This is a genomic window from Haloferax marisrubri (genome assembly GCF_001469875.2).
GTDB lineage: Archaea > Halobacteriota > Halobacteria > Halobacteriales > Haloferacaceae > Haloferax > Haloferax marisrubri.
Map to the genome: position 1 here is coordinate 11,829 of NZ_LOPW02000022.1, position 54,836 is coordinate 66,664.

The 54,836-nt window shown below is 67.4% G+C and carries 59 protein-coding genes and 1 tRNA gene (1 of these 60 only partly in view); 29 read left to right on the forward strand and 31 right to left on the reverse strand.

What is annotated here, in order from left to right; translation table 11 throughout:
• On the forward strand, positions 1-642 hold a 642-nt coding region (locus tag AUR65_RS17595; protein ID WP_058568433.1), incomplete at its 5' end, for a GrpB family protein.
• Positions 643-692: 50 nt separating this feature from the next.
• Positions 693-1,148, forward strand: coding sequence for a DUF302 domain-containing protein (locus AUR65_RS17600; protein WP_004972792.1), 456 nt, complete (start codon positions 693-695; stop codon positions 1,146-1,148).
• Positions 1,149-1,178: 30 nt separating this feature from the next.
• Here the strand turns inward: AUR65_RS17600 and AUR65_RS20100 are convergent, their stop codons facing one another.
• From AUR65_RS20100 to AUR65_RS17610, 3 genes are all read right to left on the reverse strand, one after another.
• Complete coding sequence (locus AUR65_RS20100) at positions 1,179-1,352, reverse strand: hypothetical protein (RefSeq protein WP_172795784.1); 174 nt, start codon at positions 1,350-1,352, stop codon at positions 1,179-1,181.
• 35 nt (positions 1,353-1,387) lie between these two features.
• The gene (gene nreA, locus AUR65_RS17605; protein ID WP_058568434.1) at positions 1,388-2,650 is read right to left on the reverse strand and encodes a DNA repair protein NreA; all 1,263 of its coding nucleotides are present in this window, start codon (positions 2,648-2,650) and stop codon (positions 1,388-1,390) included.
• Positions 2,651-2,734: 84 nt separating this feature from the next.
• Positions 2,735-3,715: a transcription initiation factor IIB gene (locus tag AUR65_RS17610; RefSeq protein ID WP_013035638.1), complete on the reverse strand. Its 981-nt coding sequence runs from the start codon at positions 3,713-3,715 to the stop codon at positions 2,735-2,737.
• Between the two features lie 118 nt (positions 3,716-3,833).
• Here AUR65_RS17610 and rnhA point away from each other — a divergent pair, with 118 nt between their 5' ends.
• Together rnhA and AUR65_RS17620 are read left to right on the forward strand one after the other, a co-directional pair.
• Positions 3,834-4,427 (forward strand): ribonuclease HI, encoded by a 594-nt coding sequence (gene rnhA, locus AUR65_RS17615; protein ID WP_004064903.1) that lies wholly within the window; start codon positions 3,834-3,836, stop codon positions 4,425-4,427.
• Complete coding sequence (locus tag AUR65_RS17620) at positions 4,420-4,980, forward strand: DUF7108 family protein (RefSeq protein WP_058568435.1); 561 nt, start codon at positions 4,420-4,422, stop codon at positions 4,978-4,980. The genes rnhA and AUR65_RS17620 overlap by 8 nt, the downstream gene beginning before the upstream one ends.
• Positions 4,981-5,015: 35 nt before the next feature.
• Here the strand turns inward: AUR65_RS17620 and AUR65_RS17625 are convergent, their stop codons facing one another.
• Complete coding sequence (locus tag AUR65_RS17625; RefSeq protein WP_004970086.1) at positions 5,016-5,375, reverse strand: PadR family transcriptional regulator; 360 nt, start codon at positions 5,373-5,375, stop codon at positions 5,016-5,018.
• A gap of 335 nt (positions 5,376-5,710) precedes the next feature.
• Here AUR65_RS17625 and AUR65_RS17630 point away from each other — a divergent pair, with 335 nt between their 5' ends.
• The 4 genes from AUR65_RS17630 (at position 5,711) to AUR65_RS17645 (ending at position 9,450) form a co-directional block, all read left to right on the forward strand.
• Entirely contained in the window at positions 5,711-6,244 is a 534-nt protein-coding gene (locus tag AUR65_RS17630; RefSeq protein ID WP_004972805.1) for an inorganic diphosphatase, read from the forward strand.
• A 520-nt stretch (positions 6,245-6,764) separates the two neighbouring features.
• Positions 6,765-7,655: a rhomboid family intramembrane serine protease gene (locus AUR65_RS17635; protein WP_058568436.1), complete on the forward strand. Its 891-nt coding sequence runs from the start codon at positions 6,765-6,767 to the stop codon at positions 7,653-7,655.
• A gap of 1 nt (position 7,656) precedes the next feature.
• Entirely contained in the window at positions 7,657-8,481 is an 825-nt protein-coding gene (locus AUR65_RS17640; protein WP_058568727.1) for an endonuclease V, read from the forward strand.
• A 123-nt stretch (positions 8,482-8,604) separates the two neighbouring features.
• Positions 8,605-9,450, forward strand: coding sequence for an SDR family oxidoreductase (locus AUR65_RS17645; RefSeq protein ID WP_058568437.1), 846 nt, complete (start codon positions 8,605-8,607; stop codon positions 9,448-9,450).
• Positions 9,451-9,517: 67 nt separating this feature from the next.
• Here AUR65_RS17645 and AUR65_RS17650 read toward each other — a convergent pair whose 3' ends face one another.
• Positions 9,518-10,738, reverse strand: a complete 1,221-nt coding sequence (locus tag AUR65_RS17650) for an ArsA family ATPase (RefSeq protein WP_058568438.1) — start codon at positions 10,736-10,738, stop codon at positions 9,518-9,520.
• A gap of 165 nt (positions 10,739-10,903) precedes the next feature.
• On the opposite strand from AUR65_RS17650, the gene AUR65_RS17655 reads away from it, so the two are divergent.
• Positions 10,904-11,428: a CinA family protein gene (locus AUR65_RS17655; protein WP_058568439.1), complete on the forward strand. Its 525-nt coding sequence runs from the start codon at positions 10,904-10,906 to the stop codon at positions 11,426-11,428.
• Positions 11,429-11,498: 70 nt separating this feature from the next.
• On the forward strand, positions 11,499-12,023 hold the full coding sequence (locus tag AUR65_RS17660; RefSeq protein ID WP_058568440.1) for a metal-dependent hydrolase: 525 nt from the start codon (positions 11,499-11,501) through the stop codon (positions 12,021-12,023).
• A gap of 58 nt (positions 12,024-12,081) precedes the next feature.
• Here the strand turns inward: AUR65_RS17660 and AUR65_RS17665 are convergent, their stop codons facing one another.
• Positions 12,082-12,846, reverse strand: a complete 765-nt coding sequence (locus tag AUR65_RS17665; protein WP_199180645.1) for a PHP-associated domain-containing protein — start codon at positions 12,844-12,846, stop codon at positions 12,082-12,084.
• Positions 12,847-12,944: 98 nt separating this feature from the next.
• On the opposite strand from AUR65_RS17665, the gene AUR65_RS17670 reads away from it, so the two are divergent.
• Positions 12,945-13,247, forward strand: a complete 303-nt coding sequence (locus AUR65_RS17670) for a DUF7565 family protein (RefSeq protein WP_058568729.1) — start codon at positions 12,945-12,947, stop codon at positions 13,245-13,247.
• Between the two features lie 192 nt (positions 13,248-13,439).
• Here the strand turns inward: AUR65_RS17670 and AUR65_RS17675 are convergent, their stop codons facing one another.
• The 6 genes from AUR65_RS17675 to AUR65_RS17700 form a co-directional block, all read right to left on the reverse strand.
• Complete coding sequence (locus AUR65_RS17675) at positions 13,440-13,892, reverse strand: transcription elongation factor Spt5 (protein WP_004972823.1); 453 nt, start codon at positions 13,890-13,892, stop codon at positions 13,440-13,442.
• Position 13,893: 1 nt separating this feature from the next.
• A complete protein-coding gene (locus AUR65_RS17680; protein WP_008321678.1) occupies positions 13,894-14,067 on the reverse strand; it encodes a protein translocase SEC61 complex subunit gamma in 174 nt (57 codons plus the stop codon).
• A gap of 207 nt (positions 14,068-14,274) precedes the next feature.
• Positions 14,275-15,414 carry a cell division protein FtsZ gene (gene ftsZ, locus AUR65_RS17685; protein WP_058568441.1) on the reverse strand — a complete coding sequence of 380 codons (1,140 nt, stop codon included), beginning with the start codon at positions 15,412-15,414 and terminating at the stop codon, positions 14,275-14,277.
• Positions 15,415-15,572: 158 nt separating this feature from the next.
• Complete coding sequence (locus AUR65_RS17690) at positions 15,573-16,892, reverse strand: D-aminoacyl-tRNA deacylase (protein ID WP_058568442.1); 1,320 nt, start codon at positions 16,890-16,892, stop codon at positions 15,573-15,575.
• Between the two features lie 57 nt (positions 16,893-16,949).
• Positions 16,950-18,266, reverse strand: a complete 1,317-nt coding sequence (locus tag AUR65_RS17695) for a sodium:calcium antiporter (protein ID WP_058568730.1) — start codon at positions 18,264-18,266, stop codon at positions 16,950-16,952.
• Between the two features lie 129 nt (positions 18,267-18,395).
• Positions 18,396-19,367, reverse strand: coding sequence for a calcium/sodium antiporter (locus AUR65_RS17700; RefSeq protein ID WP_058568443.1), 972 nt, complete (start codon positions 19,365-19,367; stop codon positions 18,396-18,398).
• A gap of 171 nt (positions 19,368-19,538) precedes the next feature.
• On the opposite strand from AUR65_RS17700, the gene AUR65_RS17705 reads away from it, so the two are divergent.
• The 5 genes from AUR65_RS17705 to AUR65_RS17725 all read left to right on the forward strand — a co-directional run bounded on the left by AUR65_RS17705 (position 19,539) and on the right by AUR65_RS17725 (position 24,445).
• Complete coding sequence (locus AUR65_RS17705) at positions 19,539-20,348, forward strand: shikimate dehydrogenase (protein WP_058568444.1); 810 nt, start codon at positions 19,539-19,541, stop codon at positions 20,346-20,348.
• Positions 20,349-20,392: 44 nt separating this feature from the next.
• Entirely contained in the window at positions 20,393-21,154 is a 762-nt protein-coding gene (locus AUR65_RS17710; RefSeq protein WP_058568445.1) for a helix-hairpin-helix domain-containing protein, read from the forward strand.
• Between the two features lie 113 nt (positions 21,155-21,267).
• Positions 21,268-22,782: an aminodeoxychorismate synthase, component I gene (gene pabB / locus AUR65_RS17715; protein ID WP_058568446.1), complete on the forward strand. Its 1,515-nt coding sequence runs from the start codon at positions 21,268-21,270 to the stop codon at positions 22,780-22,782.
• The gene (locus AUR65_RS17720; RefSeq protein ID WP_058568447.1) at positions 22,779-23,489 is read left to right on the forward strand and encodes an anthranilate synthase component II; all 711 of its coding nucleotides are present in this window, start codon (positions 22,779-22,781) and stop codon (positions 23,487-23,489) included. Before pabB ends, AUR65_RS17720 begins: the two co-directional genes overlap by 4 nt.
• Positions 23,486-24,445: an aminotransferase class IV gene (locus tag AUR65_RS17725; protein ID WP_058568448.1), complete on the forward strand. Its 960-nt coding sequence runs from the start codon at positions 23,486-23,488 to the stop codon at positions 24,443-24,445. The genes AUR65_RS17720 and AUR65_RS17725 overlap by 4 nt, the downstream gene beginning before the upstream one ends.
• Positions 24,446-24,466: 21 nt before the next feature.
• Here AUR65_RS17725 and AUR65_RS17730 read toward each other — a convergent pair whose 3' ends face one another.
• The 5 genes from AUR65_RS17730 to AUR65_RS17750 form a co-directional block, all read right to left on the reverse strand.
• Positions 24,467-24,892, reverse strand: a complete 426-nt coding sequence (locus tag AUR65_RS17730; RefSeq protein ID WP_004064939.1) for a Rieske (2Fe-2S) protein — start codon at positions 24,890-24,892, stop codon at positions 24,467-24,469.
• A gap of 44 nt (positions 24,893-24,936) precedes the next feature.
• Positions 24,937-25,443 carry a hypothetical protein gene (locus AUR65_RS17735; protein WP_058568449.1) on the reverse strand — a complete coding sequence of 169 codons (507 nt, stop codon included), beginning with the start codon at positions 25,441-25,443 and terminating at the stop codon, positions 24,937-24,939.
• A gap of 380 nt (positions 25,444-25,823) precedes the next feature.
• Positions 25,824-25,898 (reverse strand) — tRNA-Met (locus AUR65_RS17740).
• 60 nt (positions 25,899-25,958) lie between these two features.
• Positions 25,959-26,426 carry a GtrA family protein gene (locus tag AUR65_RS17745; RefSeq protein ID WP_058568450.1) on the reverse strand — a complete coding sequence of 156 codons (468 nt, stop codon included), beginning with the start codon at positions 26,424-26,426 and terminating at the stop codon, positions 25,959-25,961.
• Positions 26,419-27,204, reverse strand: coding sequence for a glycosyltransferase (locus tag AUR65_RS17750; protein ID WP_058568451.1), 786 nt, complete (start codon positions 27,202-27,204; stop codon positions 26,419-26,421). Before AUR65_RS17750 ends, AUR65_RS17745 begins: the two co-directional genes overlap by 8 nt.
• A gap of 95 nt (positions 27,205-27,299) precedes the next feature.
• Between AUR65_RS17750 and AUR65_RS17755 the strand changes: the two genes are divergently transcribed.
• A complete protein-coding gene (locus tag AUR65_RS17755; protein ID WP_058568452.1) occupies positions 27,300-29,663 on the forward strand; it encodes a DUF2298 domain-containing protein in 2,364 nt (787 codons plus the stop codon).
• Here AUR65_RS17755 and AUR65_RS17760 read toward each other — a convergent pair.
• A complete protein-coding gene (locus tag AUR65_RS17760) occupies positions 29,660-29,920 on the reverse strand; it encodes an HAH_0734 family protein (RefSeq protein WP_058568453.1) in 261 nt (86 codons plus the stop codon). The genes AUR65_RS17755 and AUR65_RS17760 overlap by 4 nt on opposite strands.
• 201 nt (positions 29,921-30,121) lie before the next feature.
• On the opposite strand from AUR65_RS17760, the gene AUR65_RS17765 reads away from it, so the two are divergent.
• Genes AUR65_RS17765 through AUR65_RS17785 form a run of 5 tightly spaced genes read left to right on the forward strand, consistent with a single transcriptional unit; the run spans position 30,122 to position 32,441 of the window.
• Entirely contained in the window at positions 30,122-30,403 is a 282-nt protein-coding gene (locus AUR65_RS17765) for a 50S ribosomal protein L44e (RefSeq protein ID WP_004972860.1), read from the forward strand.
• A 3-nt stretch (positions 30,404-30,406) separates the two neighbouring features.
• Complete coding sequence (locus AUR65_RS17770; RefSeq protein WP_004044235.1) at positions 30,407-30,601, forward strand: 30S ribosomal protein S27e; 195 nt, start codon at positions 30,407-30,409, stop codon at positions 30,599-30,601.
• An 18-nt stretch (positions 30,602-30,619) separates the two neighbouring features.
• Positions 30,620-31,420 carry a translation initiation factor IF-2 subunit alpha gene (locus tag AUR65_RS17775; protein ID WP_058568454.1) on the forward strand — a complete coding sequence of 267 codons (801 nt, stop codon included), beginning with the start codon at positions 30,620-30,622 and terminating at the stop codon, positions 31,418-31,420.
• A 4-nt stretch (positions 31,421-31,424) separates the two neighbouring features.
• Positions 31,425-31,616: an RNA-protein complex protein Nop10 gene (locus tag AUR65_RS17780; RefSeq protein ID WP_058568455.1), complete on the forward strand. Its 192-nt coding sequence runs from the start codon at positions 31,425-31,427 to the stop codon at positions 31,614-31,616.
• Between the two features lie 57 nt (positions 31,617-31,673).
• Complete coding sequence (locus tag AUR65_RS17785) at positions 31,674-32,441, forward strand: proteasome assembly chaperone family protein (protein ID WP_058568456.1); 768 nt, start codon at positions 31,674-31,676, stop codon at positions 32,439-32,441.
• A gap of 45 nt (positions 32,442-32,486) precedes the next feature.
• Here the strand turns inward: AUR65_RS17785 and AUR65_RS17790 are convergent, their stop codons facing one another.
• Together AUR65_RS17790 and AUR65_RS20105 are read right to left on the reverse strand one after the other, a co-directional pair.
• Positions 32,487-33,386: a PhzF family phenazine biosynthesis protein gene (locus AUR65_RS17790; protein WP_058568457.1), complete on the reverse strand. Its 900-nt coding sequence runs from the start codon at positions 33,384-33,386 to the stop codon at positions 32,487-32,489.
• A 107-nt stretch (positions 33,387-33,493) separates the two neighbouring features.
• Positions 33,494-33,664, reverse strand: coding sequence for a DUF7563 family protein (locus tag AUR65_RS20105; RefSeq protein WP_004044240.1), 171 nt, complete (start codon positions 33,662-33,664; stop codon positions 33,494-33,496).
• A gap of 210 nt (positions 33,665-33,874) precedes the next feature.
• Between AUR65_RS20105 and AUR65_RS17795 the strand changes: the two genes are divergently transcribed.
• The 3 genes from AUR65_RS17795 (at position 33,875) to mtnP (ending at position 36,607) form a co-directional block, all read left to right on the forward strand.
• Positions 33,875-34,588, forward strand: a complete 714-nt coding sequence (locus AUR65_RS17795; protein ID WP_004044241.1) for a phosphoribosyltransferase — start codon at positions 33,875-33,877, stop codon at positions 34,586-34,588.
• 117 nt (positions 34,589-34,705) lie between these two features.
• The gene (locus AUR65_RS17800; RefSeq protein WP_058568458.1) at positions 34,706-35,701 is read left to right on the forward strand and encodes an AEC family transporter; all 996 of its coding nucleotides are present in this window, start codon (positions 34,706-34,708) and stop codon (positions 35,699-35,701) included.
• Positions 35,702-35,746: 45 nt separating this feature from the next.
• Positions 35,747-36,607: an S-methyl-5'-thioadenosine phosphorylase gene (gene mtnP, locus AUR65_RS17805; RefSeq protein WP_058568459.1), complete on the forward strand. Its 861-nt coding sequence runs from the start codon at positions 35,747-35,749 to the stop codon at positions 36,605-36,607.
• A 7-nt stretch (positions 36,608-36,614) separates the two neighbouring features.
• Here mtnP and AUR65_RS17810 read toward each other — a convergent pair whose 3' ends face one another.
• From AUR65_RS17810 to AUR65_RS17830, 5 genes are all read right to left on the reverse strand, one after another.
• Entirely contained in the window at positions 36,615-37,091 is a 477-nt protein-coding gene (locus tag AUR65_RS17810; protein ID WP_058568460.1) for a hypothetical protein, read from the reverse strand.
• Between the two features lie 33 nt (positions 37,092-37,124).
• Positions 37,125-38,261 (reverse strand): segregation and condensation protein A, encoded by a 1,137-nt coding sequence (locus tag AUR65_RS17815; protein ID WP_058568731.1) that lies wholly within the window; start codon positions 38,259-38,261, stop codon positions 37,125-37,127.
• A complete protein-coding gene (smc, locus tag AUR65_RS17820) occupies positions 38,254-41,973 on the reverse strand; it encodes a chromosome segregation protein SMC (RefSeq protein WP_058568461.1) in 3,720 nt (1,239 codons plus the stop codon). The genes AUR65_RS17815 and smc overlap by 8 nt, the downstream gene beginning before the upstream one ends.
• Before the next feature lie 84 nt (positions 41,974-42,057).
• On the reverse strand, positions 42,058-42,366 hold the full coding sequence (locus AUR65_RS17825) for a DUF7518 family protein (RefSeq protein WP_058568462.1): 309 nt from the start codon (positions 42,364-42,366) through the stop codon (positions 42,058-42,060).
• Positions 42,367-42,471: 105 nt separating this feature from the next.
• Positions 42,472-43,794 (reverse strand): amidohydrolase, encoded by a 1,323-nt coding sequence (locus AUR65_RS17830; protein WP_058568463.1) that lies wholly within the window; start codon positions 43,792-43,794, stop codon positions 42,472-42,474.
• A 108-nt stretch (positions 43,795-43,902) separates the two neighbouring features.
• Between AUR65_RS17830 and gatB the strand changes: the two genes are divergently transcribed.
• Complete coding sequence (gene gatB / locus AUR65_RS17835; RefSeq protein ID WP_058568464.1) at positions 43,903-45,393, forward strand: Asp-tRNA(Asn)/Glu-tRNA(Gln) amidotransferase subunit GatB; 1,491 nt, start codon at positions 43,903-43,905, stop codon at positions 45,391-45,393.
• 42 nt (positions 45,394-45,435) lie between these two features.
• Here gatB and AUR65_RS17840 read toward each other — a convergent pair whose 3' ends face one another.
• The 3 genes from AUR65_RS17840 to AUR65_RS17850 all read right to left on the reverse strand — a co-directional run bounded on the left by AUR65_RS17840 (position 45,436) and on the right by AUR65_RS17850 (position 47,867).
• Positions 45,436-45,615, reverse strand: coding sequence for a hypothetical protein (locus AUR65_RS17840; protein WP_058568465.1), 180 nt, complete (start codon positions 45,613-45,615; stop codon positions 45,436-45,438).
• A gap of 59 nt (positions 45,616-45,674) precedes the next feature.
• On the reverse strand, positions 45,675-46,364 hold the full coding sequence (locus AUR65_RS17845; protein ID WP_058568466.1) for a hypothetical protein: 690 nt from the start codon (positions 46,362-46,364) through the stop codon (positions 45,675-45,677).
• Positions 46,365-46,439: 75 nt separating this feature from the next.
• Complete coding sequence (locus tag AUR65_RS17850; protein WP_332888745.1) at positions 46,440-47,867, reverse strand: MATE family efflux transporter; 1,428 nt, start codon at positions 47,865-47,867, stop codon at positions 46,440-46,442.
• A gap of 243 nt (positions 47,868-48,110) precedes the next feature.
• On the opposite strand from AUR65_RS17850, the gene AUR65_RS17855 reads away from it, so the two are divergent.
• Positions 48,111-50,633 (forward strand): DNA topoisomerase I, encoded by a 2,523-nt coding sequence (locus AUR65_RS17855; protein ID WP_058568467.1) that lies wholly within the window; start codon positions 48,111-48,113, stop codon positions 50,631-50,633.
• Here AUR65_RS17855 and AUR65_RS17860 read toward each other — a convergent pair.
• Positions 50,630-51,634 carry a restriction endonuclease gene (locus AUR65_RS17860; protein WP_058568468.1) on the reverse strand — a complete coding sequence of 335 codons (1,005 nt, stop codon included), beginning with the start codon at positions 51,632-51,634 and terminating at the stop codon, positions 50,630-50,632. The two genes, AUR65_RS17855 and AUR65_RS17860, sit on opposite strands and share 4 nt — an antisense overlap.
• Positions 51,635-51,739: 105 nt before the next feature.
• Here AUR65_RS17860 and AUR65_RS17865 point away from each other — a divergent pair, with 105 nt between their 5' ends.
• Entirely contained in the window at positions 51,740-52,462 is a 723-nt protein-coding gene (locus tag AUR65_RS17865; RefSeq protein WP_058568469.1) for a phosphoglycerol geranylgeranyltransferase, read from the forward strand.
• A gap of 46 nt (positions 52,463-52,508) precedes the next feature.
• On the opposite strand, the gene AUR65_RS17870 is transcribed toward AUR65_RS17865, so the two are convergent.
• Complete coding sequence (locus tag AUR65_RS17870) at positions 52,509-53,249, reverse strand: DUF4013 domain-containing protein (RefSeq protein ID WP_084816538.1); 741 nt, start codon at positions 53,247-53,249, stop codon at positions 52,509-52,511.
• A gap of 75 nt (positions 53,250-53,324) precedes the next feature.
• Positions 53,325-53,876 carry a cupin domain-containing protein gene (locus AUR65_RS17875; protein WP_058568471.1) on the reverse strand — a complete coding sequence of 184 codons (552 nt, stop codon included), beginning with the start codon at positions 53,874-53,876 and terminating at the stop codon, positions 53,325-53,327.
• A gap of 159 nt (positions 53,877-54,035) precedes the next feature.
• On the opposite strand from AUR65_RS17875, the gene aspS reads away from it, so the two are divergent.
• Positions 54,036-54,836, forward strand: the 5' portion of a protein-coding gene (gene aspS / locus AUR65_RS17880) for an aspartate--tRNA(Asn) ligase (RefSeq protein ID WP_058568472.1). Its footprint extends 504 nt past the window's final position; only the first 801 of its 1,305 coding nucleotides appear in the window; the start codon lies at positions 54,036-54,038; the stop codon falls past the right edge of the window.

Below are 54,836 nucleotides of genomic sequence, written 5' to 3' on the forward strand. Positions count from 1 at the left end.
AGCGACCGCGACCGCAAGGACCGGTCCGCGGCGGACGCCGAACCGTCTCCATCGCTCGGTCTCGCCCGCGGTACCGTCGAACTCATCGCGCACGACCCGCGCTGGCGCGAGGCGTACGAGCGCGAGGTCGAGCGCCTGCGACTGCGACTCGACAGCGACGACGCCGGCAGTAGTGGTGGCAACGCCGGTAGTGGTGGTGGCGACGCCGGCAGTAGTGGTGGCGACGCCGACGGTGTCCGGTTCGAACACGTCGGGAGCACCGCGGTTCCGGGACTGGCCACGAAACCAATCATCGACCTACTCGTCCTCGTCTCCGACCGCGACGACGCCGGCGGCGTCGCGCGGGCGCTCGGAGCCGCGGGCTACGAGGAACGACCCGACGACGACGTTCCCGACCGCCGGTTTTTCGTCCGCGGCCCGCCCGAACGCCGGACCCACTACCTCTCTCTGACCGAACTCGGAAGCGACTGCCACCGCGAGCAGGTCGCCTTCCGCGACGCGCTCCGCGCGGACGACGACCTCGCGGCCGAGTACGAGCGACGCAAGCGCAGACTCGCCGCGGCGCATCCGGACGAACGAAGTCGATACACGGCCGCGAAATCATCGTTCGTCGAATCGGTGCTCGACGACTCGCTCGTGTGAAGTCGGCACACTACCATACCTTTTCCCCGCCGGAGCGTCAACGGTGGGTCATGGCACTCCCAATCGACCCCAGCGCCATCAAACCGGAAGACATCGGCGAGGAACGCGTCGTCCTCGAGATGGAACACGAGGCGGCAATCGAGCGCGTCCGCGAGGCGTTCACCGACGCCGGGTTCGGTGTCGCCACCGAATTTTCGCCCTCCGAGATGCTCAACGAGAAGGTCGACGCCGGCCGCGACCCCTACTACGTCCTCGGCGCGTGTAACCCGAACATGGCGGACCGCGCGCTCGACGCCACCGACAAGAAGATGGGCGGACTCTTCCCGTGCAACGTGGTCATCTGGGAGGAAGAACCGGGCAAGCAAGTCGTCTACCACCTGAGCATCATGCGCGTCGCCCGACTCATCGGCATCGCGCCCGACAACGACGAGATGGCCGACATCATCGCCGACACGGGCGAACTCGTCGAACAGGCGCTCGCCAACCTCGACGCGGCCGAGGCATAGAGGGTATCGAGCGGACGCAGCCGTCTCGACTTACAATCCGTCTCGCGCGTCGAGCGCGTCCGCGATGCGCTTCACGTCGCCGCGAATCTTGTACAGCAGGTAGAGCGCGACGAGCGCCGCGACCACGGGGAGGAGCGCGAAGATGCCGTAGATGAGAATGATGATGAGCAGTTCGGGACCGCCGGGGACCTGTAACGGGACCATGCGGGAACGTATTATCCGACTGTCAAAATAGTTGCTCAGGCGAAGTCGAAGATATCGGTCTGGAGGCCCGCGGCCATCGTGGACTTCCGGCGGAGGTCCCCGAGCGAGATGGGGAGGTACTCCGTCACGTCGCGGACGGCGTCGCCGAACGTCTCGGCGTCGGCCATCTCGCCTTCGAAGGCGTGGCGGATGGACTCGCGTATCTGCCAGACGCCGACGGGTCCCCAGTAGTCGTCGGAGACGTGTCTGATGACGAGCGCCTTCGCCTGTCGGCCGCGCTCCTGGAGGTGTTCGAGGACGCCGAGTCGGGAGGCGTGGTACGCGCCGGCCGTCTCGTTCACGTAGCCGGTCCGGCCCTCGTAGCCCTCGCGGTCGGCCGCGAGGTACATCCCCGCCTCGGGGTCGGGGTTCCAGACGCTCCCCGGCGCTTTCAGCTCTATCAGTTCGAACTCCCACCGCCCCGGCGCGAGGATGACCCAGAAGGCGTTGCCGATGAACTCGTTGCGGTAGATTTCGACGCCGTCGATGCTGTCGGCGTGTTTGACCTGTCCGCGGAGGTACTGTCCGAGCGTGTCGTCGACGGCGGTGATGGACCATCGCGTCGGGACGAGTCGGCGCTGTTCGGTCTGGCCGAGCGCGCCCGCAGAGAGGATGGTGTTGATGTCGTACACGTCGAAGCCGCGGCGGTAGAGGTACGTCATCGCGCCCTCGGCGTTCCAGTCGTCGTCTTCGAGCGTCTTTTTCACCAGTTTGGGGACGTGCGGGTTCTCCGCGAGGTCGGCCGAGCGGGCGCGGGCCCGCGGGCCGACCGGCGTCGCCACGTCGTCGGCGCTGGCGTCGAGGTCGAGCGACGGCTTCCCGTCGAGGCCGATTTCGACCGTCACGGGGCGGTCGGCGATGGCGACCTCGCGTTGCGTCCCGAGGAAGCCGTCCCACGAGTCGGCGACGTTCGTCACCTTCGTCCCGCGATTTGAGTTCAGAAGCGAGGTGCGCCGCTGGAACACGTCGTCGATGCTCACGCCCTCGTCGTACCACGCGGCGCTCGTCTCGAACGAGGCGGCGTCCTCGTCGTGACCGACCGGCGAGAGGATGCCCGTCGAGACGTTCGGGTAGTTCGACCGGCCGACGAAGATAGACGGGGAGACGCCGCCGTACAGCGAGTCTCCCTGCACCGTCTCCTCGAACCGGTCTTGGAACGTTTCGAGGTGGTCGAGGATGCCGTAGGACTTCTCCTCGGCGAGTCGCCGCCGCTCGGCGCGCTCGTCCCGCTCGATGTCCATGTACTCGTCGAGCCGCATTCACCGGATGTGGGTCGCCCGCGGGTATGAACCTTCGGCGACGCGTCCGGGGTCAAAACGGGGTACGACTCGCGCGGACGGAGTTCAGGTGTGGATGCCCATCGCTTCGATCTGTTCTTGGTAGCGGTTCCGGATGGTGACTTCCGTCACCTGCGCGACCTCTGCGACCTCGCGTTGGGTCTTCTTCTCGTTGCAGAGAAGCGACGCGGCGTAGATTGCGGCGGCGGCGAAGCCGGTCGGCGACTTCCCGGAGAGAAGCCCCTGTTCCGCGGTCGTCTCGATAATCTCGTTCGCCTTCGACTGGACCTCCTTCGAGAGGTCGAGTTCGGACGAAAAGCGCGGGACGTACTTCTTGGGGTCCACCGGCCGCATCTCCAGGCCGAGTTCCTGCGAAATGTAGCGGTACGTGCGCCCGATTTCCTTGCGCTCGACGCGCGACACCTCGGAAATCTCTTCGAGGGAACGGGGGATGCCCTCCTTCCGACAGGCGGCGTACAGCGCCGAGGTGGCGACGCCCTCGATGGAGCGCCCGCGAATCAGGTCCTCGCTGAGCGCCCGGCGGTAGATGACCGAGGCGACCTCCCGGACCGACCGCGGGACGCCGAGCGCCGACGCCATGCGGTCGATTTCGCTGAGCGCGAACTGCAGGTTGCGCTCGCCGGCGTCCTTCGTCCGAATGCGCTCTTGCCACTTGCGCAGGCGGTGCATCTGCGACCGCTTCTTGGAGGAGATAGAGCGGCCGTAGGCGTCTTTGTCCTTCCAGTCGATGGTCGTCGTCAGCCCCTTGTCGTGCATCGTCTGCGTGGTCGGCGCGCCCACGCGAGACTTCGACTGCCGCTCGGAGTGGTTGAACGCCCGCCACTCCGGGCCGGGGTCGATGCGCTCTTCTTCGATGATGATGCCGGTCTCCTCGTGAATCAACTCGCCGTCGCCGGTCCGAACGACTTCCTCGGGGTCGAGGTTGTCGAGGTCCAACTCCTCTTCGGATGTCTCGTCGTCCTGTGACTCGTCTCCCCATCGAGTCCGGTCGTGCTCACGCTCCCGCTGGCGGGTAGGCCGTTTCATCGCATTTATATATTGTCTATTTCCTTGCACTTCAACCTTTGGCGGGGTTCGTCGGAGTGTTATCGCGCCCGCAACGACGAACGGAGCGCCTTTACCGAGTCCCCGGTGAGGTGACGGTATGCCGACCGTCGAGTGCGACCCCGACGAAGCCCGACGACGACTCGAAGCCGCGGGCGTGTCCGTCTCGCCCGGAAACACCGACCACGAACGCTGGCGCGCCGAACGCGGCGACGCCAGCGCGGTCGCCTACGACGGGAAAGTCGTCGTACAGGGGTCGAGACCGACGGACCTGCTCGCGCTCATCCGGCCGAAAGGCGGCCGCGCGCACGTCTACTTCGACGGCGCGAGCCGGGGGAATCCCGGTCCCGCCGCCATCGGGTGGGCCATCGTGACGAGCGACGGTATCGTCGCCGAGGGCTCGAAGCGAATCGGCGAGACGACCAACAACCGCGCGGAGTACGAGGCGCTCGTGGAGGCGCTGTCGGTCGCCGAGGAGTACGGCTACGACGAGGTGGACGTGCGCGGGGACTCGCAGTTAATCGTCAAGCAGGTCCGCGGCGAGTGGAACACCAACGACCCCGGTCTCAAGGAGCGCCGCGTGAAGGCCCGAGAACTCCTGTCGGCGTTCGACCGCTGGTCGCTGGAGCACGTACCGCGAGAGATAAACGACCGCGCCGACTCCCTAGCCAACGAGGCCCTCGACGATGCCTGAGTCAGAACTCCCCGAAGACGTGCTCGCCGAAGCCGAGCGGCTGACGCGGCTGGCCCGCGACGCCGTGGACCCCGACGAGGCCGCGACGTACCGGTCCGTCCGCGACGACCTCGTCGGCGAGTACGAGTTCCGCGCGCGACACCGCGAGGAAGACGACGTGTTAGTGCTCCACCCCGACGAGTGGGTCGACGACGACGGAATCGTCGACCCGACGGAGATAGAGGACGTGGACCGCGGAATCGAGCGGCCGCTGTCGGGGACCGGCGAGGACCACGAGTGGAGCGCGGTCGAAGAACACAACGCGGCGTGCGTCGCGGCCGTCGCCGAGGAACACGGCGCGGACCACGCGGCGAACGCGCGGGCGTTCGCGGACTTCCTCGGTAACCACTACGTCCGGCGAATCGAGACGGCCGGCGCTCCCGAAGTGCGCGAGTTCGTCGAAGAATATTATCCACGCAACGCGTGGCCGACCGCTGAACAGCGGTCGTTGTTACCGGAGTCGCTCGAGTTGCTCTTCGACGCCGCAGACGCCGAAGTGCCCGAATACAACTGAGCGAACCCCGCGGTTCGTGCGGTGTGTGTCGCCGATTACAGCTTGCCTTCGACGAGCTCCGAGACCATCTCGGCGCGCTCGTCGTCGGTGACGAACTTCGAGAGCATCCAGTCGAAGCGGTCGAGGACCGCCTGGAGGCCGTCGTCGGTCAGTTCGTACTGGTTCGTCCGCTTGTCGAGTTCGCTCTTTTCCACCAGACCCATCTCGACGAGGTCGTCGAGGTTGGGGTACAGACGCCCGTGGTTGACCTCGGTATCGTAGTACGATTCGAGGTGACGCTTGATAGCCAGGCCGTACATCGGTTCCTCGGCGAGAATGACGAGGATGTTCTGTTGGAACGCGGTGAGGTCCCGAGCCGCACCGGATTTGTTGCCAATTGTTTGTGCCTCTGACATGCATATGGAAATGTCACCTTCCTATTTAAACTTTGTCAACGAGCAGTCTGTTTCACCGTCGTATGCGGGGCCACTATACAAAGAAACTGGGGCGGAGCGGACATGAGTGCCGAGTATTGCACAGAATCGAGTCACGGAGTCAGCGGAGCGCCGACACGAAGTAGCAACTCGGGCATACCTGAGGAATATCTCACACGCATAGCGGTAACGTCGAGGGATTCTATGAAGAATACCTCTACATATAGAGGGGTTCGAAGCGGCCGACGGGGCCCGGGTGACAGCGGTACGAGAGCAATCCCGAAAGGACTTTTGCCCGCATCGAGGATGGGTTCGGTATGGTGAACCTCTGGGAAGACATGGAGACCGGCCCCGACGCGCCGGACGAAATCTACGCAGTTGTCGAGTGTCTCAAAGGCGAGCGCAACAAGTACGAGTACGACAAGGACATCCCCGGCGTCGTCCTCGACCGCGTGCTCCACTCCAACGTCCACTACCCGTCGGACTACGGTTTCATCCCGCAGACGTACTACGACGACGAGGACCCCTTCGACGTGCTCGTTCTCGTCGAGGACCAGACGTTCCCCGGCTGTGTCATCGAGGCACGCCCGGTCGCGCTCATGAAGATGGACGACGACGGCGAGCAGGACGACAAGGTCATCGCCGTCCCCATCGAGGACCCCCGCTACGACCACATCGAGGACCTCGAAGACATCCCGCAGCAGACGCTCGACGAGATTGACGAGTTCTTCGCGACCTACAAGAACCTCGAGGCCGGCAAGGAAGTCGAGACGCTGGGCTGGGAGGACAAGCAGGCCGCCAAGGACGCCATCGAACACGCGATGGACCTCTACGAAGAGAACTTCGCGTAAGCGACTCCACCGCGCGTTTTTTCGACGCCACCCGCCGAGCGAGAGCGCCGCCGCGGTCGGCGACGACTTCCAGGAACCGTCCGAACCGGAAACCGACCGGCTTCGGCGACCCGGATACCCGACAGTTATCGCCGGCGCATCGACCGATGAATTATGCGCATGGGTAATCTTTAGTCCCTGTGTCGGGTACGTCGAGACGAGTATGGCAGCCAAGCAACCCCGTCTCGGGCTCCAGCACCCGACCGTCGTCCCCACGAACTTCACGCCCGCCGACGAGGCGGACGAAGACGCCGAGGAAGCGTCCTCGGAAGACGCGTAATCCCGAATTTCTCGCGCGACGACCGCCGAGAGCGACAGCGCCGTCGAACCGACGACAGCCCCGTGCCGACCTCCGGGCGGACAGGACCCGACCGAATGAATCGCGAGATACCGCCCCGTCGTCTTCGCGTTTGCGCCCCGTGTTCACACACCACATCCATGAGGGAACCCCTTTTTATCTCGCCGCTGTAAGGCGTTGGTAATGCCTATCTGCGACGTGTGCGGCAAAGACGAGAGTCTGCCGTACCGCTGTTCACGGTGTGGCGGGACGTTCTGTTCCGAACACCGCCTCCCCGAGAACCACGACTGCGCGGGGCTCTCCGACTGGGACGACCCCGCTGGCGTCTTCGACAGCTCCTTCGACGACTCGGTGAACAACCAGGGCGGCCGCGGCGGCGGACTGCTGAGTTCGCTCACGGGCGCCGGCGGCGTGCTCGGCTACTTCCGCGGGAACGTCACCTACCTGTTCCTCGCGCTGATGTGGCTCACGTTCTTCGCCCAACTCGTCTTGGAGCAGTTCCTCGGACTGCCCAACCTCTCGATTAGCGCCTTTTACCTCACGAGCATCCACCCCGAGTACGTCTGGACGTGGGTCACCTCGGTATTCGCCCACGGCGGCTTCTACCACATCGTCGGCAACTCCATCGTGCTGTTCTTCTTCGGCCCGCTGGTGGAGCGCTACGTCGGCTCGCGGAAGTTCGCGGCGCTGTTCCTCGTCAGCGGGATGCTCGCCGGACTGGCGCAGGTCGGCTCGTCGATGGTCCTGTCGCCGGCGAGCCCGAGCGCCGTCGTCGGCGCGAGCGGGGCCATCATGGCCGTCCTCGGCGTCCTGACCGTCCTCAATCCGGGGCTCCGCATCTATCTGTACTTCATCATTCCCGTCCCGCTGTGGCTGTTCACGCTCGGGTTCGCCGGCATCTCGGTGTTCTTCTTCGTCAGTCAGAGCGCCGACGGCATCGCCCACTTCGCGCACCTCATCGGCCTCGTCATCGGCCTCGTCTACGGCGAGCGGGTGAAGGGTCGCCGGAGCGTCCCCTCGCAGATGTCGCTCGGCGGTCGCGGCCCCGGTGGTCCCGGCCGCGGCCGGTTCTGAGATGCGACCGGTCCGTTCCGACCTCGCTCCGCGCCCCGGACTCTCGCGCGACGAGATGGAGTCGCTCCAGCGCCGGGTCGCCGAGGCCGCCGTCTTCGAGGACGACCTCCCGTTCGACCCGGCACGCGTCTCGCTGGACTCGCCGGAACGAGAAAACGAGACGCTCACGGACGCGACAGCACCCGGCGGTGACGCCGACTCGCCGCCGCTCGTCGCCGGCATCGACCAGTCGTTTCTGGACGACCGCGCGCTGAGCGCCGTCGTCGTCCTCCGCGGCGGCGAGGTGGTCGAGCGCGTCCACGCCGTCTCGGACCTCGATTTGCCGTACATCCCCGGCCTGCTCTCGTTCCGCGAGGGCGGCCCCATCCTCGACGCGCTCGCCGAACTCGACTGCGACCCCGACCTGCTCGTCTTCGACGGCTCCGGCCGCATCCACTTCCGACAGGCGGGCCTCGCCACCCACCTCGGCGTCGTCTGCGACGCGCCGAGCATCGGCGTCGCCAAGTCCCTCCTCTGCGGGACGCCGGACGAGGACGTGGACGGCCGGCCGGAGGGCTGGCGAACGCCGATTCGCGCCGACGACTCGGTCGACCCCGTCGGCGGCCATCCCGCCGGCCCGGAGACGACCATCGGCTACGCTTTCCAGTCGCGGCAGTACGACTCGCGGCCCATCGTGAACCCGCTGTACGTCAGCCCCGGCCACCGCCTCTCCGCGGCGACGGCGGTCGACCTCGTCTCCCAGCTCTCGGGATCCTACAAGCTCCCCGAGCCGACCCGACTGGCCGACGCGTACGCCGACGAGGCGAAGGCCCAGTACGAAGACTGAGCGCGGGTGGGGGCGTCTCGAAACCGCGCTCGGCGCGTCGCTTGTGCTGCCGCCGTCGCGACGAGTGCGACTCAATCGTGGCGAACCGCGTACACTTAACAGCGCGCGGTTCGACCTACCGACGTGCATCAAAAGACGGTCCTCATCACCGGATGCTCCACGGGAATCGGGCGCGCGACGGCGCTCGACTTCCTCGACGAGGAGTGGGAGGTCTACGCCACCGCCCGGAACCCGGCCGACATCGAGACGCTAGGGGAACGCGGCGCGAACATCGCGACGCTCGACGTGACCGACCAGGGGGACGTCGACCGCGTGGTCGACCGCATCGCCGACGAGCAGGGCCGCATCGACTGCCTCGTCAACAACGCCGGCTACGGCCAGATGGGCCCCGTCGAGGACGTGCCGACCGAGCAGGTCCACGCCCAGTTCGACGTGAACGTCTACGGCCCGCACCGACTCATCCGCGCCGTGTTGCCCCACATGCGCTCGCAGGGCGACGGCACCATCGTCAACGTCTCCAGCGTCGTCGGCCGCGTCGCCTTCCCCGGTACGGGAATCTACGCCGGCTCGAAGTTCGCACTCGAAGCGATGACCGACGCGCTCCGCACCGAGGTCGAGGAGTACGGCATCGACGCCGTCCTCGTCGAACCCGGTCCGGTCGAGACGCAGTTTTCGAACCGCGTCGACGACGAGGTCAACGGCAACAGCGAGGACGCCGACGGCCTCGACCGCTCCGGCGCGTACGAGAAACTCTACAAACTGTTCGACGACTCGCAGGCGCTCGGCAGCAGCGGTCCCGGCGCGATTCCGCCCGAGCGGGTCGCAGAAGACATCGTCAACGCCGCGAGTTCGACCAAACCGCGGGCGCGCTACCAACCCGGAACCGTCGCCCGCGTCGGCGTCCTCGCGCGCTTCCTGCCCGACGCGTGGCGCGACGCGCTCTACGGCTTCGCCCGCAAACTTCCCTGAAGCCGACCCGTCGCGGTCGGCCTGCGCCGACGGCCCGCGCTGACGACCTGCTCGACGCCGCTCGGCGTCAGTCGAGACAGGTCGCGACGACTCGAAGGGCGTCTTCGCCCTGTACCTGTTCTGCGAGCAGCGGCACCCGCTTCACGTCGCGGCCGCGAAAGAGGTTCGTCGCCGACCGGAGCGCGTCCTGCTGGACCTGCCAGCGGCGCTGACAGAAGCCGCAGTTCTCCAGGTCCGGCGACTCTATCCACTTGAGGTCCACGTTCGCCACGTCCTCGACGGACTCCATCACGCGGTTGACGACGAGCGTCTGGACGGGGATGCCGAACTCGTCGAGCCGCGAGACGAGGCGCTTGGACTCCACGACGCTCATCTCCTCGGGAATCATGACGACGCGGAAGTCGGTCCGCGTCGGGTCCCGGAGGACCGCGCGCAGGCGCTCGATGCGCTCGCGGAGGTCGTCGAGGTCCGCCATCCCGGCCTGCGGGTCGTCGGGGCCGCCGCCGAACATCCCCTTGAGGTTGTCCATCATGCCGGAAAAGCGCTGGCGCATGCGGGCGATGCGGCCGAGCATGGAGTCCATCAGTTCGGGGAGTTCGAGCAGGCGGAGCGTGTGGCCCGTGGGGGCGGTGTCGATGACGACGCGGTCGAACCGCGGGTCGTCCATGTATTCGAGGAGCTGCTGCATCGCCGCGGCCTCGTCCGCGCCGGGCATCGGCCCACCCATCCCCATCGGCCCGTCGCCGCCGAGGAGGTCCTCGAAGCCGCCCATGCCACCGCCCATCCCGCCGAACGGGGAGTCGGCGTCGTCGCCTGCGAAGGGGTTGTCGTCGTCGTACTCGCCGCTCTCGAAGTCGGTCTCGTCGTCGTACTCCTCGCCCGCGCCGTCGCCGCCCGCGAACGGACCGTCCATGACCGCGTCGGGGTCGATTTCGGCCGCGTAGAGGGGTATCTCCTCGCGGATGCGACTCGGCTTGTCGGGGACCGGCACGCCGAGCGTGTCGGAAAGAGAGTGTGCGGGGTCCGTGGAGACGACGAGCGTCGCGGTGCCGTCGGCCGCGCTGGCGAGCGCCGTCGCCGCGGCCATCGTGGTCTTCCCGACGCCGCCCTTGCCGCCGTAGAGGACGTAATCGGGCGCGTCGATTCCCTCGGGGAGGTCCTCGGTGTCGGTCGACGTGACCTCGTCGGGGTCGGTGACTTCCACCTCGATTTCGGCCGGCCCGTCGTCGCCGGCGTCGTCGTCTTCGTCGGCGTCGGGTCGCTCCGTCGGCTCAACGTCGATGTCCATGTCGGACCCGACACCGCGGGGCTTTGTGTACTTCTCGGTCTCGGAACCGCCGGAGGACTTTTGCCCGGTCGCGCCGGGGTCCGCCCGCGTCCTCTCTGCTCGCGGTCTGTCCGCCCGCGTGTCGCCCCCAGTCCGCTTTTGTCCCGACCGCCCGTGGTCGGTCGTATGCGCGAGTTCGCATCCGACCCGCCCGAGGAGGTCCGCGTCGGCGACGCCCTCCGCGAGGCGGGCCACACCGTCGCCGTCGCGGAGTCCTGCACCGGCGGTCTCATCGGGTCGCTCCTGACCGACGTGCCCGGCTCCAGCGACTACTTCGACCGCTCGCTCGTCACCTACTCCTACGACGCCAAGCGCCACGAACTGGCGGTCTCGCGGGAGTCGCTCGACGAACACGGGGCCGTCTCCGAACCGGTCGCCCGCGAGATGGCCGCCGGCGTCCGCGACGTGGCCGACGCGACGTGGGGGCTGGCGACGACGGGCATCGCCGGGCCGGAGGGCGGCCTGCCCGGCAAGCCGGTCGGCACCGTCTTCGTCGGCGTCGCCTTCGCCGCGCCGTGGGGGTCCGGCGACTCCTACGCCCGCGTCGAGCGCTTCGGGTACGACGGGTCGCGGACGCAGGTCAAAGAACAGATTGCACGCGGGGCGCTCGCACTCCTCCGCGAGGAAATCGAGTCCGTCACGACCGACTGAGCCGGCCGCACGGCCGCCGTCGGTCGGTTCCGTGGGAAAGCTTTGTATCCCGCCAGACCAGTCTGCATCCATGAACAAGAAGGGACACGTGCTCAACGCCATCCTGTTGGCGCTCGGGCTCGGTGTCATCCTCACCGTGGACCCGCGGTCGTTCGAACCGACGATGGATTCGGCGTTCCTCCTCGCCCAGAAAATCGGCCAACTGTCGCTGCCCGTCGTCCTCGGGGCGCTGTTCCCCGACGTTGACACCGCCTTCGGCAAGCACCGCAAGACGCTCCACAACCTCCCGGTGTTGGCGATATTCCTCGCGTTCCCGCTCGTCTTCGGCAACCTCCACTTCGTCTGGATCGGCGTCGCCACCCACTACGTCCTCGACATGGTCGGCTCGAAGCGCGGCATCGCGCTGTTCTACCCGCTGTCGCCGCAGGAGTACGACCTGCCGACCGGCGTGGCGACGAGTTCGAAACACGCCGACGCGGTGACCGTCGTCGTCACGGCCGCCGAACTCGGCGTCCTCGCGGGCGTCCACTACTACCTCTTTTCGCTCGACGTGTCCCTCGCGGACGCCGCGGCGACGTTCACCGCGGTGGTCTGAGAGCGGGGCGGCCGCGACGCTGGCGCGTTCGGGCGCGCTCGGAAAGCTATTTTGCGAATCAGTAGACGCTCACGTCGTCGAACCGGCCGTCGTAGGCGATGTGGCTCGGGTGCGTCGGCTCCATCCCCGAGAGTAGGAGCCGGTCGATTTTCCCCCACGAGTTCTCGTAGCCGAGATGGGCGAACTCGACCGCGCCGCGGAACCCGTGGGAGACACCCGTTCGGCGGACGACCCGGCGTTCCGCCCCCTCGCGGAGCGCGGCGACGAGGTCGGCCTCTGAGTCGATGTCGCGGTCGAACTCGGTCCACGCCTCGCCGACGGTGCCGCGGAGGTGCGCGTAGGACGACGCGAACCCCGGAAGCCCCGTCTCGCGGGCGATGTCGCGCCCGCGGCGGTTGTCCCGCGGCAGGGCCTTCGTGTTGTACGTCTCGACGGCGTCGATGTCGTCGCGGCGGGCGGCCACGTCCTCGGCGGTGAGGCTCACCGTCAGGAACGCGGGGTGCGGGACGAGCGTCGCCGCGTCCTGCCGGTCGAACTCCGCGAAGGCCCCGTCGAGGGTGATGAAGTCGGGAACGGGATCGGAGAGACCGACCGCGAGGACGTGTTTCCGGTCGCGCCACGACCCAGTGAACACCTCGCGGGCGGGGACGACGAGCAGGTCGTCGTCGGAGAATCGCTCCGCGCGGGCGCGGATGTCGGGCAGGCGGACGAAGTGCGGCGCGTAGACGAGCACGTCGATGTCGCGGGCCTTCGCGCGCGAGACGACCCGCTCGTCGAGAATCTTCACGTGCATATCGACCCGCGTCGTCGTGGTCGCGCTCACAGGGTACGGTCGGGTCAGCCACCAGTTAGTGGTTGCTATTTGTCGAACACCGGGCGGCCGAAGAAACGGTTTTGTCGCTCACGTCCGTCGGGGAGAACATGTCCCGGTGGAAGTGCGGAATCGAAGGGTGTGACGGTCGGTTCGAAGACGTGGAGAGCGCGGTCATCCACCAGACGGTGGAACACGAGCGCCACGAGTGCAAAGTGTGCGGGACGATCGTCCCCGAGGGCTACTTCGCGATTCGGCACGCCTTCGACGAGCACACCCGCGCGGAGTTCGTCCGCGCGTACGACGCCGACTCCTCCGCGGTCCGCATCCGCGAGGACGTGAAGGACGCCGTCGAGGCCGACGCGGACCTCAACAGCGTCGTCGAGACGCTCCGCGAGCAGGGCGCGCTGTAGGACGCGCAGGGGGAGTCAGGTCGGTCGCGGTGGGACGCGACGCGGTCGCTCGGGGGCAACGGACGGCGCTCGTCGGGGACTGTCGGGGGACATGGGAGTCGCCGGGGAGACGAGAGCCGCGGGGGGACGCGCCGCTCGGCGCTCGGGCGAGTCGAAACTGAGAGAGAAGAGAGCCCTCGTCGGGGCGGACGCTTACCGCTCTTCGGAGTCGAGGACGCGAATCTGGTCGCCGCGGACGGTGACCGGAATCGGGACCGTCGCCTCGTACAGTTCGACGGTGACCTGGTCTTTCGTCTCGTCGATGCGCTGGACGCGCGCCTTCTCGCCTTTGAACGGACCGGCGATGAGTTCGACGATGTCGCCCTCCGCGATGCCCTCCACGTCCGGCGTCGGCGAGAGGAAGTGCTCGACTTCGGCCATGCTGGAGGTGCCGACCGCGCCGCCGCTCTCGACGAGGCCGCGGGCGTGCGGAATCTCTTCGAGGACGCGCGTGACGATGCCGTCGTCGTCGGCTTCGACCATCACGTAACTCGTGAGCGAGTCGGGCGCGAGGACGGCGTGAATCTCGGCGAAGTCCTTCGTCGCGATCATGTCTGCAACCGTTCGCTCCTGGCGAGCGGTGGTCTTTACGGCGAAGATGGGCATCTCAGACCCCTCCGGGGAGGAAGCTCATGACCGCGAAGATGGTAAAGCCGAGCAGTCCGACGAGGAAGATACCCGCACCGGCGATTTTGGAGATCTGGGAGAACTCCTGCCAGGACGGGGTGCTCGCGAGTTTCAACACGCGAACGTAGCTGTTCAGATCGTACTTAACGTCCATGTTGCTGGGGTCTAAGTCGTCGGGCTTTTTCTATCTATTGATGCACCGACGAGCCGAGCGCGCCGGGCAGGCGCGTGCTGCCGGGCGAGAACGACCGATTCGGGGCGGCACAGCCGCTCTGCGACGGTCGAGCGGGCGCGGACCAGAGGGGTCGGAACCGCGGGGAAGTAAACGAGTCCGCGCGGCAGACGACGGCGATGGCGACGACTACTCGACGTAGTCGATGTCTTCGAGGCGACCTTCGGCCTGCGCCTGCACCTCGCCGTTGCGGCCGTAGATCTGGGGCGATTCGACGCCGGTGACGACGATCATCGTCCGCATCATGCCTTCGAGTTCGTCGTCGACGGAGGTCCCCCAGATGATGCGCGCGTCGGGGTCGATGCGGTCGTAAATCTCCTCGACGACGCCCTCGGCTTCCTCGATGCTCATGTCGGAGCCGCCGGTGACGTTGACGAGCGCGGAGTTCGCGCCGGAGATGTCCACGTCGAGAAGCGGCGAGCGGAGGGCGGACTTGACGGACTCTTGGGCCTTGGACTCGGAGTCGGACTCGCCGAGACCGATCATGGCGACGCCGCCGCGCTCCATGACCGTCTTCACGTCGGCGAAGTCGAGATTGACGAGACCGGGCTTGGTGATGAGTTCGGTGATGCCCTTGACAGAGCGCATCAGCACCTCGTCGGAGACCTTGAACGCCTGGCGGACCGGGAGCTTCCCCACGGCGTCGAGCAGGCGGTCGTTCGGGACGACGATGACCGTGTCAGAAACGTCGCGGAGACGTTCGAGACCGGCTTCGGCGTTCGTTCGTCGCACCTCGCCTTCGGCCGTAAACGGCGTCGTGACGATGGCGATGGTGAGCGCGCCCGACTCGCGGGCCGCCTTGGCGACGACGGGGGCCGAGCCGGTGCCCGTGCCGCCGCCGAGACCGGCGGTGACGAACACCATGTCGGAGCCCTCGATGGCGTCGTAAATCTCTTCTTGGGATTCGAGGGCGGCCTCCTCGCCGACCTGCGGGAGCGACCCCGCCCCGCGGCCCTGGGTCTTCTGCTCGCCCATGAGAATCTTCGTGTCGGCCCCGATTTCCACGAGGTGTTGCACGTCGGTGTTGGCGGCGACGAGCTTCGCCCCCTTGATTCCCTCCTCGTGCATCCGGTTGACGGTGTTCCCACCGGCACCGCCGCACCCGACCACCGTGATGTTGGTCTGGAGGTCTTTGAGAACCGCTTTCAGTTCGTCGTCAGTCATCGTCCCGGACCGGTTGATGTTGGTCGAGCCGTCGACCTGAGCCGACTCATCCCCCATGTCCTCGGCCTCGGCCTCGTCAATTGCGTCGCCGACGATAGAGTCCATATTTATGGAGACGGTTTACGGAGGACGACTAATTATCTTTCCCCCTTCCGTCAGACATCTGTCCGACGAGCCGCCGATTCGTGCCGAAACGTGACATGTGAGCCCGCGGCACAGGACGGCTCACGGGCCGAAATCAGTCGGCCGCGCCCCGTCGGGGGTCACACCGTGAACTCGACGAGTCGCTCTTTCGATACGTCGTCGGGCGCGACAGTCTCGCCGTCAATCTCGACCGATTGCCCGGCCGAAAGCTTGCCGAACGCCGGTCCTTCCGGGACGCCGAACTCGCGTGCCGCGGCGGGGTCGAAGGCGCGTGTCGTCGCCGTGACCGCCCCGTCATCGCGGACGACGCTGTCGTATTTCTCGCGGAGCACGTCGCAGAGCCGTGACACGAGTTCGTCGTAGCCATCGCCCGCGACGGCGGCGCGCCCCACCGCGCGCGTCCCGCCCTCGGTCGTGTGGAAGGCGACGGTCGTCTCGCGGACCGCATCGAGCGCGGCGTCGAGGTCGATGCCCTGCGCCTCGCCGAGCAGGCCGTCGGGGAGCGAGACGACCGCGTAGTCGTCGGCGTCGATTCGCGCGCCGAAGCGGAGGCCCTCGTCGACCGCGGTGATGTCGGCTTCGAGGGCGGTGACGCGGTCGAGAGGGACGCCGGTGGTCTCGCGGACCCACGTCTCGGAGACGACCCGGAACCCCTCGGCTTCGAGGGCGGCCGCGAGGTCGTCACGGTCGCCGTCGACCAGCGCGAGGTCGGCCGCCGAGGCCTCGAAGGCCCGGCGGAGCACGTCGCGGTTGTTCTCGGGCGCGCCCATCGCCTTGAGTTGCCAGTCGGCGGCGATATGGCCGACGCGCCAGTCGGTCTCGCGGAGGACGCGCTCGAACCGCGGGGCGTAGTGGCCGCCGCCGAAGCCGACGAGCTGGCGGTCCGCGTCGGGCGCGACGCCCTCGATGTCGAGGACGGCCGCCGCGACCGCGCGGGCCCCCTCGGGGTCTTCCCACTGTGCTTCGTCGCTTCCGAGTTCGACAAACATCGAGGGGACCGTCGGCTCGGTCGGGCCGTGGTGGGTCGCCTCGATGCCGACTTCGTAGTCGTCGGGCGCGCGCTCGCGAAGCGCCTCGACGACGGCGCGCTGGGCGTTGGGACACGCGCGGGCGAACCGCGCCGGCTCGCCGCCGTAGTCGGCGGGACCGAAGTTCCCGGTGAAGTGCGCGGTCAGGAGCGCGCCGGTCTCGCCGGCGTGTCGGGAGACGACGACGAGGAAGTCGAGGTCGGCGTCGAACGCCTCGGCGGGGTCGTCGAGGTCGATGTGCAGGTCGTCGAACTCGCGGAGTTCGAAGCCGTCGCGGGAGAAGACGGTGCCGCCGCCGTCGGCGTCGGGTCGGTCCCCGTCGGTCCGTTCGTCCCAGTCGGCGAGTTCGAGCAGGTGCTCGCCGATGTGAACCGATGCGCTGTCGGCGCGGCTGACGACGATTCCAATCACGATACGAGGGTCGCCGAGGTCGGCGAAAAGGGCGTCGGAAGCGGCGAGGGGGGCCGGTCAGTCTTCGACCGCGGCCGGGACCTCGTTCGCGCTGTAGTCGCCGCGAACGCGCCGGACGGAGAGCTTGGCGACCGTCGCGAGTTGCTTGCGTCGCCGGACGAAAAGCGCCGTCCCGACGACCAGATAGACGACCGAGAAGCCGATGAGCGAGGTCGGACCGTCGAAGGTGACCGCGCCGAGCCCCGGAATCGGGAGCGTGAGCGCCAGGCCGGTGACGGAGTAGACGAACTGCGCCAAGAAGAGCCCGAGCAAGGCGACCGCCTCGCGGAGGCTGATGGAGAACGTGATGAGGATGGCGATGGCGAAGTAGCTCTGGGCGGCCGTCAGCCAGAGTTCGCCCATCTGGTGGGTGTCGAGCGGGAGCGGACCGTAGTAGCCGAGCGACAGGCTGTAGACGAGCACGAGCGTCCCGATGAGGAGCGTCCACTGGTTGAGCTTCGAGGAGATGAGCGCGTTGAAGCCGGCGGTCGACCGCGCCTTGTTGACGAGGTAGGCCACGACGATGAGTTCGGGGCTCTCGCTCGCCAGCGGCGCGACCCACTGAATCATCAGGAACGACGGGATGCCGACCGACTTCCCGAGGGCTTCGAGGCCGTGGGCGAACGGCTCGACGGCGACGAGGATGACGATACCCGAGAAGACGAACAGCGCGAGCGTCGTGGCGATGCGCCTGCGTTTCGGATACGACTGGAGGTAGGCGGGCACGCCGATTTGCTCTTCGTCCTCGTGCGGCGAGTTCATCGCCACGAAGATGTACGCGACGTAGAGGCCGACGAGGACGAACATATCGACCGCGCCGATGCCCGCACCGAGCGGGACGAAGAAGGCGAACACGGTCGCAGCGAAGAGGAACAGAATCTCCGTCGCGATGCCGTGGTCGAGTCGGACCACGTCCGCGAGGAAGCCGGGGCGGGACTCGACCGCCTCGTCGCCGGTGTCGCGGGCGCGGTAGACGGTGAAGAGGGCGATTGCGGACCAGCCGATGCCGATGAGGATGCGGTTCGCGCCGGTCATGTTGGCGACGGCGAGGCTCGCGGCCTCGGCCGACTCGGGAGAGCCGGGGTTGATGCCGGCCTCCCACGCGTAGAGGGCGTCCACCGCGTACTCCGGGGCGACCGCGAGCACCGCGAGGATGGCGAGCGCGAACGCCCGCGGCACGTCGGCCTCGGCGGTCTCCGCGCCCCACGCGAGGAGGAACGAGGCCCCGATAACGGCGATACCGCAGAGGGCGACGGTGACGCCGGTCGTGAGGTCAACGCCGAACACCGTGTGGAGGCCCAGCCACGGGACCGTCAGGAGCGCGGCCCCGAACACCGCGGTCAGCGGATGACTGAGTCGTTGTCCGACCATCGTGGCTACAAGAGCGGAGCCGAAGCGGTTGCTCTTGTGTTTCACAATCTCCCGAAACGGGAGCGAGGTGCGGACGAGTCGCCCGGCGGGGCGTTAGGGAAGGATGAGCCAGAAGAACACGAGATAGCCGACGACGAGGATGCCGCCGTCGAGACGGGACACGTTGCGGTTGCGGAGCATCAGCGCGATGACACCGAATGTGAACACGAGGAGCGCCGGGAAGTCCAAGGAGATGGTGCTCGCGGGGACGTTCACGGGGACCATGATGGCGAGGATGCCGAGGACGGCGACGACGTTGTAGATGTTGGAGCCGACGACGTTGCCGATGCTGAACTCCGACTCGCCGCGGACCGCGCTGATGACGGACGCCGCGAGTTCCGGCAGGGAAGTACCGAACGCGAGGACGGTCAACCCGATGAATCGAGTGCTGAAGCCGTACGCCTCCAGCAGGCCCTTTCCGCCCTGAATGAGCCAGTTCGAGCCGATGAACAGGAGGAGCAGGCCGAGACCGAGGTAGAGCACGTCCTTGAACTGCGCCGACACCTCGTCTTCGTCCTCGATGTCGAGTTCGTCCGCGCCGAGGGCGTCTGCCGTCGCCGACCGGGCGCGGTAGAGCAGGTAACCCGTGAACGCGACGAGGATGAGCAGGAGGACGCCGCCGTCGATGGCGCTGAGGTTCCCGTCCATCCCGAGGGCGACGAGCGCGACCGCCGCGGCAATCATGAACGGAACGTGTCGGCGGAGCGTCGTGGTCGAGACGCCCATCGGCTGGATGAGCGCCGAGATGCCGAGGACGAGGCCGATGTTGGCGATGTTCGAGCCGACGATGGCACCGAGGCCGAGGTCGGCGCTGTAGCCAAGCCCGCTCAGGACCGCGACGAAGAGTTCGGGGGTGGTCGTCGCGAACGCGACGATGGTCACACCGACGATGGCCGCCCGGAGACCGAGGCCGATGGCGAGTCGAGACGCGCCCTCGACGAGCGCCTCGGCCCCGAGATAGAGCGCGACGATACCCGCCACGAGGAGCGCGGTATCGAAGGAGAGCAGGGTTGCGAGTGCCGACATACGCGGGAGTAGACCAACGGGGGACTAAAAGCGCGCCGGTACACCACGAGTCAGCGACAATCTATCATGGGAGAGCGAAGTGGGTCGAAACCCGCACCGCGCGGCCGTCGAGTCCCGGCGGAATCCGACGCGGGCGGGCGAGTTATATCGCCGGCAGGACACCTCCCGCCCATGCAAGTCTACGGTCTCGTCGGCAACCCGGTCGGCCACTCGCTGTCGCCGCCGATGCACGAGGCGGCCTACGAGGAAACCGGTCTCGACGCCAGATACGTCACGTTCGAACCCGCACGCGACGACATCGCAGCGGCCGTCGACGGCGCGGACGCCCTCGGCGTCTCGGGGCTGAACGTCACCATCCCGTTCAAACAGGACGTGCTCGAACTGGTCGACCCCGACCCGCTCGCAGAGCGCATCGGCGCGGTCAACACGGTCGATTTCGGCGGGGAGACGCCGACGGGCTACAACACCGACGCGGCGGGCGTCACCCGGTCGTTCGAACGCCACGGCGTCGAACTCGACGGGAAAGACGCCGTGGTCGTCGGTGCCGGCGGGGCGGGGCGGGCCGCCGCGTTCGCCCTCGCCGACGCCGGCGCGTCGGTCCACGTCGCCAACCGGACCGCCGAGACCGCGGTCGAACTCGCCGAGGCCGTCCCCGGCGCGACCGGCGGCGGACTGGACACGCTCGACCGGATTCGAGAGGCGGACGTCCTCCTCAACGCGACTAGCGTCGGGATGGAATCGCCCGACGAGACGCCCGTTTCGGCGGAGTACCTCCACGGCGACCTCGCGGTGCTCGATGCGGTCTACACGCCGCTGGAGACCCGACTCCTCCGCGAGGCGGCCGCGGCCGGCGCGGTCACCATCGACGGCGCGTGGATGCTCCTCCTGCAGGGCGTCGAAGCCTTCGAACTGTGGACCGGCCGCGACGCGCCCGTCGAGGCGATGAACGCCGCGCTCCGGAGTCACCTCGAAAGCGACTGAGGCCGCTGGTTTTTAAATAACGGGATTGCATAGGAGAAGGTAACATGGGCTTGCTTGACACTATTTCGTCGCTCTGGAAATCCCTCGTTGGTGGCGACTCGTCGTCCTCCTCGAAGGAGGGACGTGACGACACGGCGACCGTTACGGTCGAACGCGACACCAGAACCGAGCGCGAGGAACCGGACACCGAGACCGAGGCCGCGGTGAAGGAGCCGGTCGAGGAGACGGAATCGGCGGACGAGACGGCGGACGAAGAGACCGACGACGCGGTCGAAGACGAAGCCGACGCGGAGTCCCAAGCGGACGACGACGACACCCGCGACGACGCCGAGGTGGCGGCCGACGCCATCGAGGAAGCCGAACCCGAGGACGAAGAAGCCGAACCGGAGCCTGAGTCCGAGCCCGAGGCCGAAGACGAATCCGGCGAACCCGAGGCCGAGGACGAACCGGAGGTCGACGACGAACCCGAACTCGAAGACGAGGACGAAGACGAGTCTGAACCCGACGAATCCGACGCCGAAGAAGCGGACGAAGAAGACGCCGAGGAACCGGACGAGGAATCCGACGAAGCCGACGAGGAACCGGAAGATGAAGACGAAACGGCCGACGAGTCGACCGCCGACCCCGACGCGCCGACCGTCGATACGATTCGCGGCATCGGTCCGGCGTACGCCGAGCGCCTCTCCGAAATCGGTATCGAGACCATCGCGGACCTCGCGGCGGCCGACGCCGACGAGGTCGGCGACGAAATCGACGTGTCGCCGAAGCGCGTCCAGCGCTGGATCGACCGCGCCGGCGACGCGTAACCGACGCGCGCCTCGGGCGACCGACGCGGCTTTTCTCCCGACTGACGACCGCTTTCGACACCTCGTAGATACGTCGCGAAACCGTTTACACGGCGGACGGACTGGTGTGGGTAATGACCGCATTGACCGTCGTCACCGACCGCGACGACTTTCGCGCGACCGCCGCGGTCGCGTCTGCCGGCGCGCGCGTCCCCGTCGAGGTCCGCGTCGCCGTCTCGGACCCCTTCGACGCCTACCGACGCGCCCGTTGGGGCTCCGGCGGCTTCTTCTACGAGACGACCGGCGGGCAACCCGGCTGGGGTGCCTTCGGCGTCGACCCCGCGGAGCGCCTGACCGCTGACGACCCGACCGACGACGACTGGGGCGAACCCGGCGTCGACCCCGCGCCGAGCCTCGCCGCGCTCGAATCCCTCGTCGACTCGGAGACGCTCGTCCGCGGCGACTGCGACGTGCCGTACCCCTGCGGCCTGTTCGGCTGGCTCTCGTACGACGCGGCCCGCGAACTCGAATCGCTCCCCGAGCAGACGACCGACGACCGGGGGCTCCCACACCTGCAACTCGGCCTGTACGACCTCGTGGCGTCGTGGGAGGAACCCCGACCCGACGACGGCGAGACGACGCTCCGCGTCACCTGCTGTCCCGCCGTCGAGGCCGACGCGGACCTCGACGCCGTCTACGACGAGGCGCGAGGACGAGCGAGCGACCTCGCCGTCGAAGCGGTCGAGGGCGACCCCGCGCCGGTCTCCGCGCCCGTCGAGGCCGACGAGGCGACGTTCGAGAGCGCCTGCGGCCGGGAGGCGTTCGCCGACCGCGTCCGCGCCGCGAAGAGGTACGTCCGCGACGGCGACACGTTTCAGGCGAACCTCTCGCAGCGACTCGTCGCGCCCGCCGCGGTCCACCCGGTGGACGCCTACGCGGCGCTCCGTGAGGTCAACCCCGCGCCGTACTCGGGTCTTCTCGAACTCCCCGGCGTCGACCTCGTGAGCGCCAGCCCCGAACTCCTCTTGCGCGTCGAGGGCGACCGCCTCGTCACCGAACCCATCGCCGGCACCCGCCCGCGGGGAGCGACGCCCGAGGAGGACGACGCGCTGGAGGCCGACCTGACGACCGACGAGAAAGAGCGCGCCGAGCACGCGATGCTCGTCGACCTCGAACGCAACGACCTCGGAAAGGTCTCCGAGTACGGGTCGGTCGAGGTGACGGAGTACCGCCGGGTAGACCGCTACTCGGAGGTGATGCACCTCGTCTCGCTGGTCGAGGGGACCCGGCGCGAGGGGACCAGCCTCGCCGACGCCATCGCCGCGGTGTTCCCCGGCGGGACCATCACGGGCGCGCCGAAGCCCCGGACGATGGAGATAATCGACGAACTCGAAGCCACCCGGCGCGGCCCCTACACCGGGAGCATGTTCGCCGTCGGCTTCGACGACCGCGCGGTGCTGAACATCATCATCCGGACGCTCGTCCGCTTCGGAGACGAGTACCACCTCCGCGTCGGCGCGGGCATCGTCCACGATTCGGACCCCCAACGCGAGTACGACGAGACGCTGGCGAAGGCGCGGGCGCTCATCACCGCCATCGACGAGGCGCTCGGCGAGCGCGCGAACATGACCGTGGGGGCGGAGCGATGACGCGTATCCTCGTCATCGACAACTACGACTCGTTCGCCTACAACCTCGTGCAGTACGTCGGCGAGGCGGTCACCGAGGCGCGGGGTGGAGACGAGAGCGCGGACGGGAGCAGTTCAGACGCTTCGGACGACGTGCTCGTCTACCGCAACGACGCGCTCTCGGCCGACGACATCCGCGACATCGACCCGGACGGCATCGTCGTCTCGCCCGGCCCCGGAACCCCCGCGGACGCCGGCGTCTCCGTCTCGGTCTTCCGCGACCTCGACTACCCGACGCTCGGCGTCTGCCTCGGCCACCAGTCGCTCTGTGCCGCCCTCGGGAGCCCCGTCGGCCACGCGCCCCACGTCGTCCACGGGAAACCGTCGCTCGTCGAACACGACGGCGCGGGGGTCTTTTCCGGGCTTCCAGACAGAATCGAAGTCGGCCGTTACCACTCGCTCGCGGTCGAACACGAGGACATTCCCCCCGAGTTGACGGTGACGGCTTACACGGTCACAGAGGGGTCCGAAACCGGCGGTTCCGATACTGACGAGGGAGACGAGCCCTCGGTCGTGATGGGCGTTCGCCACCGCGAGAAGCCCCACGTCGGCGTGCAGTTCCACCCCGAGAGCATCCTCACCGACTCGGGGAAGGACATCGTCCGCAACTTCGTCGCGCTCGCCGCGGGCGACGGCCCGGCGGCCGACGCGTGGGAGGGCGAGCGATGAGCGACGGCGGCGACAGCGGCGACGGCGACGACGAGAGTCGGTCGCTTCGCTACCACGTCGACGGCGAACTCGCCCCCGCCGAGTCGGCGTCGATTCCGGTCACCGACCGCGGCTTCCTCTACGGCGACGCGGCCTTCGAAACCCTCCGCGCCTACGGCGGTGAGGTGTTCCACTGGGACGCCCACGCCGACCGACTGGCCGAGACGTGCGACGCGCTCGGGATGGACCACGGCCTGTCAGACGACGACCTCCGCGCGCGAATCGACGAGACGCTGGCGGCGAACGACCTCGACGAGGCGTACGTCAGGCTCTCGGTCACCCGCGGCAGTCAGGGCGGCCGCCTCACGCCGGCCGAGGCGGTCGACCCCCGCGTCGTCGTCATCGTGGAACCGCTCTCTCGCGGCGGCCGCGGCTCCGACCCCGTGTGGGACGGCCCCGCGACGGTCCAGACGGTCAAGACCCGGCGCATCCCCGACCGGTCGCTTCCCGCGCGGGCGAAGACGCACAACTACCTCAACGGCATCCTCGCCCGCGTCGAACTCCGCGTCACCGGCGCGGACGAGGCGCTCATGCTCGACGCCGACGGCTACGTCACCGAGGGCGCGACGAGCAACCTCTTTTTCGTCGAGGACGACGCGCTCTGCACGCCGAGTCTCGACGGTCCCGTTCTCCCGGGCATCACCCGCCGCGTCGTCCTCGACCTCGCTCGACAGGAGGGCATCCCGATTCGGGAACGACGCTTCACGCCGGACGACGTGCGCGGCGCGAACGAGGCGTTCCTCACGAACTCGACGTGGGAACTCCGGCCGGTCGAGACGGTCGACGGCATCCAAGTGGGCGATGGGCCAGTAACGAAACTGCTCTCGCGACTCTACGACGACTACGTGGAGCGACGCCACTACGGCGACGACAACGGAGACAGCGACGATGGCGGCGACGACGACGGCGAGAACTGAGTCGCCGCGCTGCGCCCGCCGTCAGAACTCGACGTTCGAACTCGAACTCCGGTCGGCGGGGTCGGTCTCGATTTCGCCCTGCCCGACGTAGTCGAACTCGTCGTCCGAGAGGAAGACGTGGTCGCCGTCGACCGTGATATCGAGGTCGTCGAGCACCGCGCCCTCGCAGGGACCGTAGTTGCAGTAGCCCGTGTCGGCCTCGAAGTACGCGCCGTGGTTCTGGCAGATGACCTCGCCGTTGCGCATCGGCGCGCCCGACCCCTTGTCGAGTTTGATGTGCGTCAAGTGCATGCAGTAGTTCAGCCAGCCTTGGATGCCGTCGTCGGTGCGCACGAGGATGGCCTCGCGCTCCTCGGCGTCGGCGTCGTCGGCCGCGCGGACCCGAAAGAGAAAGGTCGTGTCGTCGGGCACGTCGCCCACCGCGCAGATTCGTTCGAGGTCGCTCATTGTGCTCTCGTTGGGTCGGGGTCGAAAATCTCCTTCGAAAGCGGTCAGTACAGTCCCGTGTCTAAACCGCGCGACGAGTCACCACCGACCCACAGCAACCACCCAGCATGCAGGAGAACAGTCACGGCGGCCACACACAGCGGCGCAGCAATGAACAGGGCGATTGCCACGGCTGCCCCCGGTGGCAGCGGCGCATCCGACGAGCGGTCTACGAGAACGAGCGGAACGACTGGTGCCGCGAGTGCGGAGAGCGTTGCGACCGTCCGAAAGACGCCGTTGACGAGACTCTCTCGGTCGTCCAGCGCGTCGATTTTTCGACGCCGAAGCAGATGCCACCCGTCGCCGAGAGCGTGCGCGACGAGAAAAACCCAGAGCGCAATGAGCGAGAACAGGGCAGGCCCCCACAGCCACCCGGCTCCGGAAGGTGCGGAGAGCCCCGTCTCCGAGAACAGAACAAACGGAACCACCCCTATGGCGAGAAACACGACGGCGAGGACGACCTCGATGGCGAAAATCCGAGGGAATGGGGTAAGACGTGTCAGAGAGGGCATGGGTGGTGCAAAGCGGCAGGGTCGATACAGGTGGTACTGGAGACAACTGAATAAATTTTGTCGGCGAAGTATAACGTTCGAGACGCGCTGCTTGGAGTGTCGTTTTCAGGAGAATAGCGGGAGGTAGATTTGAACGACGCGACTCTCGCTTCGCTCGAGTCTCTAGTTCAAACTACCTGTTGCGATTACCACGGAAAACGGGCCGCCGCAGCGCGATAAACCGCGCTGCTTGGGGTGTAGTTTTCAGGAGAATAGCGGGAGGTAGAGTTGAACCCCGGTCGCTGACGCTCCCCGGTTCAAATCTACTGCGCTATGAGGCTGACCTCGTGGGTCGCGCCGAGCCGAGACTCGGCGCTCAGGAGTTGAGGTCAGCAAAACCATAGCGGGAGGTAGATTTGAACTACCGATCTCCGGGTTATGAGCCCGGCGGAATCTCCTGGCTATCCCATCCCGCTGAATCAACAAACGAGTCTGCTATTGTTAAGACTTCTGTTTCGACCGCTGTGTGTCAATTTTCACCGTGAGTCGCGCTGACTCGAACGGGCCGCGATGCGCCACGTGAACAGGCTCTCGGCGACGTAGTTCAGGAGCATCGACGCGCCGATAGCGAGGGGGAGTGGGATGAGTTCCCAGAGGTCGATACCGGCGACCGGAATCGACAGCGGCACCTCGCCGAGCGCCCGGACGACGAGCACCTGCACGAGCAGGCCGCCGCTCCGCACGAGGTTCGACTTCACGAAGCGCCGCACCTTCGCGGTGAGGAGGTCCGAGCCCGCGCCCGCGAACGTCCAGCGGTCGTTGATGACGAACATGATGATGATTGCGAGCTCCGCGCCGGCGAGCTTCGCGAGTTCGTTGGCGACGCCGAAAAAGACGATGAGGAGACTGCTCAGAGAGAGGTCGAACACCGCGCCGACCGCGCCCACGGAGGCGAACTTGCCGAAGCGGGTGCCGGAGACGAGCGCCGAGAGCCGGTCAGTCATCCGTGACCTCCGCCGAGAACTGCTCGACGAGGGTCCGCTCGTCGTTCCGAGCGTCGATGAGTTCGTGGAGGCGGTCCTCGCGAATCGTCCGGGCGCGGTGGCGCGACCGGAGCAGCCCGCGGGCCATCTTGAGCGTCGTATCGACCGGCGAGACCGTCGAGTTGGGCTGGTCCTCCCAGACGACCGGCACCTCGGCCACGCGGTGGCCGAACGCGCCCGAGACGGCGATGAGTTCGATGTCCCACGCGAACCCCGGCTCGTACAGGTGGGTCCGAACGTCGTTCCACGCCGCGGCGGTGATGGCCTTCGCGCCGCACTGGTAGTCGTACAGCGGGACTTCGGTCAGGTGGCGAGCCAGCCACGCGAAGCCGTCGCCGAGGTAGCGCCGGGCGACCGTCTGGTGGGAGGCGACGGTCGCGTTCGGGTGGCGGCGCGACCCCACGGCGAGGTCGGAGCCGTCGCGGACGGCGGCGACGACGTCGGCCATCGACGCGGCCGGGGTGCTCCCGTCGGCGTCGGCGAACGCGAGGATGTCCGTGCGGAGCGACTCGAACCCGGCGGTGATGGCCGCGCCCTTGCCGCGGCGGGCGTCGACCGGGTTCACGTGGGCGACGGCGGGGAGGGCGTCGAGGGCGTCGAGCGTCTCGGGTCGCGGCGCGTCGAGTTCGACGCGGACCACCTCGGGGTCCAGCGCCTCGACGAGGGCGTGGACGTAGGGGACCAGACGCTCTGGGTCGGGTCGATAGGCGGGGACCACCATCCCGACAGACTGCGACATGCACGACCATTCACTCAATGGGGTAAAAAGCGAACCGCTCTGGGCGCACCGGCCATCACAAAACGTATTGCACCCGCGGCGCAGTCATCGGACAGATGGAGTACGCCCTCGTGGTCCGGTGGTTGCTGCTGTTCGCGGCCCTCTGGGCGGTCGCCCTTCCCCTCTCGACCCGCCTGTTCCGACGCCTTCCCGGTCGCGGTGCCGGACTCGCCCTCCCCGTCTCGCTCGTCGCGTTGACCCTCCCGGCCTACTACGTCGGCCACCTCTCGTTCGGCCCCGTCGCCCTCGTCGCTGGCGTCGGGTCGCTCCTCGTCACGTCCGCGGTCGCGGGGCTCGACCTCGGTGCGCTCCGCCGCGGCGACCTCCGACTCGCGCCCGACCTCGACATCGACCGGCGCGCCGTCGCCGACGCGGCCGCGGTGTTCCTCGTCGCCTTCCTGTTCGCGGTCTCGCTCCGGGCGCTCGACCCGTCGGTCCACGCCGGCGGCGGCGAGAAGTTCCTCGACTTCGGCCTTCTCCAGTCGCTCGCTCGCGCGTCGGTCCTCCCGCCGGAGGACATGTGGTTCGCCGGCGAACCGGTCCGCTACTACTACGGCGGCCACCTCGTGTCGATTCTCCTCGCGCGGCTCACCGCCACCGACCCGTCGTTCGCCTACAACCTCGCGCTCGCCGGCTTCTTCGGGGTCCTCGTCACCGCGGCGTTCGAACTCGGACGCGGCGTCGCGGCCGCCGCGGGCGCGAACGGTCGAATCGCCGGCCTGCTCTCGGCGTTCTTCGTCGGCTTCGCCAGCAACCTCGTCACCGCGGGGCGGTTCGCCCTCGCCGCGCTCCCCGAGGGACTGCGCCGGCCCGTCGCGCAGGCTGTCGCCGAACGGTCGCAGTACACCGTCGAGCAGGTGCTCGCCGGGGCCTCGAACTTCTCGTACTGGAGCGCGAGCCGCGTGATTCCGGGCACCATCAACGAGTTCCCGCTTTTCGCGTGGCTCAACGGCGACCTCCACGCCCACATGATGGGCACGCCGTTTCTGCTCCTCGCGGCCGGCCTCGCCTTCGCGTACTTCCGGACGCCGGAGGAAGCGGTCGGGGAGCGCCGCCTCCTCGTCGCCGCGACGACGCTCGTCGGCGCGCTCCAAGTCGTCATCGACACGTGGAGCTTCCCCTCGGTGTTCGGCGTGCTGTTCCTCGGGATGGTTTTCGCACCCGCGCGCCCGTGGACGTTGTTTCCGGGCCGAGAGCGCGTTCGCTCGGCCGTCGGCGACAACCCAGTCGCCGGCGAACTCGCTCGTCTCGGTGGCACGATTGCGGCCGTCGGCCTCGCCGGCGTCGTCGCGGCCGTCCTCGCCAGCCCGTTCCTCCTCGGCGCGGTCGCGGGCGGGGGAAGCGCCCGGACGGTCGAGATTCTCGCGCCCGACCAGCGAAGTGGGTTCGGCGTGCTGGCGCTCGTCCACGGGGCGTTCCTCGCGGCGTTCGCGGGCTACTACGTCCGTCGCCTCGGGGCGCAGGACGGGCTCGGCGGGCGCGAGTGGGCCGTGCTCCTCGGGAGCTTCGCGGCGCTGACCGTCGTCGCGGCCGTCCACTCGTTCGCCGCGCTCGCGCTCGTCGCCCCCCTCGTCGCCGTCGGCTGGGTGCTCCTCCGGTTCGCCGACGACCCGCGGTTCGAGACGGTGCTCGTCGTCGCCGGCGCGGGCCTCGTGACGCTCGTCGAATTCGTCTACGTGAACGAGCAGGCCGGGCCCGGTCGGATGAACACGGTGTTCAAGACGTACATGCAGGTCTGGGTGCTCTGGGGGAGCGCGATGGGGGCCGTGTTGGCCGGCTTCGTCGGCGACGCGGTCGCCGCGAGCGACGTGTCGCTTCCGAAGGTCGACCTCAGCGTCCGCGGGAGCGCGGTCAGCGCCGTCGGCGTCGCCTTCGTCGTCTTACTCGTCGCCTCCACCTCGGTGTACGGCGGACTGGCCGTCGCCGACCACGCGGACACCCCTCGACAGGAGGAGACGCTGGACGCGACGGCCTTCGCGGAATGGTGGCACGGAGACGAGTCGGCCGCCATCACGTGGCTCGACGAGACCGTCGAGGGCAACCCGACGATGCTCACCGCGCCGGGGACGACGTGGTCCGCGACCGTGAGCGACGAGCGCGAGACCGTCATGTACGGCTGGCGCGGGAACCCCGAGTCGAGCTTGACGGGCGTGCCGACGGTCGCCGGCTGGGCGCACGAGGTCGGCTACCGCGGCCCCGACGCGTACTACGACCGCGTGCGCGACGTGGACGCGATGTACGTCGGCAACGAGTCGACGCGGGCGCGGCTCATCGAGCAGTACGACGTGCAGTACGTGTGGGTCGGACCGGGCGAGCGCGCTCGCTACGGGGAGATAGAGACGGACGTGGCGTGGCTGACGCCGGTCCACCGGTCGGGGTCGGTCGTGGTCTACGAGGTAGAAGAAGCGAGACTACCTTAGGCCGCGCCGCGCTCGCGAACGACCTCGACGGCCTCGGCGTCGACGCCCTCGGTGTCGAGCCAGTGCGGGACGAACTCGCGCTTTTCGAACGCCTCGCGCTCGTCTTCGGTGCCGACGGTGCACCACAGCTGGACGCGGTCGGGGCCGTGCCAGTCGCCCTGTCGGTCGACGGAAAACAGGACGTACTCCTCGCCGTCGTACTCGATGACGCCGTCGCGGCGGACGCCGGGGTCGCCGTGGATGATGAGCTTCTTCATGTGCCGGGATTGGCACAGTCACCGCTTAACCGCTTCGGCTTCGGGCGTGCGGCGCGCGGCGGGGGAACCGCGGGCGGTGCAGTCACCGTGGCCTGCCCACACGTGACACGGAGAACGCCCGGTCACGGCGGGTTCAGGGGCCGCGTCGAACCAAACGGGTTTTAACGGGCCACACCAAAACCCACCACAAGGTCGATATCTATGCAGATGCCACGCCGTTTCAACACGTACTGCCCGAACTGCAAGGGTCACCACGAGCACGAAGTGGAGAAGGTCCGGAAGGGACGCCCGACCGGCATGAAGTGGAACGCCCGTCAGACGCGACGAGGCAAGGCCACCATCGGTAACGCCGGCAAGTTCTCCAAGGTGCCCGGTGGCGACAAGCCGACGAAGAAGACCCACCTGAAGTACATCTGCTCCGACTGTGGCAAGGCCCACATGCGCGAGGGCTGGCGCGCCGGTCGCCTGGAGTTCCAGGAGTAAATCATGGCAGGAAACTTCTACAAGGTCGCGTGCAGCGACTGCGAGAACGAACAGGTCGTCTTCGGAAAGGCCTCCTCGGTCGTCAACTGCGCCGTCTGCGGAACGACCCTCGCCACGCCGACCGGCGGCAACGCCGAGTTCCACGGCGAGGTCGTCGAGACGGTCGAGCGTCGCGACAGCGACGAACTTGAGGCGTAACTCCCTGGAGGACCTCGTATGAAGTACAGCGGATGGCCTGACCCCGGCGAACTCGTCGTCGGAAAGGTAGACGACATCGCGGACTTCGGCGTCTTCGTCGACCTCGAAGAGTACGAAGACAAACGCGGCCTCTGCCACATCAGCGAGGTCGCCAGCGGATGGATCAAGAACGTTCGCGACCACGTCCGCGAGGGACAGACAGTCGTCGCTAAAGTGCTCGAGGTCAACGAGAGCTCTCAGCAGATCGACCTCTCGATCAAGGACGTCAACGAGCACCAGCGCAAAGAGAAGATTCAGGAGTGGAAAAACGAGCAGAAGGCCGACAAGTGGATGGCGCTGGCGTTCGGCGAGGACATCGCCGACGACCGCTACCAGTCCATCGCTAACGCCCTGCTCGCCGAGTTCGAATCGCTCTACGACGGCTTCGAGCAGGCCGCGATTCACGGTCTCGAAGCGCTCGAAGACGTCGAACTCGACGACGACGAACTCGATGCCATCGTCGACACCGCGCGTCAGAACGTGTCGGTGCCGTACGTCAACGTCACCGGCTACGTCGACCTGCGCTCGCCCGCGGGCGACGGCGTCGACGACGTAAAGGAGGCCCTGAAGGCCGCCGAAGGCGACGGCGAAATCGGCGACGAAATCGAACTGTCGGTCACGTACGTCGGCGCGCCCGAGTACCGCGTCAAGGTCAAAGCGCCCGACTACAAGACCGCCGAGACGGAGCTCGAATCGAGCGTCGCTCGGGCCCGCGAGGTCATCGAGGCCGCGGGCGGAACCGCGGAGTACCACCGCGAACGCAGCGGCGACGAAGAGTAATCGCATGAAATCTGACATCCGGGTGTGCAGCGCGTGGCGCGACCGCCACGACCGCCCGGTGTACTCACTTTCTGAGACCTGTCCGGAGTGCGGCGCACCCACCGAGAACAGCGCGCCCGCCCCGTACAATCCCGAAGACCCCTACGGCGAGTACCGCCGCGCGCGGAAGCGCCGGCTCGCCGAGGAGTCGGAGTAGCCGTCTGCGTCTTCGGCTACCGACGCTCTCTTAACCGGCGCGGCCGCCACTACGTGCATGGACGACATCGAAATCGAGGCTGTCGAGGAGGTCGACCTCACCGACCCGGTCCTCATCGAGGGGCTGCCGGGCGTCGGGAACGTCGGCAAACTCGCCGTCGAGCACCTGCTGGAGGAGTTCGAGGAGGCCACGCTGGTCCGCCGCGTCTACGCCGACGTGTTCCCGCCGCAGGTGAGCATCGACGAGGGCGTCGCCGAGTTGACCCACGCCGCGATTCACGCCGTCGAGACGCCCGGTGAGGGGCCGGACCTGCTCTTGCTGACGGGCGACCATCAGGCGCAGTCCAACGAGGGCCACTACCACCTCACCGACGCCTTCCTCGACATCGCCGAGGAGTTCGGCGTCGAGCGACTGTTCGCGCTGGGCGGCGTCCCGACCGGCGAACTCGTCGACGAACCATCCGTCCTCGGGGCCGTCGCCGACGAATCGCGCCTCGACGAACTCGAAGAAGCGGGCGTCGAGTTCCGCGAAGACGAACCCGCCGGCGGCGTCGTCGGTGTCTCGGGACTGCTTCTCGGCCTCGGCGCTCGCCGCGGCCTCGACGCGACGTGCCTGATGGGCGAGACGAGCGGCTACCTCGTCGACCCCCAGAGCGCGCAGGTCGTCATCGAAGTCCTGCAGGACCTCCTCGAGTTCAGCGTCGACTTCGAGTCGCTCGAAGAGCGCGCGGAGGAGATGAAGGAAGTCGCCGCGAAGATTCAGGAGATGCAACAGCAACAGCAGGGAACCATCGCCAGCGACGACGACCTCCGGTACATCGGCTGAGGCCGCTCCGGCCGTCACGGACCGTCTCGTTTTCAGCCCGGGCGTTCAGGCTTCGATGATGTCGTCGTCTGCGAACTCCGGGACGACGACTTCGCCGTCGAGCGACTGCACCGCGCGGCCGCCGACGCGTATCTCCGCGCCGACTCGCACGCGGACGGTGCCCGGCCGGTCCACGAAGTGACCCTGTTCGAAGCGGAGTTCGTCCGGCATGGAGTCGAACGCGCCGACCTGTCGGAGGTACGCGCCGCAGGCACCCGCGGCGGTGCCGGTCGCGGGGTCCTCGGAGATGCCGATACCGGGCGCGAAACACCGCGCATGGAGCGTGGAATCGCCGTCGATGGCGTCGAAGGTGAAGGCGTAGACGCCCGCGGCGTCGTGTTCGGCGGCGAGGTCGGCGATGGCGGCGTCGTCCGGGTCGGCACCCGAGAGGTGTTCGAGGAAGTTGACCGGGACGACGAGGAAGGGAAGCCCCGTGGAGGCGACCGCGACGGGGAGGTCCGCGCCCACGTCGCGGAGCGCGGCGTCGTCGACGCCGAGCGCCGCCGCGAGGCGGTCGTAGTCGACTTCGAGCGGGCGCACCGTCGGCGCGTCCTGCGTCATCCACACCTCGCCGAGGTCGCCGATTTCGATGTCGAGGGTGCCGACGTTCGTCTCCAGCGTGTGCGTGCCCGGTTCGAGTTCGCTCTCGGCCGCGAGGTGGGCGTGAGCCGCGATAGTCGCGTGCCCGCAGAGGTCGACTTCCTGTTGCGGCGTGAAATAGCGGATACGGCGGTCTGCGGCGGCCGACGAGCAGACGAACGCCGTCTCGCTCGCGCCGAGTTCGGCGGCGACGGCGCGCATCTGCTCCGCGTCGAGGCCGTCGGCGTCGGGGACGACGCCGGCCGCGTTTCCGGACAGCGGTTCGGTCGTGAAAGCGTCGACGAGGAGGGCGCGTCGGCTATCCATGGAAAGGCGCACTACACGGCGATGTATCAAACCAGCGGGTCGGCGGCCGGATTAGGCGAGAAGTTGGAGAGAAGGAGACGAGCGCGGGTCGGTCGATAGCGGCCGATTCACGCGCGGGTCCACCGGACGCGGCCGCTCGTTTGAGCTGCGCCGTCGCCCTGCATCACTTCGCGCATGTTCATACAGGCTGGACACCCGACGACCTCGTCCATGTCGTTGCCGAAGACGCGGACGAAGTCTCGGGAGACGAACTCACCACAGTTACCACACGTGTGCATTCTGTTTCACCTACAAATCCGCATACTCCGGCACTCGACATAACTATGACCCTTGTTAACATGCGTTAGTGTCCGCCTGAACGACGGGTTTTCCGGTTAGTCGTCGCATAACGTCGGTTCGAGCGGTTTTGACACGCCGACACACGGGCGGGGCGAGTCGTACAGATTAAAGGGCGTCAGGCGCGGCAGTACGCACGGTGAACGGAAGATATGGGCGACCTCCCCGACGAGTTTAACTGTACTATCACGAACTGGGAGTACATCTACGGCCTCTGCCGCGACGTTTCGGACGAGGTCAAGACATCCGAGTTCGAACCCGACGTCATCGTCGCGTTGGCCCGCGGCGGCTGGTTCGCGGGCCGGTGTATCTGTGACTTCCTCGGGCTGGACGACCTGACGAGCCTGAAGATGGAACACTACGTCGGGACGGCCCAGAAATCGAACGAGCCGGAGGTCCGCTACCCGATGCCGGAAGGCAGCGTCGAGGGCAAGGACGTGCTCATCATCGACGACATCGCCGACACCGGCGGCTCCATCAAGCGCGCACACGAGTACGTCAACGAGCGCAACGCGGGCGAGGTCCGGACCGCGACGCTCCAACTCCTCCAGACCAGCGAGTTCGAACCCGACTACGTCGGCGAGCGCCTCGAAGAGTGGGCGTGGGTCGTCTACCCGTGGAACTTCATCGAGGACATGATAGACCTCACCTCGGGCGTCATGGCGAAAGCCGACGACGACACCTTCGAACTCGAAGACATCCGCCACTACCTCGCGGAGTTCCACGACGTGGACCGCATCGAGATGGAAATCGCCCAACCCGACCGGATGCCGGAAGTCATGTCCGAGATGGAGCGCCGCGGCTACGTCGAGTCCACCGGCGACGGCGCGTGGCGACTCCTCGAAAACGACGGCGTCGGGGCCTGAACGCGGCTCTTTCGGTCCGCTTCGACGGTCTTCGGTTTCTTCTGCTTCGTTCGGCGCGCTCCGACCGCCTGAGTCCGACCACCGCCCGGACTCGCCCGAAGCGAAACGTTCGTTTGCGTGACGCGCTTCGGCACGCGCATGTCGCTGTTTTCTATCTTCGTCAGCGCGCTTCTCCCGATTCTCGCCATCGGCGCGGTCGGCTTCGTCCTCGGTCGCGTCCGCGACGTTGACCCCGAACCGCTCAACACGGTTACGGTGTACGTCCTCGCGCCGGTACTCGTGTTCTACAGCCTCGCGACGACCGAACTCGCCGGCGAGACGTTGGCGACCATCACCGCCGGCGTCGTCGTCTACCACGTCGCCATGCTCCTCGTCGCGGGCGGCGTCGCCCGACTCGCTGGCATCTCCGAACCTCTCCTCGGCGCGCTCGTCCTCGTCGCCGCCTTTCCGAACTCCGGGAACTACGGCATCCCCGTCAGTTCGTTCGCCTTCGGCGACACCGGCCGCTCGACGGCCGTCGTCTACCTCGCCGTCCAGAGCGTCCTCATCTACACGTTAGGTGTGTACATCGCCGGGCGAGGGACCGACCGCGACGACGGCGCACCGGGGTGGCGCGTCGGCCTCGAACGCATCGTCCGCATCCCGCTCGTGTACGCCGTCGTCGCCGCGCTCGCGGCCCGCTGGCTCGGCGTCGTCCCGCCGACGGGCGTCCCCGCGATGGAGACGTTGCGGCTCGTCGGCGACTCGTCGATTCCGATGATGCTTCTCATCCTCGGCATCCAACTCGCGGGTGCCGACCTCGGCTCGACGCTCTCGGAGGTCGGCGTCGTCGCCGCGCTCAAGATAGTCGTCGCGCCCGCGGTCGCGGTCGGCGTCGCGCTCGTCGCCGGCTTCGGCGACCCGACGGTCGCGCGGACGTTCGTCCTCGAATCTGCGATGCCCGCGGCCGTCACGCCGCTCATCCTCGTCGCGGAGTTCGGCGACGCCTCGGGGACCGGCTCTGCCACCTCGCTCGCCGAGTTCGTCTCCGCGGCCGTCTTCGCGACGACGCTCCTCAGTGTGCCCGCGCTCTCGGTACTCATCTACCTCTTGAACCACGGCTTCGTGGTGTAGCCCCCGTTCCGCCACGATTTTGTGCGCCCTCCCCGACCTTCGAGTATGAAAATCGGATTCATCGGTGGCAGCGGTATCTACGAGGCGCTCCCGCTGGAGAACACCCGCGAGGAACCCGTCGAGACGCCGTTCGGCGAACCCTCGACGACGCCCATCGTCGGCGAGTTCGGCGACACCGGCCGCGAGGTCGTCTTCCTCCCGCGACACGGCCCGGACCACCAGCACTCGCCGACGACGCTCCCCTACCGCGCGAACATCTTCGCGCTCAAGAAACTGGGCGTCACCCACGTCCTCGCCAGCAACGCCGTCGGCAGTCTCAAAGAGGACCTGCCGCCGCAGACGCTCGTCGTCCCCGACCAGATTTACGACCGCACGAAACACCGCCCGCTGACGTTCTTCGACGAGGGCATCGTCGTCCACCAGCCCTTCGCGATGCCGTACGACGAGGAACTCGTCTCCATCCTCGCCGAGGCCGCCGAAGAGGCGACCGACGCGCAGGTCCAGGAGGGTGGAACCTACGTCTGCATCGAGGGCCCGTCGTACTCCACGAAGGCCGAAAGCGAACACTACCGCGCGCAGGGCTGGGACGTCATCGGCATGACGACCATCCCCGAGGCCAAACTCGCCCGGGAGGCCGAGATGGCCTACGCGACCATCACCGGCGTCACCGACTACGACGTCTGGAAGGAAGACAGCGAAGTCACGCTCGACGAAGTGCTGAAGAACGCCGCCGCCAACGAGGAGGCCATCAAGGAGACCGTCGAGGCCGCCATCCGCAAGATTCCCGACGGCCACGAGACCGACAGTCACACTGCGCTCGAAGGGACCATCAACACGCCCGACGAGGCCATCCCCGCCGAGACGAAAGAAAAGCTCGCGCCGCTCATCGACACGTACGTCGACTGAGCCGGCCTCAGCCGTTCAGTTCTGCGGATTCTGCCGAATCGTCCTCCGACTTCACGACCTCGCGTTCGCCACGCGCCGCCTCGTCGGTCGGTGAGAACTCGACCGCGTGACAGCGCGCGCAGTACTCGTTTTCCCCGCGGTCGGTCGTCGCGAGCGGGATGCCCGCGACGACGAGTTGCGTGCTGAACTCCCGGCCGACGCCCCGGTCGTCGGCCTCGCCGCAGACGACGCACTCGCGGACCGCCCGCGGCGACGTGACCACCTCGCGGACGCGGCCGAACGAGGTCGGACTGTGCGAGACGTAACCGGGGAAGTAGCAGTGCAACCAGAAGATGGGGAGGAAAAACAGGAGCGCCCACGTCCAGATTTCCGACTGGGGAAACAGAATCGCCGCCGCGAGCGCCGCGAACAGTGTCGACGTGACGAGTGAGACCGCGACCGTCAGTCGTCGGAGCGTGCTGGAGAGCAGGGTCGGATGGGGCACGTCCGAGAGTGACGACGGGGCCGATAAAAATAGCTAGTCGTCCGCGATGGCCTCGGCTTCGAGTTCGGGGTCGTCAGCGTCGTCAGCGTCGTCAGCGGCGGCGTCGGAACCGCGGTTGCCCGTCTTCGTCTCGGCGTCCGCTTCGTCGGCATTTTCTGCGTCCGTATCCACCTCCGACCCCGCGCCGGGGTCGGCGTCGAACACCTCGGGGTTCCGAATCCAAAGGTCGCCGAACAGGTCGTCCTGCTTGAGGTAGACCGTGCTTCGGTGGGACAGAAACAGGAGCGCGAGGTAGGTCGTCATCACGGTGTCGGCCACGTCGCGTATCTCGGCGAACAGCACCTCGTCGCGGCCCTTCTCGTAGTGGGTGGCGAGCACGTCGCCGACGGCTTCGACGACCGCCTCGATGTCCTCGTTGTGGGCGGTCCCCGTCACGTCGTCCTCCGTGGGTTCGCCCGCACCGCGCATCTCGCCGGGCGTGTGGTAGTCGAGCGTCTGCGTCCCGCGGGAGAAGCCGCGGGGCGATTCCGAGGTGTCGTACTCGCGCCGGCGCTTCCACCACGACCCGCGTTCGACCTCCCGGAGTTCGCGGACGAGTTCGTCCAGCGTCTCCGGCGACCCGCGGGCGTTCTTGCGTTCGAGCCGCCGGTCCATCTCGTCTTCCAGCGCGTCGATGGGGTCGAAGCCGGGCGGGCCGTCGCCGTCGTCGCCGGGGTGGCCCTCGTCGCCGCCGCCCTGTAAGGCGAGTTCCCACGGTTCGAGTTCCTCCTCGTCGGGTTCGTCCGGCGCGAGGAGTTCGTCGGACTTCATTCGCAGGAGGACGCTCGCGTAGAACAGCGCCCGCCCGGTCGTCCGGAGGTCCATCGCGTCGAGGCGGTTCAGGAAGGCGTCGGTGACCTCCACGATGTCGATGTCCCACGGGTCGATGGTGCCCTCCTTGGCGAGTTGGACGAGGAGTTCGACTGGTTCGACCTCGTCGTCGTCGGTCTCGGAGACGTCCTCCGGGAGGACCTCGTCCATCGCGTCGGGTTCGACGGGGTCGGGAGAGCCGTCGGAGTCGGGCGCGGCGTCGTCGGTGGCAAACGAGAAGACCGCGTCGTCATCGTCGTCGCTCGCGTCGCGCTCGCCACGCCCGCGAGAGAGGTTGAGTTCGGGGATGTCGTCAGTCATCCGCCGGAACCTCCGCTTCCACGTCCGCGTCGGCTTCACCGCCGTCACCACCGTCGGCATCGTCGCTGCTGTCGCCGCCGTCGTCGCTTCCACCGTCGTCCCCGCCCGGTCCGTCCGCGTCGCTACCGCCGCTCCCGTCACCTCCTGCTTCGCCGTCGCCGCCGAACTGGATACCCGTGACGGCGCTGACGTTGTCGCCCTGCATCGTCACGCCGATGGCGCGCTCGGCGCGTTCGAGGAGCGCGGAGCGGTGCGAGACGACGACGAACTGGGCGTCGCCCGCGAGGTCGTCGACCATCTGGCCGACGCGCTCGGCGTTCGCGGCGTCGAGGAAGGCGTCCACCTCGTCGAGCGCGTAGAACGGCGCGGGATTGTGCCGCTGGATGGCGAAGATAAAGGCGAGCGCCGTCAGCGACTTCTCGCCGCCGGACATTGCGTCGAGGCGCTGGATGGGTTTGTCGCCCGGTTGGGCCTTCATCGTCAGGCCCTCCTCGAAGGGGTCTTCGGGGTTCTCCAACTGGAGGTGGCCCGTCCCGTTCGACAGGCGCTCGAAGATGTCCGTGAAGTTCTCGGCGATGGCGTCGAACGACTCCATGAACGTCGCCTTCTTCTGGGACTCGTACTGGTCGATGCGGTCGGCGATGGCGTCGCGCTCTTCGACCAGCACGTCGCGGCGCTCCTGGAGGTCTTCGAGGTCGGCCTTCACGTCGTCGTACTCGTCGATGGCGAGCATGTTGACCGGTTCGAGTTCCTCCATCTCCTCGGTGAGCCGCTCGATTTCGGACTCGACCGTGTCGTGGTCGGGAATCTCGTCGGGGTCGTAGTCACCGACCTGCGATTCGAGCTCGTCGATTTCCCATTCGAGGCGCTCGGCGGCCGAACGCATGCTTTCGAGCTTCGATCCGACCGCGCTCACGCGGTCTTTCTTCTCGTCGCGGGCGCTCCGGGCCTCGCGGAGGTCGCCCTGGAGCTCCGTGCGGTCCTCTTTGAGGTCGACCAGTTCCTCCTCGAGTTCGGCGACCGCCTCGCGTTTGGCCTCGAGGTCGTCCTCGCGCTCCTCGATTTTCGACTCCGCTTCGGAGATGGATTTTCGGGCCTCAGCCTTGCGGTTCTGGGCGGCCTCGACCGTGTCGTGGAGGTCGTCGACCGCGTCTTCCGCGTACTGCTTTTCGAGTTGAATCTCGTTGAGCCGGCCGTCGAGCGTCGACATCCGGTCTTCGAGGTCGTCGATGTCCGCGCGAACCTCGTCGGCGCGGGCGGTGAGTTCCGGAATCTCGGAGTCCGCGAGTTCGGACTCGATATCCTCGATGGCGGCCTCGACCGTCTCGATTTCGTCGTCGAGGTCGGCGATTTCGTCGTCGAGGTCGGACATCTGTTCGTCCACCGACTCGCGTTCGGACTGGAGTTCGTCGAGGCGGTCGTTCAGCCGGTCGATTTCGGCTTCGGCGTCCTCGATGTCCTCCTCTGCGTCCTCGATTTCGCGCTCGATGGTCCGGACGCGGTCGGCGGCGTCGGAGGCCCGCCCGCGGGCGTCGTCGAGGTCGTCGTCGATGTCCCGAATCTCGCTGTTGAGCGAGCGACGGCGGTCTTCGAGCTTCGTAATCTCCTTCGCGAGGCGTTCGAGTTTGCCCTCGCCGGACTTCGAAAACGAGTAGCGAGAGCCGCCGCCGGAGCCGCCGGTCATCGCGCCGGAGCGCTCCACGAGGTCGCCGTCGAGGGTGACCATTCGGTAGTCGCCCATCAGGTCCCGGGCGGTCTCCATATCCTCGACGACGAGCGTCGACCCGAGGACGTACGAGAAAATCGACTCGTACTGGCTGTCGTAGTCGACGAGGTTGCGCGCGAAGTCCACGACGCCGGGGTTGTTGGGCTTGCGCGGCAGGCTCCGGTTGTCCATCTTCGTGATGGGCAGGAACGTCGCGCGGCCCGCGTTGCGGGACTTCAGGTGGTCGATACAGGACGACCCGACGCCGTCGTCGTCGACGACGACGTTGGCGAGGCGGCCGCCGGCGGCCGTCTCACAGGCTTTGGCGTACTCGCCGTCGACGGAGCCGAGTTGGCCGACCGCACCGTGGACGCCGGAGATACCGGCGTTGAGAATGGTCGTGACGGCCCGGGGCCACGAGTTATCGCCGTCTTTGCCGGCGCGGGCTTCGAGGCGGGCGTACTCCGACTGCTTGGTCTGGAGTTCGTCCGTCACCTCGGAGAGGTCGTCGTTCAGTTCGGCCTTCTCGGCCTGCAGGTCCTCGATGACGCCGTCTATCTTCGCCTTGTTCTTCTCGGCGGTGTCGAGTTCGCTGTGCAGGTCGGAGATTGTCGCCTTCAGTTCGGGGATGCGCTCGCGGGCGCGTTCGAGTTCGTCCCGCGTCTCCGAAATCTGGTTCGAACGGCGGCGCGCGTCGTCGAGCAGGCGGTCCTTGGCGCGCTGGCGGTCGTTCTTCTCGTCTTTGAGGTCGTCGAGCGTCTCCTTTCGCTCCGCGAGTTCGGACTTCAGTTCGTCGAACTCGGTGTCGACCGAGTCGATTTCGGCCTGCACCTCGGAGAGTTCGACCCGCTTGGACTGGATGTCGCTTTTGACCGACGCCTTCTCGACTTTGACCTCGCGGATGTCGTCTTCGAGGTCGTCTATCTGCTCTTGCTTGCGGTCGATGTCGATGAACGCCTTCCGGCGCTCGGCCTCGGCGTCATCGCGCTTTTCCTCGGCGGCCTCGATGGCGTTTTCGAGCCGAGAGATGTCGCCTTTTATCTCCTCCATCTCCGACTTGATGCGGAGCTGTTCGTCCTCGCCCTTGCGCTCTATCTCGCGGGTGAGGTCTTCGAGGTCTTCTTCGAGCCGGGTGACTTTCCCCTGTCGCTCGTCGAGTTCGGCCTGTAGGTCTTCGAGGTCGGCCTCGGTGGACTCGATGCGCGATTCGGTCCGCGAGAGGTCGTCGCGCTTGTCTTCGAGTTCCGCGGCCTTCAGGTAGCCCTCGTACTCCTCTTTCTCCTCGCGGAGTCCCTTGTAGGTGAGCGCGGTCTCGCGCTCGTCGGCGAGCTGGTCGAGTCGGGTCTCCTTTTCTTCGATGCGGAGGTCCGCCTCGTCGACGCGCTCTTCGACCGCCTCCAACTCCTCGAAGGCGGCGTCTTTCTTCTCGTCGAACTCGGCGACGCCCGCGATTTCGTCGATGATGCCCCGCCGCTGGTAGGGCGTCATGTTGATAATCTCGGTCACGTCGCCCTGCATGACGACGTTGTAGCCCTCGGGGGTGATGCCCGCCTGCGCGAGCAGGTCCTTGATGTCCGAGAGGTTGACCGAGCGCTCGTTGAGGTAGTAGTACGAGTAGTAGTTGTCCGGCGTCTCCTTGACGCGGCGCTTGATGGTTATCTCCTCGACGTCGCCGACCTTGTCGGTGCCGGCGGCGTTGACGACCTGCGAGCGGTCGAGCGTGCCCTCGGAGTTGTCGAGGACGACCGTGACGCTCGCCTCTTTCGGCTGTTTCGCGGCCTCGTCGCTGCCGTCGGCGTGGCCGGGGTTGTAGATGAGGTCCGTCAGCTTCTCGGCGCGAATCCCGCGGGTGCGGGCGAGGCCGAGCGCGAAGAGGACGCCGTCGATGATGTTCGATTTGCCGGAACCGTTCGGGCCCGTAACGACCGTGAAATCCTCGTAGAACGGGATGCGAGTCGGCCGCCCGAAGCTCTTGAAACCGTCAAGGACGAGCTCTTTGATGTGCATGGGTTGGTGTTCACGCGGGCGACGCCCGCAGGTGGAGCGCGCCGCATGAACACGGGGCGCGCTCGCGTCGGACGGCGCGCCCGATTACGCGACGATGATGTCGTCGTCGGGCGTCTCGCCGTCGCCTTCGTCAGTCTCGTCGGTCTCGTCCGGTTTAGTCTCATCGCCGTCGGCCGACGCCACCTCGTCGGCTTCGGCGGACTCCGCGGCGGCCTCGTCTTCGGTCTCCCAGTCGCCGCGACGGGTCGCCGCCCGCGAGGGGACCTCCACGTCGTTGGCGTCTTCGAGTTGGCGAAGCCGTTCTTTGGTCTCGACGAGCTCCTCGGTGAGCCCGTTGACGGCGGCCTGCAGTTCTGCGACTTTGGATTCGAGTTCCTCCACCCGGTTACTCATGGGTAACATAGCCCCGCGCGTGAGACATAAATGTGCGTCAGACAATCACCGAAAATGTGATACGTGTGGGAGTGGTCCCGCTGTCGAACCGCCGCCGCTGACCCCTCAGTCGCGGTACGACTCGGTCGTCGTGGTCCGGAGCGACCGGACCGCGTCGAGGTACTCCTCGCGACTGCGCTTTTCCGCTTTCGCCGCGCGGACCGCGGCCATCGCCTCGGGGCTCGTGAGCAGGTCGACCAGCGTGCAGGCGGTGAGTTTCGCTGGGATGACGTACGCCATCTCCTCGTCGACGACGCGGAAGTCGCGGGCGTGGACCGCGCCCTCGAAGCCGCCGGTCCACGGGTGGATGCCGGGGACGAGTTGCGTGATGTCGCCCATGTCCGTCGACCCCGAGAGGTGCGGCGTCCCCGCCGTGACCGCGTCGGGACCGACGATGTCGCGGGCGTTCTCGTCGTAGAACGCGACCAGCGTCTCGTCGGTCCGAAGCGGCATGTAGCCGGGGTAGTCCTCGATTTCCACGTCGCCGCCGACGCCCATCGCGCCGGCGGCGAGCGCCCGGTTGACCGACTCGTTGACGTCCGAAACGGCCTCGATGGACGCCGCGCGGACGTACGACTCCATCGTCACCTCGGCGGGGACGACGTTGACGCCGTCGCCGCCGCGGGTGATGATGGGATGGACGCGGACGTGGTCCTCGTCGCGGAAGCGCTCGCGCTGGGCGTGGACCGCGTTCATCCCCAGCATCGCGGCGTTGAGCGCGTTGACGCCCTCTTCGGGGGCCGCACCGGCGTGCGCTTCGGTCCCGCGATAGGTGACGAACTTGCCGACGAAGCCGTTGGTCGAGATGTCGCTCGTGACGGTCCGCTCGGGCGTGTCGCTCCCGGCGTGCATCATCGCGGCGGCGTCCCAGTCGTCGACGTAGCCGCGGCGGATGATCTCCTGTTTGCCGCCGAAGAACTCGATGTCGCCGGCTTCGAGGAGACCGCGGCGGTAGTCGAGGTCGAGGTACTCCTCGGCCGGGACGGCGACGAACTCGACCGCGCCGTCGAGGTCGTCCACGACGCCGCTTTCGACGAGGCCGACGGCGGTCCCCACGAGGTGCGCGAGTTGGGCGTTGTGGCCGCAGGCGTGGACCGCGCCGGTCTCGGGGTCCGCGAGCGGGTGGTCCGGGTTGACGAGCGCGTCGAGTTCGCCGAGGACGGCCGCGACGAAGTCGCCGGAGCCGGCGCGGGCGCGTGCGCCGGTGACGGCGAGTTCCGTCTCCACGTCGAGACCGAGGGCTTCGAAGCGGGAGACGACCTTCTCCGTGGTCTTCACCTCCTTGTAGCCGAGTTCCGGTTCGGCCTGCACGTCCTCCGCGAAGGCGATGATGTCGTCGGCGTGGGCGTCGATAGCGTCGCAGACGCGGGCTTTGAGGTCTGCAGTCATCTGGGTCGCGTGTCGAGACGAGTCGGGACGTGATAAGTGACGCCGCCGAGGCGGGCGTCTGCGACCAGTCCCGTTAGTCTTTAGCCCACCGCCGTCGAAGCGCGGCCAATGACTGCGCAAGCGCTCGAACAGCGCGAACTCGCGGTCGTCATCGGGTTGGAAGTCCACGTTCAACTCGAGACGGCCACGAAGATTTTCTGTAGCTGTTCGACCGAGCCTGCCGAGGACGAGGAGCCGAACACCCGCGTGTGCCCCGTCTGTCTCGGGCTGCCGGGCGCGCTCCCGGTGCTCAACGAGGCGGCGGTGGAGTCGGCGGTCAAAATCGGCAAGGCGCTGAACGCCGATATCGCCGAGGACACCCGCTTCCACCGGAAGAACTACTACTACCCCGACCTGCCCAAGAACTTCCAGATCACCCAGTACGACGCGCCCATCTGCGCCGACGGGACGCTGGAAGTGTCCGTCGAGGGCACCCGCCGCGACATCGGCATCACGCGCGCCCACCTCGAAGAGGACCCCGGCAGCCTCCAACACAAAGGCGGTAGCATCGACACGGCGGACTACACGCTCGTCAACTACAACCGCGCCGGCACGCCGCTGGTCGAAATCGTCACCGAGCCCGACTTCCGGAGCCCGCAGGAGACCCGCGCGTTCCTCGCGAAGCTCGAAGAGGTGCTCGAATACCTCGGCGTGTTCGACGCCACCCGCGACGGCTCGCTCCGCATCGACGCCAACATCTCGCTCGTCCCCGCCGACGAGGTCGACGACGACGGCTCGATTTCCGACGAGGCGCTCGAAGCGGCCAACCGCACCGAAGTCAAGAACATCTCCAGCCACAAGGGCGCAGAGAAGGCGCTGGCCTACGAAGTCACCCGTCAGAAGAACGCCATCAAGCGCGGCCGCGCCGTCGAACAGGAGACGCGCCACTGGGACGAGTCCCGCGGCATCACCGTCTCGATGCGCTCGAAGGAAGAAGAAAAGGACTACCGCTACTTCCGGGAGGCCGACCTCCCGCCGCTCCAGGTCGCCCACTGGAAAGAGGAGATTCCGATTCCGGAGCTCCCCGACGCCCGTCGCGAGCGCTTCCACACCGAGTACGGCATCGACGAGGAATCGGCCTCGAAGCTCACCTCGACCAAGGAGGTCGCGGACTTCTTCGAGGACGTGGCCGCCGAGTTCGACGCCGACCTCGCCGCGACGTGGGTCGCCGACAACCTGCTCGGCGAACTCAACTACCGCGACATGCACATCACGGACGTGTCGGACCGCCTCGACGAGTTCACGCGGCTCGTCGAACTCGTCGACGCCGACGAGGTGACGACGAAGAACGCCGAGGAAATCGTCCTCCGAGAGATGCTCGACGAGGGCAAGGACCCCGACACCATCGTCGACGAAGAAGGGCTCGGCAAGGCCGACGACGACGAAATCGGCGGCTTCGTGCAGGAAGCCATCGACGAGAACCCCGACGCCGTCGAGGACTACCACAACGGCGAGGGCGGCGCGCTGAACTTCCTCGTCGGGCAGGTCATGCAGAAGTCCAAGGGGAGCGCCGACCCCGGCACCGTGAACCAGTTGCTCCGCGAGCGACTGGACGAATAACGCGGGGTCGTCCCGCTCGGCGTCTCGATTCTCCGCGCCCCGTCAGGCGACTTCGTGGTTCACGTACTGGTCGAACGGGACGAACGACGCCGAACCGCAGGCGGCGCACTCGTCGGGGGCGCTGTAGTGGTACAGTCCGTCGTCGTGCGTCACCGACCCGGCGTAGACCGCGTGACAGTCGGTGCAGACGTATCGGTCCGGTAACTCGGGCGTGTGAGCCATACGTTCATGTTGTACCTGCGGCCACATGATACTATCTTGCCAGAATGTGACGGGAACGGCTACGCCCTGTCGGCGTCGCGGCCGAACAACATCGCCGATCCCAGAACGACCGCGAACCACGTCAGCGCCTCCTCTGCCGCCGGTGACGCCGGAAGCGGGCGCTCTACGCCGGCCCGGTAGACGAGGAAGTAGTCGCCGTCGACTTCGAACACTCTCGCGCCCGCGTCCGCGGACCAGAGTTCGCGGTCCGCCGTCGCCGACCCGTCCTCGATAGCCGTCCGCGCGGTCGGGTATCGGTCCGGGGGCCGAGCGATATGGTCCAGCGCCGCCGCGGCCGAGACGCGCGCCGTCGAGAGGACGTACCGGCCGTCCTCCCACGTCGATTCGCGCTCGAAGACCCGGCCGTCGTAGTAGGCGAGGTACAGTTCTTCGGTGTCGAGATGCCCGGACGAACTCGATTTCACGTCCGGGTGGTCCACCGCGAGCGTCTCGTTCAGGGTCGCGGCCTCCAGCGCGCAGTAGCGCGTCACCGATGACCCGACCGAGCAGGCGAAGCCGTCGATGCCGTACCACAACTCCGAGCGAGCGTCGCGGTCGGGCACGACGAGTCGGTCGTCTTCGACCCCGATTTCGGCGGACTCGTAGGTGTACGTCGGGTCGGTGAGTCCGAGCGCCGGCCCCCAAAGCGGCGTGAAAATCAAGAGGACCGCGAGACCGAGCCGAAGGTGTTCGGTGGAGGGCTGTCGCATGGTTCGCCTTTCCGGGCCGTCGAAGAAAGTCGTTCTGCTGTCAGGTTTGTCGGTGGGGGTCGAAGGTGGCAGAGACTAGTCGTCGCCCGCCGCCGGCGTCGCTCCGCGGTCGATGACGCCCTCGCGCCACGTACCGAGGCGGAACCACGCGACTGCGACCGCAAAGGAGGCGACGGCACCGACGACGTACGCCCACCAGAGACCTTCGACGCCCCACGCGAGCCCCGAGACGGGGCCGACGACCGGGAGCGAGACGGTCCACGTGAACGCGACCGCGAGGGCGACCGGGACGCGGAAAATCCACCGCGAGAGGAACGACAGCGCCATCGCGGCCTTCGTGACGCCCGCGCCGCGGAACGCCCCCTGAATCACCATCACGCCGCCGAAGAACGCCCACGACGGGGCGACGATGCGGAGGAACGTCACGCCCTCGTCGATGACGTCCTGTTCGTCGATGAACAGCCGCATCGCCTCGTCCGGGAAGGCCATGACGAGCCCCGCGGCGGCGAAGAGTAGCCCCATCGTCCCCGCCATCGCGGTCCACGCGACCGAGGCGGCTCGGTCGGGTGTCCGCGCGCCGAGGTTCTGGCCGACGCCGGTCGCCGTCGCCTGCCCGACCGCGCCGGAGACGGTCCACGAGACGGACATGAGGCGGACGCCGATGCCGTAGGCCGCGGTCGGCGTCGGGCCGAATCGGGCGACGAACGCGGCCATCACGACCGCCGAAAAGCTCCGCGCCCAGCCGTCGAGGGTGGCCGGGTAGCCGATATCGACCAGTTTTCTGAGGCGCTCCGGGTCGGGCCGGAGGTCGGCGAGTCGGAGCCTGACGCCCCAGTCGCCGCGCAGGAGGATGTAGACGCCGGCGGCCGTCGCGAACAGGCGGGCGATGAGCGTCGCAATCGCCGCGCCGCGGGTTCCCATCCCCGCGATTGGCCCCCAACCGATGATGAGAATCGGGTCGAGAACGACGTTGAGGCCGGCGGAGGCGACCATGAGCCACATCGCGGTCTTCGTGTCGCCCGCGCCCTGGAGCGCCGCCCGAAACGCAAAAAACAGGAACGTGAGCGGCAGCGAGAGGAAGATGACCTCGATGTAGGCGAGCGCCTCGGTGAAGACGGCACCCTCCGCGCCGATGAGTTCCAAAAGCGGATATCTGAACGCGAAGCCGGCGACGGCGAGGACGACCGAGACGGCGAGGGTGAGAAGCACCGTCTGGCCGACGACGCGGTCGGCCTCGCGGTCGTCGCCCGCGCCAACGTGCTGCGAGACGAGGGCGATGGTCGCGGCGGTGATGCCCATCGCGGTCGAGACGAACATCCAACTCGTCGGGAACATGAGCGAGACGGCGGCGACGGCGTCCGCGCCGACGCGGCCGACCCAGAACACGTCCGCGAGGTTGTACAGCGTCTGGAGGAGGTTTCCCGCGACGAGCGGCCACGAGAGGGAGAGCAGTTTGGGGGCGATTCTCCCCTCGGTCATGTCGATTCGCGAATTACCCGACACGGTCTCAGGTTCGGCGGGCGGCGGTTATCGCTTCTGGTGTCGCGGTCGCTCGTCGCGTCGAGTCGATAAGGCGAGTCGGCGAAATCCGTCGGGAGACGCGGCGTGTGGCGGACGCGTCGGCAGACACACACCTTCGCGCGCGAGGCGCGCTCACCCGCACGCTCGTATCCGCGCGCGTTGAGGCCGCTACGCTCCGAATTCGGCACGAAAGGTTTAGGACAACCCCCATCATATCGCCGCTCAATGAGCAGGGGTCCGGAACTCATCATCACGGAGAAGGACAACGCCGCGAGGCGCATCGCCGACATCCTGAGCGGCGAGACCGCCTCCGCGGAGCGAATGAACGGCGTGAACGTCTACAAGTGGGGTGGCAAGCGCTGTATCGGCCTGTCGGGCCACGTCGTCGGCGTGGACTTCCCGCCGGAGTACAACGACTGGCGCGACGTGGAGCCGGTCGAACTCATCGGCGCGCCCGTCGAGAAACACCCCACGCAGGAGAACATCGTCGCCGCGCTCCGCCGACTCGCCCGCCGCGCGGGGACGGTCACCATCGCGACCGACTACGACCGCGAGGGCGAACTCATCGGGAAGGAGGCGTACGAACTCGTCCGCGACGTGAACGAAGACGTGCCCGTCGACCGCGTGCGGTTTTCCTCCATCACGAAGCGCGAGGTGACGGAGGCGTTCGAGAACCCCGACGACCTCGACTTCAACCTCGCCGCCGCGGGCGAGGCCAGACAGATTATCGACCTCGTCTGGGGGGCCGCGCTCACGCGCTTCCTCTCGCTTTCGGCCCGCCAACTCGGCAACGACTTCATCTCGGTCGGCCGCGTGCAGGGGCCGACGCTGAAGCTCATCGTCGACCGCGAGCGCGAAATCGAGGCGTTCGACCCCGAGGACTACTGGGAGCTGTTTTCCAAGCTAACGAAGGACGCCAACGGTGACGCCGAGTCGTTCGAGGCGCAGTACTTCTACCTCGACGACGACGGCACCGAAGCCGAACGCGTCTGGAACGAGGCGGACGCGGAGGAAGCGTACCAGACGCTCCTCGGCGTCGAGGCCGCGGAAGTCGCGTCGGTCAACCGCCGCACGCGGACCGACACGCCGCCCGCGCCGTTCAACACCACGCAGTTCATCCGCGCCGCCGGCTCAATCGGCTACTCCGCCCAGCGGGCGATGAGCATCGCCGAGGACCTCTACACCGCCGGCTACATCACCTACCCGCGGACCGACAACACGGTGTACCCCGACGACCTCGACCCGCGCGAACTGCTCGGCGCGTTCGAGGGCGACCGCCGGTTCAAGGAGGACGCCGAATCCCTCCTCGAACAGGAGGAAATCGAGCCCACCGAGGGCGACAACGAGACGACCGACCACCCGCCGATTCACCCGACCGGCGAGCTCCCCTCGGCGTCCGACCTCACCGAAGACGAGTGGGACGTGTACGAACTCGTCGTCCGGCGCTTCTTCGCCACCGTCGCCGAGGACGCCGTCTGGGAGCACCTCCGCGTCGTCGCCGAGGTCGAGGGGCTCTCGCTGAAGGCCAACGGCAAGCGCCTGCTCGAAGCCGGCTACCACGACGTCTACCCGTACTTCAACTCCAGCGAGTCGTTCGTGCCGGACGTCGAGGAGGGCGAGTCGCTCGTGCTGTCCGACACGCACCTCGACGCCAAGCAGACCCAGCCCCCGCGGCGCTACGGCCAGTCGCGGCTCATCGAGACGATGGAACAGATGGGCATCGGGACGAAGGCGACCCGCCACGACGTGATTCAGAAGCTCTACGACCGCGGCTACATCGAGAGCGACCCGCCGCGACCGACCCGCCTCGCGCGGGCGGTCGTGGAGGCCTCCGAGGACTTCGCGAAGCTCATCGTCAGCGAGGAGATGACCTCGCAGCTCGAATCCGACATGCTGGCTATCGCCCGCGGCGAGGCCACCCTCGAAGACGTGACCGAGGAGTCCAAGGAGATGCTCCAAGACGTGTTCGAGGGGCTGATGGAGTCCCGCGAGGAACTCGGAAAACAGCTGCAGGACTCGCTGAAGGCCGACAAGACGGTCGGCACTTGTCCCGAGTGCGGCGGCGACCTCGTCGTCAGAAAGAGCCGCCGCGGCTCGTACTTCATCGGCTGTGACTCCTACCCCGACTGCACCTACACGCTCCCGCTTCCCTCCACGGGCAAGCCGCTCATCATGGAGGACTCCTGCGAGGACCACGACCTCCACCACATCAAGATGCTCGCCGGGCGCAAGACGTTCGTCCACGGCTGTCCGCTCTGTAAGGCCGAAGAAGCCGACGAGGAAGACGACCTCGTTATCGGGACGTGCCCGGAGTGCGGCGAAGAACACGACGGCGAACTCGCCATCAAACGGCTCCGGTCCGGCTCGCGACTCGTCGGCTGTACCCGCTACCCCGACTGCGACTACTCGCTGCCGCTGCCCCGTCGCGGCGACATCGAGGTGACAGACGAGTCCTGCGAGGAACACGACCTCCCCGAACTCCGGATTACCTACGAGGGCGACCGCGAGCCGTGGGAACTCGGCTGTCCCATCTGTAACTACCGCGAGTACCAAGCCCAGCAGAACGGCGAGGGCGGTTCCGACTTAGAGAGCATCAGCGGCATCGGCGCGAAGACCGCCGAGAAACTGAAAGACGCCGGTATCGAGGACGTGAAGACGCTGAAGGCGTCCGAACCCGACGACATCGCGGCGAAAGTCGAAGGCGTTGGTGCGGATACGGTTCGGAAGTGGCAGACGGCGGCGGATTAATTCCCGTTCCAAACGTATCGTTTTCCCCGGTCGTTTTCGACCGAGACTTCGGGGAGTCGGGCGAGCCAAACGCCGACTGAACTCGCCCGACGTTTCGCGCTACTCCGCGATAGCTCCGACTCAGATGCGACGAAGTCAACGAGCTTACTGTGTTCGAGTGACCCCGACTCAGAGAGCGGGTGCGCGAGTCGTTCGATTATCTCTGCGTTTCGAATCCCGTCGAGAAGGAGGGGTTCGGCCTCGTCGTCGAGGCCCTCCGTTCGATAGGCGACGTACCGAGCGCCGCTTCGGGTGAGCGACCAGCGGCGCTGTCTGTGGGACTCCTCGTCGGGCCACTCTTGATGAACGAACCCGAGAATCCAGCCCGCAATCGCGTACAGGTCCGCGTGGCGGGGCGATACGCCCGCGGACGAGACAATGTCGTCTTTCGCGCCGCGGGTGTCGCCGATAGCCGAGAGAACAGCGTCGAGGGTTTCGAACGAGTTGGCGAGCGGAATTCGTTTCGACGGAACCGTGCCCGTCTCGTCGGTCTCTCCGAACAGGTTCCAGAAACCCTCGTCGGGTTCGAACTGTCCGCCGCCCTGTCGAACGCCGACGCGAAGGTCGACCATCGACTCGAACAGCGCGGAACCATTCACCAAGTTGATACCTGCCCGTTCGGCGCTTTCGACGGCCGGGTCGGTGAACGAACTCGTCGTGATGACCGTCCCGGTGTCGCATCCCGTATCGGCTAGCGCGCCCTGAAATCGCTGTATTGCGGGCGAACCGACCGTGTTGCTCGGGTCGTACTGCTTCGCCTGAACGCCGAGCGAAACGTCCAGAAGCGGATTACTGACGCGACCGTCGATGTCGATGCCGCCGTCCTGTCGGAACGCGGTCACCGAGAACCGCGCCGGGGGAAGTGACTCCGTAAGCACCGACTCGCAGAGTAGCTCGAACTCCGCCGCGGACAGAGCCATCGCTCTGTGTTCGACGTACTCGGTCGCGGCGGCAGCGTCCATCGTACACCGGATTTGGTGACAAGTGGGTTAAAATTCACTCCCGACTATGCGTGTGACCCATTTCATCCGCACGCTTTTTACGCCCCCTCAAGCATAGAGCGACCAATGAGCTATCCGTGGGAAGACTGGGACCATATCACCAAAATCGACCCAGACAAGGACCTCGTCGACGGCGAGACGTTCGAAGACGTATGTGAGACGGGCACCGACGCCCTCGAAATCGGCGGCACGCTCGACATCACAGAGGAGAAGATGGAACGCGTCATCGAGGCGACCGCGAAGTACGACGTGCCCATCTACCAGGAGCCGTCGAACCCCGGCGTCGTCATCGACGACGACGCGCTGGACGGCTACCTCATCCCGACGGTGTTCAACGCGAGCGACTCGTTTTGGATTACCGGCGCGCACAAAGAGTGGGTCCGCATCGAAGACGGCCTCGACTGGGACCGCACCCACACCGAGGCGTACATCGTGTTGAACCCCGAGTCGTCCGTCGCCGAGTACACCGACGCCGACACCGACCAGTCCGCCGAGGACGTGGCTTCGTTCGCCCGCGTCGCCGAGAAGATGTTCGGCCAGAAAATCATCTACGTCGAGTACTCGGGCACCTACGGCGACCCCGAGAAGGTCGGCGCGGCGCACGACGCGCTCGACGATGCGACGCTGTTCTACGGCGGCGGCATCCACGACTACGAATCGGCTTACGAGATGGGCCAGCACGCGGACGCGGTCGTCGTCGGCAACCTCCTGCACGACAAGGGCGTCGACGCGGTGCGCGAGACGGTCGAGGGCGCGAAGGACGCGACGGCCGAACTCGTCGCCGAGTAATCCCCACGGGCGCGGTTTCGCATCTCCGACGCTGACACGCCTTCTTCTACGCCGACTCCGGGTTTGCGCCGCCAGCGTGCGACTCCCGAGTGGCTTCGACGCCGAGCGCCGTGGCGTCCGGCGCGCCGCGCCCGAGGAGCGCCGCGGCCGCGACGAGAAAGCAAAACGAGGCGGTCGCGACGAGTGCGGTCCCGGCGACCGGCACCGCGGCGCAGAGGGCGACGAGCAGGCGGGCCGCGAAGCCGACGAGCGCGACGGCCGAAGCGACGCCGACGAACGAGCGGTCGAGCGCGAGGTCGCGTGCGACCGGAACTGCCGCCACGAGCGAGCGGTCGCGGGCGAGGGCGACCGTCGCGGCCATCGAGAGATACGAGCCCGCCAGCGTGGCGACCCCGGCCGCGGCCAGCGTGGCGGTGTCGAGCGGGGAGAGGCCGAAAAGCCCGAGCATCACCGGGTCGGTCGCGTGCGTGAGCATCGAAAGCGACGGCGTGGACCCCGGAAGGGCGGCGGTCGCGAGGCCGACCGCGGGGAGTTGGAGCGCGACGAGCGCGGCCGAGAGGCGAGCGCCGTCGGCGGCCATGCCGGTGAGGCCGTCGAACGACGGGAGCGCGGTCGCCTCGCGGTCGCCGGCGCGAACGAGGCGGACGACGTAGCCCGCAAGCAGAACGCCCGCGAGCGGCGTGGCGAGCGACGCGAGCGTCGCGAGGACCCCGACGACGGCCGTGTCGAGCGAGGAGTCTTCGGCGAGCGGGAGGGCGAACGCGGCTTCGAGGTCTGAAACGTCCATGTCCGAGGCGAGGTGGCCGCGGGTTCGCATATAAACCTCAGCACCGGAGCCGTCGCGGGCGAAGGGGAAACCGGGTCACTCCTCCGTCGTCGGTTCGTCGTCCCAGTAGCCGACGGCGGCGTCTCGCGGATAGTAGCCGTGGAGCGTCCGGGCGTTCTTGTCGCCGCCCGGCGGTGCACCGCAGAACACGCCGACTTTGTCGGAGTCCGGATAGACGGTCACGTCCGGGTGGTTCATCGTCGAGAGCGCGAGGTATCGGAGCGGTTCGTCGCCGTCGTTCTCGATTTGCCTGACGTAGTCGGCCCCGGCGGGGAGCGCGACGTAGGTGTCCGGTTCGAGGTCGAGGTCGGCCGCGCCCTCGCGCGTCCGGAGCGCGCCCGTTCCAGAGAGCACGTACAGCGCCTCCTCGTTGCCCTCGTGGTAGTGGGTCGGCCACGGCCGCTTCCCGGGTGGGACTTCGTAGAGCGAACAGCCGAGGTCGCGGCCGCCGGCGCGTTCGGCGAGTCGCTTCCGACGGAACGCGAAGCGGTCGCCGCGCTCGCTTTCGGACCAGTCGAGGTCGGCGGCGCGAACGGCGTTCGGGGCCGGACTGGACGCCGAAGACGCGTCGGATGGGTCGGGAGCCATGCCGGAGCAACGCGCGCCGCGGACTAAGTACCGCGGTGCCGATTGCCACGAGAACTCGTGTCTCGATTTCGCCTCGGCGTGCGTGTGAGTGGACGGTCGAACGCCTCCGAGCGAGGCGAAGACACGATGTTTAAGACGAACGGTCGGGAACCACGTCGTATGCGAAACCGAACGTACACGGCCGACGCCGAACCCGGTGACACGGTCACCGTCGCCGGCTGGGTCCACGAAGTCCGTGACCTCGGCGGCATCGCGTTTCTGATTCTCCGGGACACCTCCGGCAAGATTCAGGTCAAGTTCGAGAAGGACGAGATGGACGACGACCTCGTCGAGACGGGTCTGGGCGTCCACCGCGAGAGCGTCATCTCCGTGACCGGCGAGGTCGCGGAAGAGCCCCGCGCGCCGACGGGCGTCGAAATCACGCCCGAGAGCCTCGACGTCATCGCCGAGGCCGAGGCGCAGCTCCCGCTCGACCCCTCCGGTAAGGTCGACGCCGAGCTTTCGACGCGCCTCGACAACCGCACGCTCGACCTCCGCAAGGACGAAGTGAAGGCCATCTTCGAGATTCGAGCCGAGGTCCAGCGCGCCGTCCGCGAGCAGTTCCGCGACCTCCGCGCTACGGAGATCAACACGCCGAAAATCGTCGCCACGGGTACCGAGGGCGGCACCGAGCTCTTCCCCATCACCTACTTCGGCAAGGAAGCGTTCATGAACCAGTCGCCACAGCTGTTCAAGCAGCTGATGGTCGGCTCCGGTCTGGAGCGCGTCTTCGAGGTCGGCCCCATCTTCCGCGCCGAAGAGCACAACACGCCCCGCCACCTCAACGAGGCGACCTCCATCGACTTCGAGTCGGCGTTCATCGACCACACGGAAGCGATGGACGTGTGCGAGGCCGTCGTCACGGCCGCCTACGAGGCCGTCGAGGAGAACTGCCAGGACGCACTCGAAGCGCTCGGTCTC

Excerpts from the sequence above, each read along its gene's own strand:
- AUR65_RS17845 (WP_058568466.1), bottom strand. The coding sequence starts at position 46,364 with ATGCGACAGCCCTCCACCGAACACCTTCGGCTCGGTCTCGCGGTCCTC.
- AUR65_RS17855 (WP_058568467.1), top strand. The coding sequence starts at position 48,111 with ATGAGCAGGGGTCCGGAACTCATCATCACGGAGAAGGACAACGCCGCG.
- AUR65_RS17755 (WP_058568452.1), top strand. The coding sequence starts at position 27,300 with ATGGAGTACGCCCTCGTGGTCCGGTGGTTGCTGCTGTTCGCGGCCCTC.
- AUR65_RS17780 (WP_058568455.1), top strand. The coding sequence starts at position 31,425 with ATGAAATCTGACATCCGGGTGTGCAGCGCGTGGCGCGACCGCCACGAC.
- AUR65_RS17600 (WP_004972792.1), top strand. The coding sequence starts at position 693 with ATGGCACTCCCAATCGACCCCAGCGCCATCAAACCGGAAGACATCGGC.
- AUR65_RS17770 (WP_004044235.1), top strand. The coding sequence starts at position 30,407 with ATGGCAGGAAACTTCTACAAGGTCGCGTGCAGCGACTGCGAGAACGAA.
- AUR65_RS17620 (WP_058568435.1), top strand. The coding sequence starts at position 4,420 with ATGCCTGAGTCAGAACTCCCCGAAGACGTGCTCGCCGAAGCCGAGCGG.
- AUR65_RS17710 (WP_058568445.1), top strand. The coding sequence starts at position 20,393 with ATGGGCTTGCTTGACACTATTTCGTCGCTCTGGAAATCCCTCGTTGGT.
- AUR65_RS17875 (WP_058568471.1), bottom strand. The coding sequence starts at position 53,876 with ATGGCTCCCGACCCATCCGACGCGTCTTCGGCGTCCAGTCCGGCCCCG.
- AUR65_RS17640 (WP_058568727.1), top strand. The coding sequence starts at position 7,657 with ATGCGACCGGTCCGTTCCGACCTCGCTCCGCGCCCCGGACTCTCGCGC.
- AUR65_RS17860 (WP_058568468.1), bottom strand. The coding sequence starts at position 51,634 with ATGGACGCTGCCGCCGCGACCGAGTACGTCGAACACAGAGCGATGGCT.
- AUR65_RS17705 (WP_058568444.1), top strand. The coding sequence starts at position 19,539 with ATGCAAGTCTACGGTCTCGTCGGCAACCCGGTCGGCCACTCGCTGTCG.
- AUR65_RS17790 (WP_058568457.1), bottom strand. The coding sequence starts at position 33,386 with ATGGATAGCCGACGCGCCCTCCTCGTCGACGCTTTCACGACCGAACCG.
- AUR65_RS17650 (WP_058568438.1), bottom strand. The coding sequence starts at position 10,738 with ATGGACATCGACGTTGAGCCGACGGAGCGACCCGACGCCGACGAAGAC.
- AUR65_RS17795 (WP_004044241.1), top strand. The coding sequence starts at position 33,875 with ATGGGCGACCTCCCCGACGAGTTTAACTGTACTATCACGAACTGGGAG.
- ftsZ (WP_058568441.1), bottom strand. The coding sequence starts at position 15,414 with ATGGACTCTATCGTCGGCGACGCAATTGACGAGGCCGAGGCCGAGGAC.
- AUR65_RS17700 (WP_058568443.1), bottom strand. The coding sequence starts at position 19,367 with ATGTCGGCACTCGCAACCCTGCTCTCCTTCGATACCGCGCTCCTCGTG.
- AUR65_RS17840 (WP_058568465.1), bottom strand. The coding sequence starts at position 45,615 with ATGGCTCACACGCCCGAGTTACCGGACCGATACGTCTGCACCGACTGT.
- AUR65_RS20105 (WP_004044240.1), bottom strand. The coding sequence starts at position 33,664 with ATGCACACGTGTGGTAACTGTGGTGAGTTCGTCTCCCGAGACTTCGTC.
- AUR65_RS17865 (WP_058568469.1), top strand. The coding sequence starts at position 51,740 with ATGAGCTATCCGTGGGAAGACTGGGACCATATCACCAAAATCGACCCA.
- nreA (WP_058568434.1), bottom strand. The coding sequence starts at position 2,650 with ATGCGGCTCGACGAGTACATGGACATCGAGCGGGACGAGCGCGCCGAG.
- smc (WP_058568461.1), bottom strand. The coding sequence starts at position 41,973 with ATGCACATCAAAGAGCTCGTCCTTGACGGTTTCAAGAGCTTCGGGCGG.
- AUR65_RS17670 (WP_058568729.1), top strand. The coding sequence starts at position 12,945 with ATGTCCCGGTGGAAGTGCGGAATCGAAGGGTGTGACGGTCGGTTCGAA.
- AUR65_RS17720 (WP_058568447.1), top strand. The coding sequence starts at position 22,779 with ATGACGCGTATCCTCGTCATCGACAACTACGACTCGTTCGCCTACAAC.
- AUR65_RS17735 (WP_058568449.1), bottom strand. The coding sequence starts at position 25,443 with ATGCCCTCTCTGACACGTCTTACCCCATTCCCTCGGATTTTCGCCATC.
- AUR65_RS17750 (WP_058568451.1), bottom strand. The coding sequence starts at position 27,204 with ATGTCGCAGTCTGTCGGGATGGTGGTCCCCGCCTATCGACCCGACCCA.
- AUR65_RS17630 (WP_004972805.1), top strand. The coding sequence starts at position 5,711 with ATGGTGAACCTCTGGGAAGACATGGAGACCGGCCCCGACGCGCCGGAC.
- AUR65_RS17745 (WP_058568450.1), bottom strand. The coding sequence starts at position 26,426 with ATGACTGACCGGCTCTCGGCGCTCGTCTCCGGCACCCGCTTCGGCAAG.
- AUR65_RS17680 (WP_008321678.1), bottom strand. The coding sequence starts at position 14,067 with ATGGACGTTAAGTACGATCTGAACAGCTACGTTCGCGTGTTGAAACTC.
- AUR65_RS20100 (WP_172795784.1), bottom strand. The coding sequence starts at position 1,352 with ATGGTCCCGTTACAGGTCCCCGGCGGTCCCGAACTGCTCATCATCATT.
- AUR65_RS17825 (WP_058568462.1), bottom strand. The coding sequence starts at position 42,366 with ATGAGTAACCGGGTGGAGGAACTCGAATCCAAAGTCGCAGAACTGCAG.
- AUR65_RS17655 (WP_058568439.1), top strand. The coding sequence starts at position 10,904 with ATGCGCGAGTTCGCATCCGACCCGCCCGAGGAGGTCCGCGTCGGCGAC.
- AUR65_RS17785 (WP_058568456.1), top strand. The coding sequence starts at position 31,674 with ATGGACGACATCGAAATCGAGGCTGTCGAGGAGGTCGACCTCACCGAC.
- AUR65_RS17635 (WP_058568436.1), top strand. The coding sequence starts at position 6,765 with ATGCCTATCTGCGACGTGTGCGGCAAAGACGAGAGTCTGCCGTACCGC.
- AUR65_RS17625 (WP_004970086.1), bottom strand. The coding sequence starts at position 5,375 with ATGTCAGAGGCACAAACAATTGGCAACAAATCCGGTGCGGCTCGGGAC.
- AUR65_RS17830 (WP_058568463.1), bottom strand. The coding sequence starts at position 43,794 with ATGACTGCAGACCTCAAAGCCCGCGTCTGCGACGCTATCGACGCCCAC.
- AUR65_RS17660 (WP_058568440.1), top strand. The coding sequence starts at position 11,499 with ATGAACAAGAAGGGACACGTGCTCAACGCCATCCTGTTGGCGCTCGGG.
- AUR65_RS17775 (WP_058568454.1), top strand. The coding sequence starts at position 30,620 with ATGAAGTACAGCGGATGGCCTGACCCCGGCGAACTCGTCGTCGGAAAG.
- AUR65_RS17815 (WP_058568731.1), bottom strand. The coding sequence starts at position 38,261 with ATGACTGACGACATCCCCGAACTCAACCTCTCTCGCGGGCGTGGCGAG.
- AUR65_RS17610 (WP_013035638.1), bottom strand. The coding sequence starts at position 3,715 with ATGAAACGGCCTACCCGCCAGCGGGAGCGTGAGCACGACCGGACTCGA.
- pabB (WP_058568446.1), top strand. The coding sequence starts at position 21,268 with ATGACCGCATTGACCGTCGTCACCGACCGCGACGACTTTCGCGCGACC.
- AUR65_RS17870 (WP_084816538.1), bottom strand. The coding sequence starts at position 53,249 with ATGGACGTTTCAGACCTCGAAGCCGCGTTCGCCCTCCCGCTCGCCGAA.
- AUR65_RS17725 (WP_058568448.1), top strand. The coding sequence starts at position 23,486 with ATGAGCGACGGCGGCGACAGCGGCGACGGCGACGACGAGAGTCGGTCG.
- AUR65_RS17760 (WP_058568453.1), bottom strand. The coding sequence starts at position 29,920 with ATGAAGAAGCTCATCATCCACGGCGACCCCGGCGTCCGCCGCGACGGC.
- AUR65_RS17730 (WP_004064939.1), bottom strand. The coding sequence starts at position 24,892 with ATGAGCGACCTCGAACGAATCTGCGCGGTGGGCGACGTGCCCGACGAC.
- AUR65_RS17675 (WP_004972823.1), bottom strand. The coding sequence starts at position 13,892 with ATGCCCATCTTCGCCGTAAAGACCACCGCTCGCCAGGAGCGAACGGTT.
- mtnP (WP_058568459.1), top strand. The coding sequence starts at position 35,747 with ATGAAAATCGGATTCATCGGTGGCAGCGGTATCTACGAGGCGCTCCCG.
- gatB (WP_058568464.1), top strand. The coding sequence starts at position 43,903 with ATGACTGCGCAAGCGCTCGAACAGCGCGAACTCGCGGTCGTCATCGGG.
- rnhA (WP_004064903.1), top strand. The coding sequence starts at position 3,834 with ATGCCGACCGTCGAGTGCGACCCCGACGAAGCCCGACGACGACTCGAA.
- AUR65_RS17765 (WP_004972860.1), top strand. The coding sequence starts at position 30,122 with ATGCAGATGCCACGCCGTTTCAACACGTACTGCCCGAACTGCAAGGGT.